Genomic DNA, 54876 nt, shown 5'->3' with positions numbered 1-54876 from the left:
GGTCGCGGCGCAGTCGCAACCCCGGCCTCGACCAGATGATTGATGAAGCGTCCCAGACAGAACTTGGCGTAGGTGCGAGCGTATTCGGGGACCTCTCTCAGCACCATCCGCCGAAGGCGCTCCGTCGTAGCGCCATTTAGGTCGCCGACACCAAAAGCGCGGCTCTCAATTGCCGCACCGAAGCGGTCGGCGATCGATTCGTATTCGCGCAGCGTGAATCGCGAGGAGCCTTGCGCGGCCAGTCGCTCCATGAAGGTTTGCCGATGCGGCCAGAACCATTGCGCCTCACCCGGCCGCGCGCGGTCAGGAGTCCGTGGGAATGTCATGTGCCTCTCCTTTCGTGTTGGCGAAAGGTCAGGCCACTGGCTTCGGAGGATCAGATCGTCGGCGAATCAGAGCCGCTTCGCTCGTCGCATCCCGGTTAGATCGGCGGCGCTACCCCTCGCGTGGGGAACTTTGGATCGGCACCGTCAACCGAGTCGCTGAAGGCATCAGCAACTCCCCGCCCCGGCGCTGACCGAGACCCTATAGGTCAAGTCTCAACCGCAAGTCGAACGTTCAGCGCAAGGAAATGCACAGCCGAATTATGCCGACATTTCCAGTCGCACCGCTCGGCCCGCAGAGCTCAACCGAAAAAACTCGGCATAATCCGGAAGTCGGCATAATGGCCGAATTCATGAGCCAGAGTGGTTCGAACGCGGTGGTCGCTTTTGGTTCTGTGGATCGCTTCCGAGATCTGCACCTTGGGCCGCCGATCGAGGAAGAACAGCGTCTGGCCCTGAATTCCTTCGGGCAGGTCCGCGTACATATCGAGGTCGTCGGCTTGCTCTTCGATAAGGCGCGTCAACTCGTCAGTGGGAATCGGCAGGCGGAAGCCGCCGGCTCGGCGCTCCATGAAATCTCTGATGATCCCTTCGCACCTGGCGTCCAGCTCCTCTGTCTTGAAGTAGAGACGTGGAATCGGCCGACCAAGCGGATCGCGAAGCGGTTTCATTTTTTTTGCTGCCGGTTTTAGAGCCTTTCAGCGCCTTGCGGAAAGCCTGGTACGCCGCCTCAACCTGCTGATTGTCCACGTCGCGTTTGATATCGCCTGGCAATCGCTTCGCGTGGAAGTAGAGCAAGTCGGCGGGCACTCCGAGGATTTCGGCAAGCTGGTCGATCAAATGATTCGACGGTGGATAGCGCCGGTCGTGCTCCATCGCATTTAGGTATGGGGCATCAACCACGCGGCCATCCTCGCGCTTCAGGCGTCCGGCAACCTCCTTTTGTGTGAGGCCTGCTTTTTTGCGAGCCTCGGTAATTACTTGGCCAAATGTCTTCATGCCATCGAGTCAGCGCCTTCCGCCATCTCCGCCTCCTCCCTGTCTTGCGACAGAATAGCGTAACCTGGCCCTTCCGTCAGGAGCATTAGGATTAAGGTATTCTCTATCTTGGACGCATGCGGCAATTCCACGGACGGCCTGAATCGGAGGAAGACACACGGTCCGCCGATCCTTGCGCTCCGAAAACGTCCGTTCTAATAATCCCGCAACCGTTGTTCGCAAAGGGGCCTGAACCGTGTTCGACAAGGATGCTCTAGTCTCTCAGCTTGGCGTTGCCGCAACGGCTAAAGTCACCGAGAGGTTGCGACGCTTCGCGTTTCTTCCAGATAAGACAATTGAACGCCTTTCAGCAGAGGCACTGCCCGAGGAATGGGGCAACGATCTTTTTGTTTTGGTGAAGTATCTCGCTGTGCATGTCGCATGGAGCATCATAGAAGGGCGCTTCACGCAGAGCGAGAATCAAATCTACGTGAGCGCCGGGCATCTGCAGACACGCTACGGCACGCCGCTCTACCTGGTCTTCGAGCCAAATCCTCAAATCGGCAAGCAACCTTATATTCTCGTCGCAGCGGGATCGAGGATTTCAGCGCCTGAATTGCCGCTCTCACCGTCTATCCCAGAACCGCCAACGATCAGTCGCAGCGCGGAAATCGTCATGAGCCATGATCACATTCTTGGAGACCATGCCGATCGGGTCAAATTTTTAGCGCAAACCCCTCCAGTGTCGCAGATATGTGCAGTCGCTGGCGCCATACAGTGGTCCATTAATAGGAATCTCCAAATTCCGTACTGGTATTTCGGTCGTATGAATTATGTCGTGCCGCTGTACCTGACTAGTCGCGAGAACATCACGATGGCTCCGGATTTGATTGCGCCGATTGAAGTGTCTGCCGAGACTCTTTTAGTGCGAACCATTCTCGAGCCTCATATGCCGTACGCTAACGCTCGGGTCGCTGTTAGAAGACATGATCAACTCCCGGCGTGGATGCTCGATGCGTGGAACCGCGAAGCAAGGAAACTCGAGGAAGCTCAGATCGAAGACCCTGAAGCCTAAACGTTTGAAATTGCCACACGCTTGGATACCTGCCAATTTCCAGCGATGCTGTCTCACGAAGCCCGCTCTGTGAAAGTGTTAAATGTCAAAGAGGTCAAGGCGCGGTTCAACCGAATCGTCAGCGAGCTTCCGACCAACCGCAAGTCGAACGTTCAGCGCGAGGAAATGCACAGCCGAATTATGCCGACATTTCCAGTCGCACCGCTCGGCCCGTAGAGCTCAACCGAAAAAACTCGGCATAATCCAGAAGTCGGCATAATGGCCGTATTCATGGCCGAGGGTGAAGCGGAAGCGGTTCTCGTAGCGGGTGGCGGAGAGTCGCGCCGAAATCTTCACCCTGGGCTTGCGGTCAGGAAAGAAGTCGGTGTATCCATCCACGCCTTGGGCCAGATCGGCATGGAGTTCGAGCTCATCGGCCTCCGCCGCGATCATGCGGATTATCGAGGAGGTGGGAATCGGGAGTTTGAAGCCGCCGCAGTGCTGGTTCATGAAGTCCGCGATCTTCCGCTCGCAGCGTTCGTCAAGCACCTCGGCTTTGAAGTAGAGGCGCTCGATCGGGCGTCCCAGTGGGTCGCGAAGCAGCTTCATTTTCGATTGCCGGTCGGTTTTACTCCCAGCGCGCTGCGGAACGCGCGGTAAGCGGCCTCGACCCGCTCCTGGTCCGCTTCGGTCTTTACGTCAGGCGGCTGCCGGTTCGCATGAAAGTACAGCACATCGGCGGAGATGCCGACAATTCTGGCCATCTGCTCGATCAGGTAGTCTTCGGGCGGATAGCGATGGTCGTGTTCGACGGCGTTGAGATAGGGTGGATCGACCGGACGCCCATCTTCGCGCTTCAAGCGGGCGGCAAGCTCTCTCTGGGTGATGCCGGCTTTCTTTCGAGCTTCCCTGAGTACTTGGCCGAAGGTCTTCATTCAAAATCTGTCAGCGCCAGCAACCGCCGCTCGCCGCCTCCGAGTAGAGATTAGCCGAGAACAACAGGAATGTCATCAAAAGCCACAATCTCTGAATTACGAAAATGTGCAAGAGATCGAATCGAGTGCCAGCCCGGTTCCCGGCGTCCGCTTCCCGGCAGGGGCCGGATGCTCTAAAGCCCGACAGCGGAGTCATATGCAAGACTCCGCTCTTAGCGCGGAGATTCGCGCATGATTCCGTAAGCCGTTTGCCTGCTGTGACTGCGCACCATTTTGAAGGCGCGCGCCCTTCACTCGAACCTGAGGGCGCGCGCTGGATTCCGAGACGCGCGAAGTGGAACGCTGCACGGCGTGACAAGCGCAAGCGTCCGGCGTAAGCGGGTGGCGCGCCGTGTCCAGTGGAGCGAGCGCCACCTATTTTCTTGGGAGAAGGCGTTGATTGCGCCGATCTATCTGCGCAGACCGTGTCCTCGACTGATAGTTTGATGCTGCTCCGGCAAAACTGCGAAAGCGCGATGCGGTGCAGCACCGGAATGCTCAAGAGCGATGGATTTCTCGCGGGTTCGGCTGACTGCGTACGAGAGACTGTGCCGCTCGTCGGTATAGATTGATATAGAACTCCGCGCGCGGCTGATCGAGACGTAAAACTGCTTGCGGTTGACCAGCTCTGGGGAGAGCCGGTTATCGATGTCGACGATAACTCGATCGACCGTCGCGCCCTGCGCCGAGTGCGAAGTAGAAGCGTACCCGTAGTCAATGTGGCGAAGACGATCCGACGCCACGCTCAACTGCTTGCCGTTGTCTAGGTGCACAACGGCCCGACGAGCGTCGATGGCTCTAATCGTAGCGAACTCGCCATTGGCAAGGCCGAGTGCCCGGTCGGGTGCGCGGAACTGGATGCGGTCCCCTCGTGAGAGGAACCTTTTTTCCTCGCGAAAGACTTCGACGCCGAATAGGCGGACAGGATTGTATTCGAGACGCCGCCCATCCGGCGCCGTCACTGTGAGCAGGTTGGCGTCGCGATCAACAGCTTCGACGCGGGCGTAGTCGCCTTTGATTAACGCAAACTGTTTGCTTCCACGGGTGAAGCGGATCACGTCGCCTACTTCGTAGTTGTAAACCATCGCACGCTGCGCGCCGGAGAGGCCGCGATTTAAGAGAATCGTGTGCTCCTTGCCGACGAACGAGATATGGCCGCGGATGATCAGCGCAGACCGAATCGCTTCGTTCAGCTCGCGCCGCTCGTCGTTTGACGGGCTGATGACCAGAATCCGCTGCCCTGATGCGTGGGCAGCGACATATTCTCTCGCGATTTGCTCCCTGCGCTGTTCGATGTCGGCGACTTCACGGATGTCGCCGCGCCGCTCAAGGATTGCAAGCGACTGCGCGATCTCGCCTTTAGACGCGAGCGTAACGGCTTCGCGGAGCTCCGGATCACGCTGGCGGCGAATGGTGTCCAGGCGGGCGATCGGCATTCCCGCTTCCTGCATCTGAGAGATTGGTCGTCCTGCTTCTATCGCATGGTGCTGGCGCTGGTCGCCGACGAAAATGACCCGCTCGACACCTTCGGCGCTCGCCTTCTGCAGGAGCCGGTTGACCTGCCGTGTCGCGAGCAGGCTCGATTCGTCAACAATCCAGATCTGTTTCTTCTCGACATCCGGTGTTCGGCCTTCGAGGAGACTCGCGACAGTTCTTGAGGCGATGCCCGCGTCGGAGAGCGATCTGACCGCGCGCGTCGTCGGAGCGAAGCCGTAGGCTGCGTACTCCTGTTCTTCCGCGAACTCGCGGATGGCACCAACCGTCGTGGTCTTTGCGGCGCCAGCGCGCCCCTCGATTGAAGTCAGCCAATCGCCGGACGCAAGAGTGAGTTCAGCGACGCTGGCTTGGTCCGAAGCTAGCCCGCGCTGGTTCGCCCACGTGCGGACCTCGTGCAACGTGCCGATTGGGCTCGCCTTCCCTCGCCCACTGCGCATCAGCTCGATGTTCTCGCGCTCAAGAGCAACCATCTCCGGCGTCGTGTACGCGCCCCGCGGCGAACTCGCGGCGTCGCCGACCGAGATCAGCGGCCCTTCTCGCAGGAAGCGATGGCTTTCCCTTCGTATCTCATCGAGCTCGACGCTCCCCATTGCGTGCTGGAGAGCCTTCGCTTCGAGGGCGCGGCGATCGATGACGGCCTCGCGCTCGGTGTTTTCGGCAATGCTGTAACGAATCGTCTCCTCAACACTGTTGGCGTTTTGAAGTTTCTCACGCCGATGTGACTGCGAGACATCGCGGTCGAATGCGATGCCGTATTCCCTCGCGCGGAACCGCCATTCGGCTTTGAGGCTATCTTCGTCGCGGTGGTCTTTAGAAAGCCGGGTTCTATGCGCGATGTTCTGGGCGGCTTCGGCTCCTGCCAAGCCCGAACGCGCTAGGGCCTGCTCGATGTCCTGGCGGCGGCGAGAAAACGCCATCACCTGCTCGCGCGTGTAGCCGCCAAGTTCCCAGCGTCCGTCTCGTCCCGCGACCTTGATTCTGTATCCGAGCTGCTGGACCTCACGGGCCAGTTCGGAACGGTAGACGGCGGTGGCGAAGGCTTGCGCGCGATAGATCTCAATTGGATCGAGACCGCGCCACTCGCCATCAGGGCGGCGGGTCATGTTGGCGATGACGACGTGGGTGTGGAGATGAGGATCGGGGCCGTAGCCGTCTTGGACTCCGCTCGCGGGACGCGCGGCGATGTGATCGAAGCGTGCGGCGACGACATTGCCGGTGACGACCCATTCGCTACCGCCATGTCGCCTCGACAGGGCGTAGTGCTCAACCTCCTCAAGTGCGCGGTTGACTGCCCGGCGGTGCGCAGCGATGAGGCGTTGGTCGTCTCCGGCGAGAGCCTGGATGCTCACCGACTTGGGCGCGTTGAATGTCGCGTCCCAACCGGCGCGACGGTCGTCGTAACCGCTCGCCTTGTGAACGAGCACCTCGCCGGATGCGGGGCGAACACCGCGCAGCACGGCCCGGAAGTCTTGCGTCGCTACCTCACCAGAGAGTCCCAGCTCCTCGGCAGCGCGCCCGAACCAGTGCCCGACGACCCGTTGCTTTTCGCTGTAATAGTCGTCGTAGGAGTATTTCTCTTCGTAGTAGGTCTCGGCCTGGGCCGCAGTCAGCGCCCCTTTGGACATTACCAGCATTAGTCTTGAGGCCTCACCGGTGCGTCCACGGTCCCGTTTGAAGGAATCGGTCCGCCGGCGATCGTCAGCGGCGCCACTCCGTCGCCTGCCTTAGTGCGGATCTGTCTCGGGAGTGCACGCGGAATGAACTGGACCTGTCGCCTCTGAGCGACGCACGGCTTCATTTTGACGCGCGCACGGTCGAGTCCGGCGATGCAGAGATAGCCTTCAAGCCGCGGCAAGCGCTGGATCTCGGAGGCCATCACGACCGGCTCGGTCCGCCGTGAAGGATGGGTATTGAAGCGATTGCCGCGCTGGGCTGTGCTTATTCCGATTTCGTCCCGGAGCGTCTCGCGGTCGCCAATCTGCCGCGCGATGAACGCCGCCGTCTCGGGCTCGTCTACGCGCAGCAGGAGCTTGGTCGAAGGCATCGAGGCAAGGACCGTGGCCTGCTCCTGACCATAGATCCGGCGCAGTTGGGCAATGCTCTGAAAGCCGAGAACGGCGGCCAGTCCGTGCTTGCGGCCACGTGTTACCAGCGTCTCGAGCTTCGCCTGGCGGCCCAGCACAGGCAGCTCGTCCACGATGATCCAGACCCTTCGGCGGGGGTTGGAGTTGAGCAATCGGCCAACCAAGAGATCGAGCCAGAGGTTGGCGAGCGGGAGCGCCGCGGAGTTGGAGTCGTCGCGCATCGTGAGGAACAACGATCCTTCAGGCTCCTGCGACCATTCGAGTGCGCACCACCGGGGGCGTCCGTCTGGAGGCGGCAGATACAGGAAAGGCCGGGTCGCGTTGGCGACAGTCGCGACGATCCCGGCGCCCTGCTCGTGCGCGCCCGGATCGATCAGACTGTATGCCGGCGTACCGGACAGCGCCTGCTTCAACTGATCGCGATTGAGTTCGAGCAGCTTGGGAATGCTCTGTGGCTCTCGGGAAGTACCGACCCCAAGCAGGCTCTCCAGTAGAGTCCGGCTGGACTGGCGGAAGAAGTGATCCGACCCGCTCTCGTAGCCTCGCGGGGGCTCGGGAATCAGAGAAGCCGCCAGCGTCGCCGCGTCAGCCTCGTAGTAGCGCTCGCTCAATTCGAGCCACGGCGACCAGTACGGACAGCGCTCATCGACCGGGTTCAGGATCACGTCATCCCGCCCAGGCCGGTAGAATTCCAAAACGTATTCGCACTCGGGATCGACCACGATGGCAATCTCGCCGCGCGCCTGAACCTGACGGAGGAGCGAGCGGATCGCCATGGATTTGCCGGCGCCTGTTGCACCGGTGACGAGGAAGTGCTCGCACTCCATGGAACGCGGAATGCGGGCCCCCGCGAGTTCGACTCCTACGCGGTCATTGGGCGTGGTGCTGCGGCGAAGCTCGCGCGAGAGCTGTCGCGGCGAGATCAGTCTGAGTCCTCGAAGATACCTCCCTTCCGGACGATCATCCGGATCTCGTAGGAGCACGAAACCGATCACGACGACTATGAGTGTGGGCAGAACCCTCCCCAGATGCTGTAGGCGGCGAACCAATCGCCGAAGTCGCGGTTCAGATAGAAGCGCCAGTTCAGGTAGGCGTACATGCTGTCGATGGTGGCCCGGCCGCCTTTGTAGGGAAGCGTCAGGAAATAGAGCGGAACCTTCTGGGTGAAGAACCAGGCGAGGATCCAGCGGCCGGAGTAGTCGTGCGCGCCCGGCCCGGAGATGCGCCCGGTCCAATACCAGACGATGAAGACGTCGGAAGCCGCCCAGAGCAGGATCCAGAGCAGAAAGCAGCGCAACCAGAGGCGCAGCAGCATACCCGCCGAAGCGTGACTCAATTCGTATCGGATGGCAGTGCGTGACAAATTCATATGGTTCTTCTCCTCAGCCGGCGCAGGTAGCTTTCGGCTTCCTGTTGCGCGGCTTGTCGGATCTGGTCGGTGACCTCGGACCCAACTTGGCGATCGAGCAGATGCTGGAGGGTGAGCCGGGTACGGGTGAGATCGAACAGAATCTGATCGAGATCGCGTTGCTGGTTGGTCTGGCTGGACGAGACGTTCTGCTGAGCGCCAAAGCGCTCGCCAAGCACGGCGCGGATCAATTTGCGCGGCGAGACGCCCCTCTCACGCGCCGACTTCTCGATCCGCTCCAGTAATTCCGGCGCCAGCCGGACCGTGTACGCAATCTCCGACATCGGACTTCTCTCGGTGTGTGCTCAGTTAAAGCGCTGCTTGCATCAATGATTCCGCGGACTTACGGCTGATGTGCTTCGCACTCTCCGGACGCCGTACACGCTCGCGTGTACGATGAAGCGCCCGGACTCACGCCACTTTCCGATGCGCCGTGTACGCTCTGGTACACATCATTCATCCCAAGGGATGAGTGGCGTGTCAGTCCGAAACACGTGCGAAGCACGTCAGCCGGTACCGCGATGAGGCAAGTCACGGTTGCACCTTGGCGCTGCCGTTGGATGAAGCCGGAGCGGAGCCGCGGCGGGGCTGATTGTCGCCGCCAGAGCGCGACCACGACTGGAACTCACGGTCGGCATCGAGGAAGGCGCGAAGAATCTCGGGAATAAGCGCTCTCGCGTCCACGGAGTCTCCATGGATGTGCTCATAGTATCGCGCGTAGCGTTCGAGGCTGGCGTTCAGGTCGCCGGCCAGCATGACGCGGGCCTGAACGGAGCGGAGCGGTTTGGTGATGCGTGCGAGTTTCATCTTGGACCTCCAGACTGCGGAGCTTGTGTTGCTTCGAACTGATTCAGAGGGCGACGTAATTGAGGAGATGGACGATTGCCAGCGCAATGCCGCCGCCGATGCTGGAGCCCAACAGTCGGCGTGCCTGCTCGTCGTGGCCTCCGAGCGCGTAGAGGACTACGGCGCTGGTGAACGCGAGCGCGATAGCCGCTGGAGTTACGGTGCTGATGAGCATGTCTTGAAAGGCAATCAGCGTCTGGTCCCATGGCAATTCGCCAGCGGTCGGAGCGGCCAAGCAAGGGCTGGCTGACAGCAAGAGAGCGATTGTCGCACCTGGGGTCACAAGACTGATTGCTGTGCGTCCAAATGATCGTTTCATTGCAGTTGCCTTGTCCGCGGGATTTTCGCTGGACACTGGAAGCGGGTTCTTGCATGTCTAAGACACGTAATTATGGAATTTCGTAATTTATGTCAAGAGGCTTGACGAAGCAGGCCGCTTACTGATCGGCGGACAACCAAAGATCGCGTCGCTGGCGCGTTCGCAGGCAGTCAGCCCTGCATTGCCGGCTTCACGATCGTCTTACCTGTAGGTTTGCCGAGTCTAGGATGTCGGAGGCTGCTTGCTGGCGGGGAATGTCTTACGGGCACTTGTTGATTTCGATACGCTGAAGTGGCCCACTTCGATACTGTAAATTAGGGAAATCGCGGGGGAAATAGATGTGATCTGGTTGGAGCGCGGCGGCGATCGCCCCGCCGCCTTCTACGAAGTGGAACACTCGACACCCGTGTACAGTGGGCTGCTCCGTTTCAATGACGTCCATTTGATGCTCCCGAGCCCGACGCTGCGATTCGGCATCGTGTCAAACGACGAACGTCGGGCGCTTTTCGTCCGACAGCTGGCTCGGCCGACATTTAAGGCAAGTAGACTCCATGAACTCTGCACTTTTTTCGAGTATCGCAATGTCTTTGATTGGCACAGAAGAATCCAGACACGAGAACAGAGTCATACGTGACAGCTTTCGATCTGAAAGATTGTCTTGTCGTTACGTAGGCCATTTTTACAAGAGCGCGAAAATGATGATCCCTAGAATTACAATCGAAATTCGCAAAGGCATGGCAACAGTACTGACGAAGAAGCTGCGGTTGCCTGAATCGCATGGACTCAAGGCCAAGCCGGCAACCATTGCTGTGGTAATCCGGGATTATGACATTGAAGGTGGCTCGCCCGGCGAAAATGTCGTCAGGCGAGGCTATTCTCGTGAAATTACAGAAATCACAGTCGAATAGTGAACCTCAGGTGAGGTCGAGGGAAAACTCTACTTCCGACGAAGCGCATCGCGTCCATCAGCTTCATGCGGGCTTCCTGCGAATCCGACCAATGGGCAAGCCGGTTTACGACCCGGCGAAACCATATGGCGGACACCGATGAAGATTGCGGCAACGCACTCGCATCTGAATGGCATCGAATTTTTACTTGTGCATCATCCGCAACGCTGGAAGGAAACACAGGATGTGATCGCAGCCGTTGACGCGGAGAAATGCCGGACCAAAAAAATCGAAGGAGAAGCGCAAGGCTGCGCTAGGACTGCTCTATTCGCCTGTCGATATGAACAAGGCGATGCGCGGCGCGTTTAAGACGCTCGGATGGAGCGAACAGCGAACCTCTTATTGGGTGACCGCGGATGTTCACCTGATCCGTAAGACCATCAACCTGAAACCCGTTCAGCAAAAGGCTGAAATTGAAGGAGCTGGTCACCGCGCTATCAGTTCCTATAACCAAACCGATTTCGTGAAAGACCGGATCGCTGTCGAGGTGCAACTTGGGAAGTACTCGTTTGTGGCTTACGATCTATTTGTGAAACACATGGCGTTTTTTGTCGGCGACGTCATCGACGTGGGCATCGAGATTTTGCCGATGAAAGACCTGCAATCTCGAATGTCGTCGGGCATCGGTTACTATGAATCCGAACTCTACAACGTCATTCGACAGGGCCGCGGGGTTCCTGCCGTGCCGCTGGTGCTGGTCGGCGTGGTGCCTTGAAGGGAGCCCCTCCAGCGACGATGAGCGACAGCTTCCCCGCGCCGTCAAGCTGGACGAGTTCTGACCCTGAACGCAGTTACTTCTCCTCGTACCACTTGATCGCACCGCGCAGGCCGCGTTCCTTCTGCACCGCGCGGACCTCGTCGTTGCCCGGCCCGAAATGGAAAATCGCGTCGAACTCGGCGCCCGCCAGCACTGTGCTGCGAAAACCCCGCAAGTCCATCGCGCGATTGATCGCGAGCTTCTCGAGCCGGAGCTTTTGCGCGGGCACCTTGGCCACCCGCCGGGCATAATCGTAGGTTTCAGCTTCGAGGCTCGCGGCCGCAAACGCGCGCGTCGCGAAGCCCATCGCCTCGGCTTCTTTGCCGCTGATCCGGCTGCCGGGCAGAAAAGCGAGGTATTTCGTTCGATGCGGCCCGACCATCCAGTTCCAAAACGCGCTGACGTAGCCGGCCCCGGCCGGAATCGAAGGGAACCCGATCTGGGCGTCGTCCGCCACAAAGATCATGTCACTGCTCACGCAGAGTTGCGTCGCGCCCGCGAGGCAGTAGCCATGCACCATCGCGATGACCGGCTTGGGCAAATCGCGCAAGCGGAGCCAGTGCTCGACGTAGCGTTGCAGAAACTGCTGATCGGAGTCGATCGTGAATTTCTCCGAGTTGCCCTCGCCCCAGCCTCCGGTCAGATCATAACCGGTCGAAAAGGCGCGCCCCGCACCGCGGATGATCACGATTTTGATCTCGGCGTCCTTTTCGATTTCCGTGAGCGCCTCTCCGAACTCGCCGATCAGCCCCGGAGTCATCGCGTTCAATTTCTCGGGCCGGTTGAGCGTCAGCGTCCCGATCAGTTCGTGCTTCTCGAGCGTAATATTCGTGAATGCCATGATGCCTCTTTCAGTGCAGATGATTTACGCGATGACAATCAGGTTGCTCGAAAACTTGCAAGCACCGCGCGTTTGGTCGCGGAAGCCGACGCGGGCTATAAGAGGGACGCCTGCTGTGAAGCCGCATCCCGAGAGCCGAGGTTATCAGAGATGAAAGCTGCGATTTTCCGTGAGATCAACCAGCCCTTGTCGATCGAGCAAATCGAGATCGGCCAGCCGCAAGCGCATGAAGTCCTGATCCGCACCGTCGCCGTCGGCGTCTGCCACAGCGATCTGCATTGCCTCCACGGCGCGCTGCCGACCAAACTTCCGGCGGTTCTCGGCCACGAACCTGCTGGCATAATCCAGGCCGTCGGGGCCGCCGTGACCGCGCTTAAGCCTGGCGATCACGTCATCGCCTGCACCTCGATTTATTGCGGCAATTGCACGCAATGCCTGCTCGGCCGGCCGCATCTATGCGTCGGGCGCGCCGACTGCGAGCGGCCGCGTGACCAGCCGCCCCGCCTTTCGCAGAAGGGGGTCCGCCTGACTCAATTCGCCGATCTGGGCGCCTTCGCCGAACAGATGCTCCTCCACGAGCGCGCCGTACTCAAGATCGGCGATGACATCCCGCTCGACCGCGCCGCGCTGCTCGGATGCGCCGTTACCACCGGCGTCGGCGCCGCGCTCAACACCGCGCAGGTCGCGCCCGGCTCTTCGGTGGCGGTGTTCGGCTGCGGCGGCGTCGGCATCTCGGTGATTCAAGGGGCGCGGATCGCCGGTGCGCGGCAGATTATCGCCGTCGATATTCGCGACAATAAACTCGAAATCGCCCGGCACTTCGGCGCGACCGATGTGATTAACAGCTCATCCGCCGATGCGGTCCGCGAAATCAAGCGCTTGAGCAACGGCGGCGCGGACTACTCTTTCGATGCGATCGGCAATCCGCGCGTGCTTGAGCAGTGTATCTATTGTCTCGCGCCGCGCGGCCTCGCCACCCTGGTCGGCGCAATCCCACCCGATCAAAAGGTCGAATTCAACGCCGGCCATCTCTTCGTCGAGAAGCGCGTCCAGGGCTGCTACATGGGCTCGAATCGATTCCAACTCGACATGCCCAAGTATCTCGACCTTTACCGGCAGGGCCGCCTCAACCTGGACGACATGATCAGCCGCCGCGGGCGCCTCGAAGACGTCAACGAGGCCTTCCGTGCGATGGAAGCGGGCGAAGTCACCCGCACCGTCCTGACTTTCGACTAGTGTCCTGAGTCTGAAGAATATCGCCGGAGCCGGAATCGAGGCAGTAGTCGCCTTCGCGGACGGCGCGCCAATCCGGATCGCGGACCCCCAACGCCATGTGCATTGCAAAGCAGCCAAGGTCATGACCGCGAGCGACGTCCCGAAAGGGCTTCCGCCAGCAATTGATTCGCGGTTACTTCTCGCCGAACGCCCACGCCTTGATCAGATGATGGGCGATTGCGATCGGCGGCGGCACCCGGATGCCCGCGACCTGCTTTCCCGCCAGCAGCTCGCGCGCGACGCTGCGCTCGAGCCAGCGCACTTCGGCGAGCTCGTTGTCGTCCGCCTTGGCGGCGCGGCTCGCGGCCTGCGCAAAGCATCCGATCATTAGCGACGAGGGAAAGGGCCATGGCTGCGTCGCATAATAAGTTACCGCGCCGACCTTAAGGCCCGCCTCCTCCATCAGTTCGCGGCGGACGGCTTCCTCGATCGTTTCGCCGGGCTCGATGAAGCCTGCCAGCGCCGAGAACATCCCGGCCGGAAACTGTTTGCCGCGCCCGACGAGGCATGCTTCACCGTTGGTCGCGAGCATGATCACCACCGGATCGACGCGCGGAAAATGTTCCGCCTTGCATTGGCCGCATAGCCGCCGATAGCCCGCATCCATGATCTTCGTCGCTGCGCCACACCGCGGGCAGAAACCGTGGCGCTGATGCCAATCGATTATCGCCTTAGCTTGCGCGATGATCGCGGCGTCTTTGATCGAGACAATTTGCGCAGCGTTACGGGCCTCGCGGAAATGGCCGAGTCCGGCAAGCGGTTCTCTTGTCCCCGGGTCGCCGCTCGCGGCGAGGTCGAGTGCGAACACCGCGAGGTCACCGTCGAGGCCGAGAAAAACGCACGCCGCGTCTTCATCCGCAAGCGCATCCGCGATTTCCGGATGGACCAGGCCGAGCTCCGTGGGTGCGACCGCCTCTTCCAGCCCGCGAAGAAATGGCGCGAGACGCCACATTGGCAAAATCAGCGAGGAGGGTTCGCGCCGCCTGGCCTCGATCCAGGCTGTATCGGTGCGCTTCTCGCTCGCGCGATTAAGGGGATTTCCGGCAAAGGGAATCATTCAGACCCCCACCGTATAAAAGTTACGGCAGAGCTGTCCATCCGGAACCCTATAAGCAGAATCCTCGAACTCTGTGGAGCGCCGCGCCCGCGGTGCGCGCCCATTTCGGTGCGGACCGGAGCGCAGGTGCGCGTCGGATCGCGCAGCAGCGCAAACGCGATTTATCTATTTGGGAGACAGGCACAACCTTCCGCAGTGGAACGTAGAGATGCGCGCTGCCCGAAAAACCGGGAAAGGACAGAAGGGGATTGGGCGGGAAATTCGGAAGGTTTCTGACCCCTCTCCATGCAGGAGAGGGGTCAGGGAGAGCTTCCTCAGTGAGTCCGATCGTAGCGATTCTCGCGATGATCAAACCTGTACGGATGCGACCGCCACTGCCGGCGCGCGTCGGGATGAGTCGCCAGAAATTCGTGCAGACCCGGATGGTTACTCACGTACTGCTGATTATCGATCAGCCGGGGATTTGTGTTGAGCTGCTGCGCGACCTCGGGATGCTGATCGAGGTAGCGGTCACTGTTCGCGAGCGGCTGCGGAGCATTTGGATTGTAAGGCTCATGCCAGCCATTGAGCCGGTCTTCCCGGCTCAGAAATTGGTAGGGATGCTGTCGCAGATCGCTCCGCACCTGCGGATGATTCTCCAGGTATTCCTGCAGTCCGGGATGACTGGCCATGAACTGCGGATTGTCGGCCAACGCCGGATTCGACGCCAACTGCTGCGCGACGTCGGGATGCTGCGACAAGTAGCCGTGGTCAAAGCGCCACGAGGCATTATTGGCGTTGTTGTAAGAATTCCAGCCGCCCGCTGGATAAGGATGATAATTTCCGGTCCAGTTATTGGGCCAGTATCGACCACGCCAATTGTTGGCCTGGTCTTCGGCGGACATAAAGCGGTACGGATGATGTTTTATCAGTGACCTGACTTCGGGATGATTCGCAAAGTATTCACGCAGGCCCGGATGGTCCGTCATGTATTGCGAGTTATCGACCAACGCGGGATTGCCGGCCAATTGCTGAGCGATCTGCGGATGCTGGTTCAGGTAGCCGTAATCAAAGTTGGCCACCGGGCTGTTTTGCGCCATGGCCCCAGTACCGAGCGCGCCGACCAGAATCGACGCCGCAAAGGCCGTAAGCAAACGTTTCTTCCTTTTACCTTCAGTTTTCATCAACTTGGACCTCCCGTCTTTCTCCTTTGATCGGCGATTTGTGCCGCTCAAATCGTTGGACGCAGAGCGGCTCGCTTCCGTTTACGCTACTCGAGGTTGCGGAGTTCGCGAAGCATTCCGCAGCAATCGTAAGGAACAAAGAAATTCTCCGGGCTTTCATGAGACACTGCGCTGCGAAGGTAAACGAATCTTAATCTCCTTCCGTCCAATGCTCTGCGGGGAGTAACATCGGTCCGGCGTCGGCTAAAGCGAGCAATTTCCCGTCATTCGATGAGAATTGTCGCGCGCGCATCCCCAGAAGTGGGCGCAGCCGTACCAGAGAGATGGACCGGTGAATTTGGAGCCGACGGATGAGGAACTGTGCCAAAGAATCGCCGCGCACGACAATATGGCCTTCGAGACGCTGGTCGAACGCCATCAGGCGCGGGTCTTCCGCATGGCCGGCTCCATTCTGGGCAACGAGGCCGACGGCCGTGACATCGCACAAGAAGCTTTCATCCGTTTGTTCGAGTCGGCCCATCGCTTTGACGGGCGTTCGCGCTTTTCCACCTGGTTTTACCGGATCGTCGTCAACCTTTGCATCGATCATCAGCGGCGCAACCGCTGGTGGCGGAAAGTCCTGCCGCTCTCAAGTCCGCGCGAGGAGTCGGACGAGCCGCCGATCGACCCGCCTTCTGAACAACCGGGTCCCGAGCTGGACGCGATCCGCAGTCAGACCGCGGGGAACCTCCGCGAAGTGCTCAAGCAACTTTCACCGGCGCAACGCGCCGCCGTCCTGCTGCACGTGCAGGAGGACCTCAGCAGCCGTGAGATTGCCGCGGTGCTCAAATGTTCGGAAAGCACGGCCCGCGTGCATTTGCATCGGGGCGTGACGCGACTGATGAAGATGTTGAAGGAAACTTAGCCATGCTGCGCAGGCATCCTGAAGCTGATCTGATTCCTTGGTTGCGCGGTGAACTTGCCGGGCGCGAGCGGACGCGGGTCGAGGCTCATCTGCAGAACTGCGGCGAGTGTCCTGCGCAGGCGCAAGCGCTGACGCGGGCGCTGGGTTTGATCGCGCGCGAAGTCGCGCAGCTGCCCACGCCGGAATGGAGCGCATTTCGCAGCGAATTGCGGCGCAAGCTGGCGGCGCGCAAAGCGCCGTCGCGGCTGCCGTGGCAACAAGCGATCTTCGCGTGGAGACCGCTGGCGGCCGCGGGCGTCGCGGCAATTGCGATTGTCTCGCTGGCCATACTGCATCGCGGGCCGCATCGCGCGGTGCCCGTGACCGATCAATTGGGTCTCGAGCAACTCGCTTTCGAAGACGTGGCCAGCCGCACCGATGTCGGACTCCTGCGCGATTATCCGATGGTCGAGCGGCTAGACCTGCTCGAAAATGATAATTATGAAGTCATCGAGCATCTCGATGAACTGGCGCCATCAGATTCAAAGGCTGCAGGGGTCCGCCACCTTTAGGGCGATCATGGCGATGACCTTCACCACGGTACTGCTTTTCGTCAGCGTGCGACGGGGTGTGGCGCAACAATCGCCGCCGCTGCGGATGCTGCTCAATCTCGATCTGTTCGCAGCGCCGACACCGGAGCCCGGGAGCGACGCGACGCCGGGTCCGTCGATGCTCGATCAGATCCAGACCCTCAACCAGATGGGATATCTGGCGGGCTCCGGGTCGAATTCTGCTCCAGCTTCTGGCGACGAGCCCCCGGTACCGCCTATTCCTGACGCTGCTCCGACTCCTGATGCGGGTCTACCTCCGAATGCCGGGCCGCCAGCCAACACGGAAGGAGTGCCGCAGCTATGAGCCGCCGCCGGCATAGCGGGATGTCCAAGCCTCTCACGATGTCCAAGCATCGCGGGATGACATGGACTGTGAGCGCAATCGCGCTCGCGCTCGTCTCGATCGTCGCGGCAGCGCCGGTCCGCGCGCAGGCGCCCGACTCCGGATATTCGTATAGCGCTGCGGAGCAGGAACTAATCCGCCAGCATCCGGACGAATGGGCGAATCTGACGCCGGACGAGCGCAGTCGGGTGCTGGAGAATTTCTCGCACTGGCAGCAGATGACGCCGGATGAACGGATGGGCGTGCAGCGGAACTTTCGCGAGTTTCGCAGCCTGCCGCCCGAAGAACGAGCGCACGTGCTGCAGGGACTGCGGCGGTGGCGTCAGTTGCCGCCGGAGCGGCGCGCCGAGCTCAGCCAGCGCTACGCGCGCTTCAAGCGCCTGCCGCCGGAGCAACAGCGGCGGATTACTCAGCGTTATCAGCGCTTTCAAAGCATGCCGCCGGGCGGACGTGAGCGCATGCTCAACAATTACCAGCGCTGGCAGCGGATGTCGCCGGAGGAACGCCAGCAGATGCGTGCGCGTTTCCGCGCGATGCATCGTCATTCGGGTGAGGGTGGCGGTGATGGTCGTCCGGGACCCGAAAGCAAAAACCCCTGATTACCCCGTAAGAGCGGCGGGTTAACGCGATTCGACTTCGCGAAAGCCGACGTTGTCGAGGCCGTTGATACGCGCCACGACGCCGCTGAATTGAGCGGGCATGAATGGATCCTCGCGCGGCACGTAAAGCTCGAACTCAGGCTGCATGATGTGCACCTGGAAGGCCTTATCGACCTGCGCCACCGTGCCGGTGAAGCGGATGTAATCTTCGTTGCTGCCGTAGTTCTGGTCGGTGACGGCGAGGCCCTGTGCCTGGAGCCATTGCAGCACCGCGTTGAACTGGTCCTGCGACTCGCCGAAGCGGGCGTGAACCTCCTTCGGATCAAGCCATTGGTGATAACGTTTCGAGTGCGGATCCTCGACCTCGGCCATCAAACGATCGAGTTCCGCCTGATCGTGGTTGGCGAATTCGAGTTCCATCGTGAGCACCTTGTCCGGCGGCGCCTCCTTGGCCTTTTTCATGAGGCTATTGAGCGCCCCGGAATGGCGCTGGATGCGAGCAACCGGCACCGCGTTGGCAGCCGGCGTCGAGCTTTCGGCGCAGCCGAAAAGAGCAAGGGTAAGCGTCGCGAGCAGGGCCACGGGCAGCAGCCGGAAGAGCGTGGCGCGCGCGGTATGAGCGGGACCCATCTCGAAATCAGCGAATCGTAAAAGCGCCACGCTTGCAAGATCGGTCGTGGACGCTCGATCACTCATCCATTCGCGATGAATTCGAGAACTCTTGAAGCAATTCCGGTTCCGCCCTTATATACGAAACTTTAGAGCTGCCATCGCTCAGCCGCGGTCAACGCCGGACCACTCGGAGCTAAGCTACCAGCTCCGAGTGGCCGCATATGAAGAAACTGAGATCTTGGTTTCTTACAGGGGCACGATGACGCTCTCCGCGATGCCGGTCATTTCAATGCAGCGCCAGGTCGCCGGCCGGTGCGGGATAGAATCCGGGCCGCTGAAGGTCTCGTAGACCCCGACCGTGCAAAAGTGCGCCGTCTGACCGCGGGCCACGTCGATAAACGGCAGGAAGAAGCCGAACCGCTCTCCGCCCGTGTCAATACTGAGGATCAGCGGGACGGATACTAATTCCCCAAGGCCGGTGTCATTAGAGAGGACCTGTGCGGACGTGAAGTCTTTCTGGAACGCCCCGGCTTTGTATACCAGGGCAACGAGGCCGGGCGTGAGGCCGATCGTGTAATCCACTTCGACGCCTGCACCCTTGAGCAAGAACTTGTTTGCAGCCATTTCCTTTTTCTCCTTGTGGGTTTTGGCCAGAATTATTCGTTTGGCCTACCCTTTCCGTTTCAATTGAAAGGCGTTCAAAACGAGCGAACGGGTTGTTCAACCACAATGAACAATTCGGTCGAAGCTCACTTTTTTGTTTTGAATTCAATGCAAAGTGGCTGCGAACCCTGAAGCTTGTAGCTTGCAGGGCGCTAGTGCACGTTCGAGGCTTGCCAAAACACTCCTGCCATCGCTAGCTTGGCGACTTGGGCGACCCCATCGAGGGCGCCGACGCTAAAGGAGGACGACTCCTGTGCAGTTGATGTATTTCACCGAACGGCCCTATCGCGACGTTCCCGAAGACGAGGTGATCAAGCACGGCGCCTTCTTCGGCCTGTCGAATAAATTCTTTGATCGCGAAGTCGGCGCGCGCCTCTATCAGGAGTATCTGGACGAGGCGGTTTATGCCGAAGAGGTTGGCTTCGACGCGGTGATGCTGAATGAGCATCACGGGACGCCGTTCTGCATGGGCGGCGTGATGAACGTCGAGGCGGCGATCCTCGCGCGGATTACGGAAAAGATCAAAATCGTCCTGCTCGGTAATCCGCTGCCGACCTTCAAGAATCCGCTGCGCGTGGCCGAGGAGCTGGCGACGATCGATTGTATCTCGCGCGGGCGGCTGGTGCCCGGATGGGTGCGCGGCGCGGGCAGCGAGCAGATCTTCAACAACGCCAACCCGGCCTACAACCGCGAGCTCTTCAACGAAGCCCACGACGTCATCCTCGCCGCCTGGACGCGGCCGGGTCCGTTCCGCTGGGAGGGCAAGCATTTCAATTATCGCTTCATCAATCCGTGGGTGACGCCCTATCAGAAGCCGCGCCCGCAGATTTGGATTCCGGGCGTGCTCAGTCCCGAAACCGTCGATTGGTGCGCGCGGCATCGTTACCTCTACCTGGGTCTCGGCACCGGACTGAGCGCGACCGTCGAGCTGTGGAACCTCTACGCCGATGTTGCCGCGCAGGAGGGGTACATCGCCGGCCCGGAGAACTTCGGCTACCTGCAACACGTCTTTTGCGCCGAGACTGAGGCGAAAGCCGATGAACTCGGCCGATGCCATCTGTTCGGCGGCGGCCAGGTCAATTTCTCGCGGCCTGAACATACGCTGCCGCCCGGCTATAACTCGAAGGAGGCGACGCGGCGGCTGGCGCGGGCAACCGCCAGCGGCGACAGCGGCGCCGGCACGCTCGGGATCAGCGCTGAGCAGCTCGGGCGGGCGCGCGGTGATGCACCCAAAAAAGACAGTACGAAAAAGCGGCTGCAGCGCGGCGACGCCTCGATCGCTGACGCCAAAGCTGCGATCTATGGCCGCTACGAGAAGACCAAGAAGAGCATGGCCGTCGTGGCCGGGACACCAAAATCGGTGCTGCCGAAGATTCGGCGCATCCTCGAAACTCTGCGGCCGAGCGTCTTCGGCTTCTTCGCGTCGCAGGGCCCGGTCAGCTTCGCCGATCGCATGACGAATATTCGCCTGCTGGGGCAGGAGGTTCTGCCCGCGGTGCGCGAGATGGGCAAGGAACTCGGGCTGGTCGATCCCTTCCAACGCGAGCCGGGCTCGCGTCCGTATATCGCTGGGACACAGCGCGAACCGCTGGTCTCGCTCAAGGCGCGGGCGGCATCACGCTGAGCCGGGCTCGACGTGACGCACGCGTCTATTTCGCGAGCGTCGGGCTGGTCACGATTGCGACCGCGCTCAAGGCCGCGGAGGTTTTCATCCCGCCGACCTTGGTAAAGGTCTGCGTCGTCGGATCGTAGATCTCGGCGACCTTGGTGGTCTTGGCGTTACTCGTATCTTTCGAGCCGCCGAAACCGCCGGCTACGAGCACCGTCCCGTCGGTGAGCCGTACTGCGGCGTGACCGGCGTGAGGATGCTTCATCGTGGAGGCGCATACCGTCTGGTTGGTTTTCTTGGTCACAACAGTTCCGCCGATGCAAGAAAAGGTCTTGGAAGTTGGATTGTAGAGTTCCGCGCCCTGCGCCACTGAGCCGAAAAACGCACCAAAGCTGCCATTGGTGAAAATCACGATCTGCGACGCGTCGAAACCGCCCGTGATGAGGACCGTGCCGTCCGCGAGCAGGGTCGCCCCCTGCAGAAGCAAAGTCTCCGCCATCGGCGCGGCGGTTGCGGTGAAGGTTTGCGTTGCCGGATCGAAGATGTCGGCTGTGGCAGTCGCGCCAAAGGCAAACCCGGGAAATCCGTCACTGTCGCCGCCGGCGACTAACACGGTGCCGTCTTGAAGGGCGGTCGCGGTGTGGAACGCGCGAAAATCGCTCATGCTCGAGGCGACCAGGCTGAAGGTGCCGGTCGCGGGATTGTAAAGCTCGGCGGTATTCAACGTCAGGCCCTGAGAGGACGAACCAATGGTGTTGTTGGCGAGGCCGCCAGTGAGCAAAACTTCGCCGGCCAGAGGACCGGTGGGAAACAGTGTCGCCGTCTGGAAAGCGCGCGGGCTGTTCAGGCTGCCTTTGGTTGCAGTGAAGGTCACGGCGACCGGATCGAAAATCTCGGCGGTGGTTTGCGGCGCACCAGTCGCGTCGAGGCCGCCGGCGATCAGCACAGTGCCGTCACTCAAAAGCGTCGCGGTGCAGCCGGCGCGCGGCGCAGTCATGGACCCGGTGACCGCAGAGAAGAGCCCAGTCGCGGGCGCATACTGTTCGGCACTGTTCAGCGGCATCAGGGTCAGCGTCACTTCGTTCTTGGTGGTGGCCGACCCTTGCGCGCCGCCGAAGACAAAGATCGGTTGCGTCGCGGGCGAATTCGCCAGGCTCAGGCCGCAGGGCGCGATGCGGCTGCTGCTCATCGCGCCGGCGGTAGAGAATTTTTTGGTGGTCGGATCGTAGAACTGCGCCTTGCCCGTCGATTTTGTGCCGCTCACGCCGCCGGCGATTAAGACGTCGCCAGGCACCGGTATCTTGATCTTGGCCGCCGCCGTCGCCTCGGCTGCCTGACCGCTGCTCGCGGCGGCCATCGCGTCTATCTGTGCGAGGACAAAGCGTTGATTGACGATCGTCGAGTGCGAGCAACTGGCTTGCATAATCAAGCCCAGCACGGTCGTCACAACCACAAGGCGGAAAGGGCTGAATCCATTTGCTTGCTTACGCATCTTCTGTTCCTTTTTGGATGTTTAGACTAGTGCAATTAGTGCTTCGTTATAATATCTCACGCAATCGACCACGAGGACTTGTTTTGTTACGTTCCGAGTCAATATACGTCGCGACTAGGACTATGCGAAGCCATTTTGTTGATCGGTCGAAACACCAATTAAGGGTCACCAAACTCGGCCGTCCCGCGATTGACCTTCTGTCCAAGCGGTACGATTGCTCGCCCTTGTAGTTTGACCCATGGGAGTTTAGAGTTTTCATCCGAAAAAGCGTCGCCAGCCTCTGGAACAACCGGCAGAGGCGTACTTTTTGGGAGGTCAAAACATGCCCGATTTCGATAGTCGATGGGTCGAGCGCTGGCAAAAAGCGGTCAACGGCGACGATGTCGCGAAACTCCTCGGCCGTCATTTCAGCGCCAACGTGCTGCTCGAATTCGGCGATAAGGCCTACGTCATCCATTTCCGCGACGGCGGGATCGCCAAGGTCGAAAACGGCACCAATGCCGAGAGCTGCTATGCCTTCGCGCTGCGCGCGCCCGCCGAGACCTGGGGCAAATTCGTCCAGCCCGAACCGCCGCCGATGTACAATGACATCATCGCGATGTCTCATCAGCTGCATGGGCGCCTCAAAATTGAGGGTGACACCAAGCAGCTATGGCAGAATTTGCGGGCGTTCGCGTGGGCGCTTGATTTGATGAGACGCTAGCGGAACGAAGTGGAGCGAGCAGGCGAGTCCGCGAGCTGCGTCAAGATTCTTAGTTCATCATTTTGCAGCAGCTTGCCAGGCGCGCAACCCGGGAGAGAAGGTCGATGGCTAAGATTGAATCAGTTATCGGACGCTACATTTATGTGCCCTACCAGGGCGAAGAATATCGGGTCTATTACGAGGAGGCTGGCAAGGGTATTCCGCTGGTCTGTCTGCACACCGCGGGCACCGACGGCCGCGAGTGGCGTCATCAGCTTAACGATGCGGAAATCCAGAAGCGCTTCCGCGTAATCGCGTTCGACATGCCCCGCCACGGCAAGTCGATTCCGCCGCGCAACTGGTGGAAGGAAGAGTACAAGTTGACGTCAAAATTCTACTCGGAGTTTACCGTCGCGTTCTGCAAGGCGCTCGAACTCGAGCAGCCGGTGGTGATGGGTAGTTCGATGGGCGGCAATATCTGCCTCCATCTGGCGCTGAATCACAGCAATTACATGCGCGCGCTGATCGCGGTCGAAGCCTGCGACTACTCGCCGGGCTGGTGGCTGGACTGGCTGCATCATCCGCATATTCATGGCGGCGAGGCGAGCGCGACCGCGGTCTATGGCCTGATGGCGCCGCAGAGCCCGCTCGAGTATCGGCAGGAGACCTGGTGGTACTACGCGCAGGGCGGTCCCGGAGTTTTCAAAGGCGATCTCTACTTCTACAGTATCGATCACGATTTCAGGCAGCTCTGCGCGAAACTCGACGGCAAGGTGCCGATCTACTTCATGACCGGGGTCTATGACTTCGCCTGCACGCCCGAGATGACGCGTCAGACGGCCGAGAAGGTCAAGGGTTCAGAGTGCATCATCATGGAGGGTATCGGCCATTTCCCGATGTCGGAGAATCCCGAGATTTACAAAAAATACCTGATGCCGGTGCTCGACAAGATCAAATAATTCGACCTCACGATCTTTGGCAAACAAAAAAGAGGCGTCATGCGGCGTCTCTTTTTTTGTGACTGTCAATAGAAGGTGCAATGACCTAGGCTATGAGGCTTGGATACAAACCAGCGCGAGTAAGGCTATGGCAAGCGAAGATCAAACGATGGCGTCCAAGGCCGATGGCCATCTGGAAATCGTCCGCAACCAGTTCAACCGTCAGGCGGAAGCCTATGTTGCGGTGCCGATCGTAACCGATCCGGCCTTTCTCAGTTATATCGTTTCAATTTCCGGCGTCAGCAAAAGCGACCGGGTGATCGATATCGCCAGCGGACCCGGCTTTATCGCGATGGCGTTCGCGCCGCATTGCCGCGAGGTGATCGGGATCGATGCGACCGATCGTTTCGTCGCGCGGGCCAGCGCCGATGCCGCGCGCCGGCGGCTGGACAATGTTTCCTTCACGCTCGGCGATGTCGAGCGGATGAGCTTTGCGGACGCGAGCTTCGATATCGCGGTTTGCCGCTTCGCCTTCCATCATTTTCCACGGCCGGCGAGTGTTCTGGCCGAGATGCGGCGGGTTGTCCGGACCGGCGGCGCCGTCGTTATCGTGGACATGGTTGCATCTGAGGACGCGGCCAAGGCGGAATATCACAACCGGCTCGAACGATTGTGCGATCCGTCGCACGCGCGCGCGATTCCGGCGTCGGAGTTCGAGCGGATGTTCGCGGATCAGAACTTCGCGTTAACCCACAAACAGACGGTTAAATCGTCATACAGTATCGACGAGTGGATCGCGCATGGCGCGCCGGCGGCGGCGGAAGCGGCGCAGATCCGCGCGCTGATGCGCGCGTCTATCGAGGAGGACCGCAGCGGGCTCGACGTCCGCATGGTTAACGGCGTGATCCATTTCAGCCATACCGGAGCGAGCTACGTGATGCGCAAACGCTAGCGGAGCGCGGTTGCCGCGCGGAGCGAGCAGGCGAGTCTTTACTTTGGCCGCGCGTCGCAGACTTCGCCGCCCCCTGGAGCTGCGTTAAAATTCTTGGTCGGCGACGCCCGCGGTTCCCTGGATCCGCGCTTCAAAAGCGCGGTGGCCGGTTCGTTTCGTCAAACTTGTCGCGCGCTTGCGGCAGACATAGATCGCGGCGGGCGCGCCGAGGATCGCGACGCGCACGATTTTCTCCGCCCGCAGCGGCCCGTTGCGGGTCAACTCGCTCATCAGGCGCGTCTCGCCGGTCAGGATCACGATCACGCCGCCATCGCGTACGAGGCGGGCGAACTCGGTTAATAGGCGCGGGTAGAGCCTGCGATTGTCCGCGTGCGAGCCGTGCTGCTGACCCCACGGCAGGTTGGTGATGATGCGGCTGACGGCGCGATCCGGTAGCGGAATCGCCGCGCCATCCCATGTATGCAGCTCGATGGGCTTGTAACGCGGACCGATATTGGTCCGCGCGGCGTTGAGCGCGTTCTCGTCGAAGTCGCCGCCGATCAGCGCCTTATAGCGCTCCAGGTGCGCGCGCTCGATCAGGATGGTGCCAGCGCCGCAAAAAGGATCGAGCACGATGTCATCGGGTTGCGGCTCCGACAGCAGGCCCATAGCGGCGGCGACCGCCGGGCGCAGCGAGCCGGCGATATGCGCGGTCTTGTAATCGCGCTGGCGCATGGTTTCGTCACTCAGACGCAGCGCGAAGATCAATTCGTCGTCCAGCAGGGTCGCCCAGAACTCGACGTCAGCATCCTCTGCGACGCAGCGCCAGGAGCGATCGCCGCGCTCACTGATGCCGCGTTCGATGGCCTGCTTGAATTCGCTCCGCCGGAACTCCTGCAGCCCGGTCATCCGGGCGACGATGCGAAATTTAAGCCGGCGTCCTGACCGCGCTCTTGGCAGCACTTTCACGCGCGCGGCCAACGCGCTTTCGACGTAGGGCGCGTCGCGCGCGAGGGCCCGGATGCGCTCGAGCGCGCGCCGATCGATCGCCAGGTCATTCGAGTAGGCGACGACCGCAAAAAGGTCTTCGCTGGCGCGTAGCGTCAGCAATGGCTCAAGCGGTGCGGCGTGGAATAACGTCATGCCGACGCGACCGGGGACACTTCGGCGTCCGAGCTCGCGGACGCCGTCGCGCCGCCGCGGCGCAGCGATTGCGCCCGCGCTCGCGGGCGCGAAATGCGCCGCCACCTCAGCGAAAGCGACGCCCTCGAGCCCCGGCTGAGTTTGTATCGCGTAAGTCTGCGCCGTGAGGCCGAGCAAGCGGCGCGAGCCCGGCCCTCGCCCCGCGGCGCGCCGCGCGAGCTCGCGCTCACGATACGTCGTCACTTGGTGCGCGAGGCGTACTCTTTGGTCTCGGTATTGATCGTGATGACGTCGCCTTCATTGACGAAATGCGGGACCTGAATCACCAGGCCGGTTTCCGTCTTGGCCGGCTTGAGGGTGTTGGTCACCGCCGCGTTTCTCATCCCGGGGTCAGTCTCGATCACCTTGAGCGTCACTGTCTTCGGCACCGAGACGTTGAGCGGCGTACTGTCGTAAAACTCGACTTCGACCTGGAGGTTGGGGGTGAAAAAGCCCTCGACGTCGGCGACCAGCTCTTCGGAGAGCGTAATCTGGTCGTAGGTTTCCGTATTCATAAAATGAAACTCGTCGCCTTCGCGATAGAGAAATTCCATCTTGACCTGATCGAGAATGACGCGCTCGACCCGATCTTCTGAGCGGAACCGATTTTCGGTCTGACTGCCGGTTTGGATATTGCGCAGTTTGGTCTGCACCATCCCGCGCCAGTTACCGGGCGTGATATGATTGATGGTCATGACGCGCCACAAGGCGCCGTTGTATTCGAGCACCATCCCGGGCCGCAGTTGCGTTGCCTGTAGTAACATCTTTCATGCACTCTCGCGCAAATTGGCTTTAACTCTTTAGCGTAGCGTGCGCACGCGACGGCTCGCAAGGCGAGGCGCCACGGCCGCTGACGTCTCGCAAGAGCGGATTTTTGGAAGCGGAGCGATTCTGGCGTAGAATCGTTTTGGCAAATGTCCCTGGAATCAAACACGACTGCGGTTCGCGCGGCGGGCGTCGATCCGATCACTGCGGTTGACGGGCGCCTCGAGCGCGAATATCAGGCGCTGAAGTCCGGCGCCGGGCTGCGTCAACTGGACGATCGGCTAATCGTGCGTGTCAGCGGCGACGATCGCATCTCATTCCTGCACGGGATGTGCACCGCCGACGTTAAGGGGCTGACACCGGGCGCGGTTGCAGCGGCCCTGTTCGTCACCGAGCGCGCGCACGTGATCGCGGACTTTTTTATCTACGCGCTTGCCGACGCCTTCCTGATCGAGATCGGGCGCGACGCCTGGCCGCGTGTGCTCAGCCATCTCGAGCAATTTCTCGTCGCCGACGATGTCGAGTTCGACGAGCTGGCGTCGTTGAGCGTCGTCGATTTTGAGGGGCCCGGCGCGGCGGCAGTGCTCGCGGAAAGCGGCGGCGGCTCAACGCCGGAATCGTGGCATTTCGATCCCGCAAGCACGCTCGCCCGGATTCCGCGCTTCGGCGTGGCGGCCTTCACGATGCTCGTCGAGACGGACGAAGTTGCGACTACGCTAGCTCGCGTCGATCCTGAGAATAAAGTCGTTCGTCTTGGGGCCGAGGCGCTCGAGGTTATCCGGGTTGAAAACGGACTGGCGCGCGTCGGGATCGACACGGGCGAAAAAACCCTCGCACTCGAAGCGCGGCTCGACCGCGCGATCTCGCTCGACAAGGGATGCTATATCGGGCAGGAGACGCTCGAACGGGCGACCGCGCGCGGCGCAATCAAGCGCAGGCTCTGCGGGCTGCGCATCGAAGGCAGCCGCTTACCGGATGCAGGCAGCGTCATCCTCGCCGGCGAGAAGCCGGTCGGTGTTCTGACCAGTATCGTTCGTTCGCCGACGCTGGGACTGATCGGACTGTCGGTCCTCCACCACAGCGTTTGGCCGGAGGGAACACGCGTCGTTATCCGCGATGGGCACGGGGCCTTGGAAGCGCAGACCGCTGATCTGCCGTTTCGCAATCCATAGCGCGGCTTCAAGTCGCGGCTGACATCTGGTAATGAGAAATTCGTGATTTAAGATCATCTTGGAGGCGTCTTATGGCTAACACGCTAGGCAAACGTTACATGTGCGAGAAGTGCTCGACCGAAGTGCTGTGCAACAAGGCTGGTTCGGGGGCGCTGGAATGCTGCGACGTTGAGATGAAACTCAAGGAGGCGAAGGCTCTCCCTTCGTCGGACTAATCGATTGGGGCAACCCAACCCTGTTCCGTCGGCGGTTACCGAGTCGTGCGAAACGTCGGCGCAGCATCGATGCCGGGCTTGATCCAGTTGGCTGATGGCCGCTGAAAAGAGCGAAAAAGCTGATCTGGTCCTGCACGAGGGGGCGATCCTCGAACATCCTGCCAGCGATTCGGTCGCCCTCGGCGGCGGGCGGATTCTGGCCCATGGAAGGTTCGCGGAACTCAAGCCGCTGGTGGGACCGCGCACTCATCTGTTGCGTCTCGACGGACGCGTCGTGGCGCCCGGCTTTATCGACTGTCATCTCCACTTCCTGGAGGGCGCGTCGGTCGCGGCCGGGCTCTCGGTCCTGCGCTGTCGAGCGATCCCCGACCTGCTGGCCGATCTGCGCGTCGCGGCGGGGCGAACCCCGCCGGGCAATTGGCTCAAGGCGTTCGGCTGCGACGAGTCCCTGATGCGCGAGGGGCGCGGCCCCAGTCGCGAGGAGCTGGATCAGGCCACGCCGAAAAATCCGCTGCGCCTGCGTCATCAGACTCTCCATGCTTCATGGCTCAACTCGCGCGCGATCACATTGCTCGGGCTCGAACGTCCGGACTTTCAGCCGCCGGAAGGGGCTGCGCTGACTCGCGAGTCCGGCGGGCGGCTGGGTGCGCTCGTGACCGGGATGGAAGAGTGGCTCGGCGCGCGGATGCCGCGCGTGACCGAGGCGGAGCTCGAAGCGCGGGCGCGGGTTTTCAGTCGCGAGCTGGCAGCCGCCGGGGTCACCGCCTTCACCGACGCCACGGCGCGCAACGGCGTCGACGATTTCGCCCTGTTTGGCCGCCTGACCGCCAACGGCGCGATTGTGCAGCGCGTCGCGGTAATGGCCGGTCCGGATTGTATCGATCAGGTTGCCGCCTTGCGACGAATTTCCGAGGTGGGCGCGGTTGGTCTCGCTGGAATCAAGTTTATCGCGCCGGCGCGCTGGGCGCCCGCCCGCCTCGCGCGCGCGATCGCCGACGCTTTGGCCCAGGAGCTGGACTGCGCCTTTCATTGCACTGAAGTCGAGGAGCTTGACGCGGCCCTGAGTGCGATCGCGATGGCGCGCGAACAAATAGGTTCGCGTCTCCTCCGACGCGGCGTATGCCGAATCGAGCACGGCGGTTTGATCCCACCCTATTATCCTGAACGCATCGCTGCACTCGGCGTCTGGGTCGTCACCAATCCTGGCTTCATCCACTATCGCGGCGCGAAGTACGCGCGCGAACCCGGGCTTATTCCATATCTCTATCGCGCGAAAAGCCTCACTGACCTCGGCGTGGAGCTCGCGGCCGGCACGGACGCGCCGGTGACTCCGGCGCGTCCGCTCGCTGCGGTCGCGGTCGCGGTCTCGCGGCTCTCGCTCGAAGGCTACGAACTGGCGCCGGACGAGCGGCTCGACGCCGCCTCAGCGATCGCGCTATTCACGTCCGCCGCGGCGCGGCTTTCCCGCCTCGAAGCCGGAACGATCGAAGCGGGCCGGCTTGCAGATTTGATTGTGCTGTCGTCCGATCCGCTCTCTGCGCCGCCCGCCGAGCTGCTTAAAGCCACGATCGATCTCACGATTATCGATGGCCGCGTCGTCTATGAGCGCGGCCGCCCCGCGACGACCAGCGCTGCCGGGGCAAACTTGCCGTGACTCTAGCGGAGCGCGATCGCCGCGCGGAGCGAGCACCGGAGGGCGTGACCATCAGACGCGACTTCATCTTGATTTTCAACGATTATCGGCCTAATCCGAAAAGATGAACCGGCGGCGGAACGCGATGCAGCATGAACCTGCCGTACTCTACGAAAAGCGCGGTGCGATCGCCTGGGTCACGCTGAATCGGCCGGAGAAGTTCAACGCTTACAATGTCGCGATGCGCGACGCACTCTATGCGGTGCTGAGCGCGATCCACGAAGATGCGGACGTTCGCGCGATGGTCCTGCGGGGCGCGGGCAGGGCCTTTTCGACCGGCGGCGATGTGAGCGAATTCGGCCAGGCGCCGTCGCCGCTGGCGGCGCGTTGGATTCGTTTCCGGCGCGACGTCTGGGGCCGCCTGAAGAGCCTCGCGATTCCGACGGTCGCGGCGGTGCACGGCTTCACGGTCGGCGGCGGGATGGAGATGGCGTTGCTGTGCGATATCGCGATCGCGGCCGACGACGCGCGCTTTTGTCTGCCGGAGACCGGTCTCGGGATGGTGCCGGGAGTCGCCGGTACGCAAACCGCTCCGCGCCGCCTCAAACCCGCCTGGGCGCTAGACTTGTGCCTCACCGGCCGCTGGATTGACGCCCGGCAGGCTTTGTTTATAGGTTTGGTCGCCGAAGTGGTCCCACGCAAAAACCTGGAACGCGCCGCGCTTGATTGCGCGAAACGCTTGAGCCGATTGCGGCGCGATCACGCCGCGATCGTTAAATTAGCCGTTTGGGAAGGACTCAACGGCTCGCTGGCCGAGGGGCTCGAACTCGAATCGCGTCTGGCGCAGCGCTTGGAGCAGATGGCGGGTTTGGCGTAAGAGTTTTCAGGGCCGCTCGTGCGGGAGGTAGATAAGTCAGATGAACACCGTCAACTTTATTTCGATTCCAGGTTCAATCGTTCCCGACCAGGAAGCGCTGGTCTTTGGTGCGGAGCGGTTGACCTATGCCGCGCTCAATGATCTGGTGGCGCGGCTCAGCAGCGTCTTCAAAGGGCTGGGACTCAAGCCGCGCGAGGTGATCGCCGCGCTCGATACCAATTCGCATCTCTACGTCGCGGCCTATTACGCCGCGTCGAAGGCCGGGCTGACGTTCCTGCCGCTCAACTACCGCGCCAAGGAAGCCGAGCTCGAATACATGATCAACACCGCCGACGTGAAGGTGCTGCTGGTCGGCGATCGTTATATCGATCTCGTGGGCACGATCGCGCCAAAACTCAAGGGCGCCCGGCTGGTCGCGCTCGGTAAGGGCGACGGCAAGATGCCGCGGCTCGACGCGCTCATCGCCAAAGCCGAAGCCGACGAAAACGAGGCGGAGGTCGAGGACGAGGACGTCTCGATCCTGATGTACACCAGCGGCACGACCTCGCTGCCCAAGGGCGTGATGCTGAGCTTTCGCGACTTCACGGCCTATGTTACGGCCAACGTCGAGATGGCTGACGGCAGTGAGCGCGGCGGGTTTTTGGTCTGCGCGCCTTTCTACCATATCGCCGGGACCACCGCGATGATGACCAATCTGTGGACCGGCCGGAAAATGGTGATCATGCCGCAGTTCGAGCCCGGCGCCTGGCTCAAGCTGGTGCAGCAGGAGAAAATTTCGCACGCCTTCGTGGTCCCCACGATGATGAAGCAGGTGCTCGATCACGCGGATTTCGCCAAGACCGACTTCTCCTCGCTGACCAACCTGGCTTATGGCGGCGCGCCGATGCCGATCGCGGTTATCCGCCGCGCGATCGAGGCCTTTCCCAAGACCGTCGGCTTCGTCAACGCCTACGGTCAGACTGAGACCACTTCCTCACTGACCATCCTGGGCCCGGACGACCATCGCCTGCAGGGCACGCCGGCCGAAATCGAGCAGAAGGCGCGCCGGCTGAACTCGATCGGCAAACCGCTCCCCGATGTCGAGATCAAGGTGCGCGACGACGAGGGTAAATTTCTCCCCGCCGGAGAGATCGGAGAAATTATTATCAAGACCCAGCGCATCATGAAGGGCTACGCCGGACGGGCCGACGATTCGGCCCTCGCGGATGGCTGGCGGGCCACCGGCGACCTCGGCTGGGTGGACGAGGATGGTTATGTCTTCTTCGCCGGACGCAAGGACGACATGATTATCCGGGGTGGTGAAAATATCGCGCCGGCGGAAATCGAAACCGTGCTGATGTCTCATCCGGCGGTGGATGAAGCTGCGGTAATCGGTGTCGCGTCGGTGGAATGGGGGCAGACCGTCAAGGCCTACATTGTTTTGCGTCCTGGGCAGAAATCGAGCGAGAAGGAGATTCGGGATTTTTGCCAGACGCGGCTCGCGAGCTTCAAGCGGCCCGAGCAGCTCGAGTTTATCGACGCGTTGCCCAAGAACGCGCTGGGCAAGATCTTACGCAAAGAGCTGCACGCGCGTGAGAACGCCGGCGCCGCCTGACAGTTTTTCGACGAGGCGAATAACGGCGAAGCGGCAGAAATCGGCGGCGTCCTCGAACCATGCTGCGGACGCCCGGCGCGCCCTCGTCAAAGGCCGCGTCGGCGCGCCGTCTGCCGTTCATGGCGCGATCGAACTCGCGCTCGACGGTGGCTGTCTGACGGCGACGCTCGCCGCCCCCACCATTGGTAATCGGATCAGCCGCCGGATGGGCGCTGAGCTGATGGATCTCGCCGAGACGGTCGAGGACGACGACTCGATCCTGGCGCTGGCGATCACCGGCGCGGACAAAACATTTTGCGCCGGCTTCGAGTACGACGTTGATCGGCGGCTGGTCGAGACCTTGGCGGCGATCGCGAAGCCCACCGTTGCGATTCTCAACGGCGACGCCAGTGACGAGGGACTCGAACTCGCGCTGGCGCTGGATTTGCGCGTCGGGCTGGCCGATTCGCGCTATGCGCTCACGCAACTCGAGCGCGGTGAGCTGCCGCATTTTGGCGGGACGCAGCGACTGCCGCGCCTGATCGGCGCGGCCGAGGCGCTGCGGATGCTGCTCACGGGCGCGCCGCTCAGCGCCGCCGAAGCGATGCGGCTCGGTCTCATAACCTATCTCGCCCAGGACCGCGACGAACTCGCTATGGTCGCGCGCGACCTTTTGGCGACACTGGCCGAGCGCAGCCCGCTCGGCCTGCGGATGGTCAAGGATGCCGTGCGCAAGGGCTATGATATGACTGTCGAGCAGGGCGTCCGGCTTGAAGAGGACCTGTACGCTCTGCTACAAACCACCGCCGACCGTGCGGAAGGCGTGCGCGCCTTCCTTGAGAAGCGCAAGCCGTTGTTCAAGGGTTCATGAGAGCCGGCACAAATATCAACGAGATTCTCGGGAGAATGCATCATGGCTAATCAACTCGGCAAAGTTTACATCTGCGGCAAATGCGGCTCGCAGGTCATCGTCACCAAGGCCGGCACCGGCACGATGAAGTGCTGCGGCGCGCCACTCGAGCAGAAAAAATAGCCGGGCGGATGCGCTGCGTTTTGCGGCTCAGGTTACCGCGCGCCGCGTAGTTACAGCACGCGCGGCAGAGGATTCAAGTACATGATCGGGGTTATTCTGGTGGGTCTCGTCGCCGGATGGCTGGCGGGTAAGCTGATGCGCGGGCGCGGCTACGGGATCATCGCGGACATTCTGCTCGGTCTGGTGGGCGCAATCATCGGCGAGTGGCTCTTCGCACGCCTGGGCGTTCCGGTATACGGCGGCTTCTCGTTCCTCGCGATGGCGACCGTCGGCGCTGTGATACTGGTCGGTGCGGCGCATCTTGTTCGGAGCCTCGGTGAGGTCTGAACCGGTTGCGGGCCGATCCGCACGGATTGACAAAACGGTGGCGGTACACGCAAGATCGATCTCATGAAAAGCGCGACACTTTGGGCAACTTTGCTCGTTATGCTCGTGTCGGCCTTCCCGGCTCTGACCTATGCGCAATGCGCCAACTATGCGCAGTTCAACGACGCCGGCCGGCGCGCCGACTATGCGCAGTACAACCTTTGGGGTGAGTACAACGATGCCGATCGGCTTGACCCGTACGAATATCGCGACGTCGACAACGCGCAACTGTTGCAACTTGCGGCCTATCTCCTCACCCCCATCGGCATGGGAGTGGAGTGGGGCCTGATGCGTCCGTTGCACTATCTCGCCACCTGCTCCGCGCTCGCTCCGGTTCTGAGCGGGGATAAGGATAATTTTCAGTTCGGCCAAAATAACAATTCGGACCTCGTGCCGCCGGGAACCTTCGCACCGGCGCCGATGAATCTATCTAACCAGTTCGTCCCTGCCCCGCCCGAAACGGGCCCGATCGCGACTTCCCTTGCCGAAGCTCCGCCTGAGGCTAATCCGCCCCGGCCTCATAGCCAAAGCATCCTGCATTAGCCGCACATATCACACGCTAGCGAAGCGGGCCTGCTCACCGCCAGTGAAACGAGCAAACGAGTCCGCGAAGTGCGTTCGGATAATTAAGTGTCCGCGCAGGCTCGTCCGCGCTGCGTTAAGATTCCTGATCAGCGGAGAGGCGACTGTCGCGCCTCCTTTACGTTCCACCTAGTGTTTTCGCCAATCGACATGGTAAGCTGCTGGCGTTTCGACCATTTTTGACATGATTATAGATGCTGGAGCAGGATTATCGGGATTCTAAACGGCTCAGGCGAATGTTTGCGCGAATAAAACGAACCCGCCTTTACGTCTTGATCCTCGCCGCCGGCCTGCTTCTCTCGGTGGGGAGCCTGCTTTACGCCTTGTTCAACAATATCGGGGATTTTGAATTAGGTCAGATTGACTTCATCCATGGCACCACCGACTTTGTTCGTGGCGCCGGTCTGGATATTGCGTCACAGTCGCCGCCAGCGATCACCGTGGACTCAGCGAACGGCTGCGTCTATGTGGCGGACACCGGCAATAATCGAGTGCTCGGATGGAAAAATGAGAGCAGCTTCGCCAACGGCGCACTGGCCGACATCATAATCGGGCAGAAGGACCAATGGTCGCGAGGCGCCAACGCGGGCGGCCTCTCGAGTTCGAGCCTCAGCGCGCCGACAGGAGTAGCCGCGGATCCAGCCGGCAATCTGTATATCGCCGACAATGGGAACGCGCGCGTCGTTGAATACGATATTCCGTGCAATAGTTCAGGCCCGTTCATCGGCAATCTGATCTTCAACGTCGGCGATCCCTGGGGCCTCGCGGTCGATTTGCTGGGCAACCTTTTCGTCGCTGATCGCAATAATAATCGCGTGCTGGAGTATAACGCTCCGCTCAACCCTGCGAGCTCCGAGCCCGGAGCCGGCGACACGGTCTTTGACAACGTCTTCGGCCAGACCACCGGCATTACGTGCAATCAGGGCGGCCCGGCGCCGACGGCGTCAACGTTGTGCGGCCCTTATGGCGTCGGGACGGACGGCACCAACGCGTATATCGCCGATACCAGCAACAACCGGGTGCTCGAATTCATGCCTATTTCTGCCGGGGTTTTCGCCAGCGATCCGGGAGCGATCCGTGTGCTCGGCCAAATCGCGTTTAATCTTGCCGCCTCCGGATGCGCGACCGGCACCAGCCTCACCTCGTTGTGCGCGCCGCGCGGCGTCGCCGTGGATTTCAATCACAACGTCTTCGTCACCGACACCGGCAACAATCGAATCACCGAATATGGTCCATCGCCGGTCAACCATGGACAGGCAACCGCGATACTCGTGGGGCAACTAAGCGGGACCGGGAACGCGCCTAACATGGGCGCGGCGGTTGGAGCCAACACCCTGTCATCGCCCGCGGGCATCGCCGCAGACACCAGCGCAAACCTCTTCGTGCTCGACGCCGACAACGACCGTGCGCTCGAATTTGCCGCGAATCCATCGACCGACGGGGCCGCGCTGCGCGAGTTGGGACAGGTGGATCTCGCGCATAATACGGTCGATTTCGTCGACGGCAGCGCCTTGAGCGATCCCTCGTCAGTGGCGGTCGATCGCTTGGCGACTCCGCAACATCTGTATGTGGTTGATGCCGATAACAATCGGGTGCTCGGTTTCAACGACGCGACGAAGTTCACCAATGGCGCCGCGGCCGATCTCGTGATCGGCCAGCCGGACTTCTATACGACTGCCTGCAACGGCCCGGGCGTCGACCTCAGCTCACCGCCTTCCGCGACTTCACTGTGCCTTAACGGAGCGCTTACCGGCTTCCCTCAAGGCGGCGCCGTAGCAGTGGACAACAGCAGCAACGTTTGGGTTAGCGACCCGGGCAACGGCCGCGTACTCGAGTACAGCGCGCCCTTCGCCTACAAAACGAACTCCGGCCAGGATGCCGGGGAGCCTGCGAGTCTCGTTCTAGGCCAAGCCGATTTTGTCACCGGCACCCCGCCCGCGGCCTGTAGCCCCGCCTCGGCAACGACTCTGTGCGAGCCGGCGGGTCTGGCCTTTGACAGCGGCAACAATCTTTACGCGGCAGATTTTGGCGCCAATCGCGTGCTGGTCTACACAACCCCCGGCAATGCGAACGGCAGCGCGCCCCAACCGGCCAGTCTGGTTTTAGGTCAGGGCAGCGCCGGCAACAATTTCACCGGATCGAACTGCAACACCGGGGCCGCCGCGCCTAGCGCCGATACTCTGTGTGGTCCCGTTGGGCTCGCCCTCGACAAGAACAACGGTATCTACGTCACCGACTACAACAACAACCGCCTGCTCGAATACATCCATCCATTGACGGGTGGGCCGGGTACGCCGGGCACGCCGGGTTCGGGTGGCGATGTCACCGCGGACCTGGTCTTCGGGCAGGACGCCGCCGGCGCAGCCTTCACCAGCGCGTTCTGCAACAACGGCGGCATCGCGGCAACTTCCCTGTGCCAGCCCAGTGGGGTGGCGGTCGACCCCTTCGGTTCGGTCTTCGTCTCCGATCAGACCAACAATCGCCTGTTGATCTACCAGCAACTCGCCAATCCGCCGGCCAACGTCATGGCGAATTACGAATTTGGGCAGGGTCAAACCGGCACGGTCTTCAACAGCGGCACGCCCAACCTCGGCGGCCGCAGCGCGAGTTCGCTGAATCTCGCGCAGAGCCCGGGGCAGCAGGACGGCGTGGCGGTGGATTCTAACGGAGATCTGTATGCAGTCGATGCGGGCAACGAGCGGGTGATCAGTTACAGCGGTCCCTTCCTCCACGTGGCGACGCCCTCGCCTTCGCCAACGTCTACGGCAACGCCCACCCCGACCGCGACCCCGACTGCAACTTCGTCACCCACACCCATACCCTCGCCGACGCCCACCACGACGGTCACGGCGGTGCCCGCAAAGCTCAAGTTCGAAGCGGTCGAAGCCACGCTCGCGGGCAAGCCCAAGACCCTGAGGTTGGACAACAAGGGCGCCGTCGCCGCGCAATTCGCTCAACTCAGTGCCGCCCCTTCTTTTACGTTGAGCAACGATACCTGCTCGAATGCGACGGTCCAGCCGAATCAAAACTGCACCGTCGACGTGACATTCAGCCCATCGGCCACCGGCAGCGTGAGCCAGACGATGACCATCCCCTACAATGGCGCGAGTCCGGCTGAAACCCTGACGGGGACTGGCACCGCAGTGGTGCTCAAGGCGCCGAAGTCCAAGACGCTGCCGCGTGCGCAGGCCGGGGCGCTCGGCAAGCCGATCAATATCACCATCTCAAACAAGAGTGCGGCGAGCGTGCTGATGAGCGCGCCGGTGGCGCTCGCAAATTCGTCAATCACCCAGGACCTATGTAGCGGCCAATCCCTTGGGCCCAAAACGAGTTGTGCGGTGACGATCGCCTTCGCCCCGCCAGCCGGCAGTGTCGGCCGACTGACCGACTCGCTCAGCTACGCCTATACCTATGGCGCAAATGCCGGACGCGTTACCGTCGCGCTCAAGGGTACCGCCAGCGCGATCCTCGTGGCCCCGAAGTCCAAGAAGCTGCCGGGCGCGAAAGCGGGTGCGCGCGGCAAGCCGGCCGGCATTACCATCACGAACAAGAGCGCAGAAACTGTGACTATAGGCACGCCGGGGACGCTCAACAACTCGATTATCACCGCGGACTCGTGCACTGGTCAGACGCTTGCTCCCAAGGCTCGATGCGCAATTAGGGTCGAATTCGCGCCGCCACTTGGCGCCAGCGGAACCCTCACCGATTCGCTTAGTTATCCCTTTTCCTATGGGACCAACAACGCACAGATTACGGTCCCGCTGAGCGGCAAGGTCGCCAAGACCAAGTCGTGACAGGGTGCGCCGCCGCCATTGCGGACGGCGCGGCCACCTTCACATCGCCATGAAGCCGCCATCGACCGGCATCGGCAAGCCGGTCACGAATGAGGCGTGGTCGGAGCAAAGCCAAGCCGTGGCCTCGCCGATCTCACTCGGTTCGCCCAGGCGCCGCAACGGTTCCGAGCGCGCGAAGCGCTGTTCCACCTCCGGGCGTTCGCGCGTGAGCCGTCCGAGCATCGGGGTGCGGATCGGACCGGGGCAGACGGCGTTGATCCGAATGTTGTGCTTGCCGTATTCGAGCGCGGCGGCGCGGGTCAACCCGGCCACGCCGTGCTTCGCCGCGACATAGGCCGGCATGTGCGGCACGCCTGCGAGTCCAGCGCCGGAGGAGGTATTGACAATCGCGCCGCCGCCGCCCTGCTTGAGCATCTGGGCAATTTCCGCCTTCATGCAGTACCACACGCCGGTCAGATTAATCGCGATCACGCGATTCCAGTTCTCGTCGGTGCATTCGTGGGTATCGCCGGCCGCCCCTTCGATTCCGGCATTGTTGAAGGCGCAATCGAGCCGCCCGTAAGTTTGCACCGCTTTGGCGATGGCGCCGTCAACGTCGGCCCAGCGGGCGACGTCGCATTTGATGAAGATCGCCTCGGCGCCGAGGTCCTGCACCATCGCGAGGGTGCGCTTGCCACCCTCCTCGATCACGTCGGCGAGGGCCAATTTCGCCCCTTCGCGCGCGAAGATGCGCGAGGTCGCCTGCCCGATACCCGATCCCGCGCCCGTAATCAGCGCAACCTTCCCGTCGAGAATTCCTGGCATGATTGAAAACCTCCGTCTGAATTGAAGCTTGCGTAGTTGTTGCGCCTGCCGCTGGATTTGGCAAGGGTCGCTTGATGCCGAGACCGCCACGCCGCAGCAACCATCGCGAAGGTCAGCTTGTGAGGACGAGGGGGTGCCTGATAGACTCCGCCCTCTCCTTGCTCCATTCCGGGGCTGGAAGCCAAAAGGAGGTCAGCGCTTGCGGCGCTACGAAACCATTTTTATTTTACGTCCCGATCTGGGCGAAGCCGCCCAGAAGGAGGCGATCAAACGTTTCGGCGGCCTGGTCACCTCCAGCGGGGGCGATCTGATTGACAGCGAGGAGTGGGGCTCGCGCGAGCTCGCCTACCGGATCAAGGGCGAGCAGCGGGGCTTTTACGTCCGGCTCGACTACGGCGGCAACGGCGCCACCATGAACGAAGTCGAGCGCAACCTGAAGCTGTCGGACAATATCCTGCGCTACCTGTCAGTGCTGGTGGGCGACGACGTCGATCCTGAGGCGGTGCGCGCCGAGCTCGAAGCCCATCGCAAGCGAACGGCAGAGGCGCGCGCCGCGGCGGAAGCCGCACGGGCGGCCGCCGACGCGGCGCGCGACGCCGCAGCCGCGGAGCGGGCCGAACAGTCGCAAGCCGCGAAGGACGCTGCGGCGGCGCCGGTCGAAGCCGCCGCTCGCGAACCTGACGGCGACGAAACTGCGGGTGACGAAGCTGACGGTGGCGACGAGAATTGAGCTCAGCGGGAGGCTGACGCGCAAGCCCGAGAGCCGCGTAACTCCGGCCGGAACGCGCACATTGCGCCTCGAGGCCGATTGCGGCGAAGGCGCGAATCCGCTGCTGCTCGAAATCGTTGCTACCGGCGACCGCGTACCGGAACTCACGCGGAATTTGCGCGAGGGCGTGCGGATCCATGCCACCGGATCGCTACGGGCGCTGCCGAGTTTAGTCAAGCGGCGCCTCGGCATCGAGGTCATCGCCGATCGCGTCGAGCTCGATCCTGACGGTACGGGTAATTGACGGATTCAGTCGCGCGGGCGGGTTTCGCTAAACAATGCTTGCTAGGATGCTAATTTATGGCGGACGAAGAACATAATTTCGAGCAGCGGCCGAACCGCAGTGAAGGTGACGGTGGCCGCGGTCCTCGGCGCAACGAAGGCGGCGGAAGGGGTGACGGTGAAGGACGTCAGGGCGAACGCCCGGGCGGCCGGCGGCGTCCGATGGGCCGGCGGAAAGTCTGCCGCTTCTGCGCCGACAAAACTCTCGCCGTTGATTACAAAGACGTGCGCACGCTCCAGAGCTTCATTACCGAGGGCGGCAAGATCGTACCGAGCCGCACTTCGGGCAACTGCGCCAAACATCAACGGCAATTGTCGGTGGCAATTAAGCGCGCCCGCATCATAGCGCTGTTGCCCTTTTCAACGCTGGGGCTGTGACGAGGCTGGCGTGACGTTGCGCGACCTCTTCGGGATGCTGCGAGCCTGCCTGACGTCCGCCGTGATGTTCATGGCGGGGGCGCTAGTGCCAGTACTGGGGACGATCGCGTTGATCCTGGCGCCAGCCCCCGTGCTGGGCTGTGCGGTCGGTTTCCGTAATGGCCTTTGGCGTGCCGCCGCGGTCACCGCCGCTGCCGCCGGCCTGATCACCTTGGCCGGCGGACTCGAGGCTGGAGCGGCCTACTTCGCTACGATCGGAGTCAGCTCGGTCGTTATCTGTTTCATGCTCGAACGGCGTCGGCCATTCGAGCAGATTGTCGCCGTGACGGCCGCGAGCATGCTGGTGGTGGGCGCGCTGTCGGTTCTGGCGTTCGTTGGCTCGCCGGAGGCGCTCGCGCAGGGGCTGCACAATAATTTGCTGCAAGTGATGACGCGGACTGAAAAGCTCTACAGCGTCGCAGGTCTCGACACGGCGCTGACGCAGGATCTGCGCATCCGCATCGTCAACGCGACCGTCCGGCTGATGCCGGCCCTGACGGCCATCTCGGCTGCGATGATGGCGTTGGCGAATCTGGCGTTGTTCTGGCGGATCAGCGGCCGCCAACAACGAATCGGCTATGCGCTGTTCGGTGATCTCGCGCTGTGGTCAACGCCCGAGTGGCTCATCTGGGTCTTGCTGATCGCGGGCTTTGGCTTGCTGATTCCGGTGTCGCCGCTAAGTGCGGCGGCGCTGAACTGTTCCGTGTGCATCGCCGCAATTTATTTTTGCCAGGGGCTCGCGATCATGGCTTTTTACTTTCGCGTGCTGGCGATGCCGTCGTTTGCGCGGGGCTTGGTTTACATCATCACCTTTGTCCAGCCGGTGCTGGCGATTCTCATCTGCGCGGCCGGGGTTTTCGATCTATGGATCGATTTTCGACGGTTGAAGCCCTCGAGTCCTGAGACCCGTAACGCGAGCAACCCGCTGTGACGGAGTTTACTTCTCGGTAGGAGCACGTTTTTTTGAAAGACAGGGTTACGTATCGATGAACGTACAAATCATACTCAGCGAAGAGGTGCCGAATCTCGGCCATCCGGGGGATGTCGTGCGCGTGCGCGCCGGCTATGCGCGCAATTATCTGTTGCCGCGCAAACTGGCGGTCGAGGCGAGTTCGCGCAACCTGCGCGAGTTCGAGCATCAGAAGCGCGTCGCGCTGGGCAAGCGCGAGGCGCTCAAGAGCCAGGCGATGGGCCTCAAGGCGAAAATCGAGGCGCTAACGCTAGCGCTGCGCGCGCGCACCGGTGAGGAGGGTCGCCTGTTCGGATCGATTACCAATATCGATCTCGAGCGGGCGCTGCGCGAAAAAGGTTTCGAAATCGATCGGCGGCGGATTTTGCTCGCCGAACCGGTCAAGCAATTGGGTGACTACACGGTCGCTGTGCGCCTGCAACCGGAAATCGAGGCGACGCTTAAATTTGTGGTCGCAGCGGCGGGCGAATAGGCAAGCTTTCACGCAAGACGTTTCACGCAAGACGACGGAGCGAAGATATCCGGTTTAGATCATGATGAAGCTTTACGATTTCCTGCCTTGTCCCTTTGGCCAGAAGGTCCGCATCGTGCTGGCGGAAAAGGGGCTGGCATATGAGTTGGTGCAGATCGATTTGGCGCAGGGCGAGCAGCGCAAGCCTGACTTTCTGCGCTTGAATCCCTTCGGTCGAGTGCCGGTGTTGGTGGACGAGGAACTGACCATCTATGATTCGACGGTCATCGCCGAGTATCTTGAAGACGAATATCCCGAGCCGCCGCTGCTCGCCGCGGTGGGCGCGAGCGGATTGCGTGCGCGCGCGCGCAGTTGGGAGGACTTCGCGGATACCTCTTTCACGCCTCAAGTCGGGCAGCTCATGGCGGAGTTGACCAAGCCCGAGAGCGAGCGCGACGCCGCGCGGGTGCAGCGGCTGCAACAGACGGTCGAGCGGATGCTGACCTTCCTCAATCATGAATTGCAGGGTCAGGAATACTTGACGGGCCAGTTTTCGGTCGCCGACATCGCGTTTGTGCCGCGTCTTGTGGTGCTGCGCGACCTTGGGGTGGAAGCCGGTCAGAATCGCCCAAACATCGAAGCGTGGCTGCAGCGCCTGATCGAGCGTCCGAGTATCCAGAATCTGGACGGTCTCACATCGCAATTCGTCGCCGGCGTCTGAATCGAGCGCTTCCCGGCGATCGCCGCAAATGTAAACGCGCCGCCTGAACCAGCAGGCGGCGCGTTTTGCATCGCGAGGCTGTCGCGGATGCGGAGACGGCGCGTCAGAGTCTAAGCCATCCGCCGTGAACTTAATAGCGGATTTCGGTCGTCTCCGTATAAGCGTCGTCTTCGTCGGGGCGCGGGCCAATACCGGTCATCCGGTAGACCAGCTTGGCGGAAAAGAGCCGGTCGCCAAGGCGACCCTGAGGTTTGAGCATCCCACCATGCCGACGGCATCGCGGACATGCCACCGTGCCACTCAAAAGACCCGCGTTCTCAGGCGTTATTCGTAGATCAAAGGTATGCGTGCATCCGGGGTTCTGACACGCGGTCCGGTAAACGATTCCGCCCGGTTCCTTGGTACGTTCTTGAGCGCGCGGCGTTTGTGGTTCGCTATGAGTTTGCATTTTCCTACCTCTCTCTCCGCCTCCAATGAGGAGGGGCCAACGGGTTGCCAGCGTTCGATTCAGAATCTTAGACGGAACCCGTTGCAAAATGTTTCAAGCAATCGTCATGCCCGGAGGCTGAGTTCCGTCAAGTCTTTGATAAATCAGCACTATTTTTCCAAATGAGGGCCGCTCTCATAGGTAAGTTCTTCCAGAAGATGCACTAACGTCCCAAAATTGGCAGCTTTCTGCGACATCGGCGCAGCGCCTAAGCGCGGACGCAGGAATTTAGATCGGCGAATCGAGGTCCGATGACGCAGCGGACCACAATGACCAGCCGCCGCAGCCCTGAAATTCGCGCGACGGAACGCCGGGACACTTTCCTAAAATTTCTCAGGTCCATAGTATTTGGATTGGACGGCCGGGCGCTCGCGTGCTGAGCTACCCGGCGGAGATGTCGCAATGAGAACACTTGGATTGATCATGGCTGGAGGACAGGGCACTCGCCTCTATCCGCTGACCCGTGATCGCGCCAAGCCCGCGGTGCCGTTCGGCGGAAAATACCGGATCGTGGATTTTGTACTCTCGAACATGGTCAATTCGCAGATCTACTCGATCTACGTGTTGGTGCAGTGGCGTTCGCAGTCATTGATCGAGCATCTGAAAGACGGCTGGCAGTTCGGCCGGATCCTCCACGATCACTTCATCGTGCCGGTGCCGGCGCAGATGCGGATGGGGGAAACCTGGTATCAAGGCACGGCCGACGCGATTTTCCAGAACCTGAACTTGATCGAGGACTTCAAGCCCGACGTGGTAGCGGTGTTTGGGGCCGACCACATCTATCGGATGGACATGGGCCAGATGGTCGATTTCCATGTCGAGCATAAGAGCACCGCGACCGTAGCGACGCTGCCGGTGTCGCTGGAAGAGGGGCATCAGTTCGGCGTGCTCGAAGTTGATTCCGGCCTGCGGGTAATCGGCTTCGAGGAGAAGCCCGCTAATCCGCGGCCGATGCCGGGGGCGCCCGGGCTCTGCCTCGCCTCGATGGGGAACTATTTGTTTGATCCGCAGATCCTGCGCTCGTCCCTGAGCGAGGACGCCGAGCGGACCGGCAGTCATCATGATTTCGGCCGCGATCTGATTCCCGCCTTGATCAACCGCGTGCCGGTCTACGCGTATAATTTTATGGACAACCGGATCCGCGGCGATTCGGAGGAAAACCAGAGTTACTGGCGCGACGTCGGCACGATTGACGCCTACTATGAAGCCCACATGGATCTGCGCGACGCGCGGCCGCAGTTGAACATGTACAATCAGCATTGGCCGCTGCGGACGGCGTATTATAACCAACCGCCGGCGAAGTTCGTTTTCAACGAACATAATCGCCGCGGTCACGCGCTGCACTCGGTGGTCTCCGAGGGCACTATCATCTCCGGCGGGACGGTGTTTAATTCGGTGCTCGGCCGTTCGGTAGTGGTCCACTCGCACAGCCAGGTGGAAGACTCGGTGGTGATGGACTACTGCGATATCGGCCGCGGGGCCAGAGTGCGGCGCGCGATTCTGGACAAAAACGTGCAGATCGCCGAGGGCGACGAGATTGGTTACAACCTGGAACGCGATCGCCAACGCTTCTTTGTTACCGAGAGCGGGATCGTCGTGATACCGAAGGCGCCTAAGCGCGGGCGGGAATTCAACTGAGGCGCGGATTTAAACCCAGGGAACTTCAAAACTAAGGATGGACGCCGCCCAACCTGTCCCCGCATCACCGCCGCCGACCTCGATTCCGACGTCACCGATAGGCCCGCAGGGTTCGGCCCAGCCCGCGCGCAAGGGGGCAGTCACCGCGTCGGTTCGCGGGCAGCGTAATCGCCGGCAGATCGTCGAACTCAAGCTTAACTGGTGGCAGCGGCTGGTCTTCTATCTGCTGGTCGGAGTAATCCACGCGCTCAGCCTGATTCCGGATTTTATTCTTTATCCGCTGGGAGTAGCGGGTGGGTATATCGCCTGGATCCTCGATCGGCGCCACGTCGCAGTGGGGATGCGCAATCTGGAGATCGCGTTTCCCGAGCGCAGCGTTGCGCAACGGCGACAGATCCTGCGCGCCTCATACGTAAATCTTGGCCGCTCGGTCGCCGAATATGTCCGGCTCGGCGGATTTTTCCACCGGCGGATACTCAAGCGAGTCACCTACGAGCGCTTCGCCTATTGGGATGAAATTCAGCGACGCTACCCGGGTAAGGGCGGCGTGGCGCTGACCGCGCATTTCGGCAACTTCGAGCTGCTGCCGACCGCGCATGCGATGTTCGGTCACCAGATCGTGATAGTGCATCATACCCAGCGATTTTTGGCCGGCGACGCGCTGATGACGTTTATTCGCGAGCGCACCGGCGTGACGATCATGCGCAAGCACGCCGCCGCCCGTTCGGTCTTGAAAGCGCTGCGGCAAGGGCTTTTCATCGGCATCCCGTTTGACCAGAACGCCAAGCGCAGCGAGGCGGTCTTTGTGCCGTTTTTCAGCGAGCTCGCTGCGACCTCGAGCGGAGTGGCGCGGTTGGTCGCGATGTCCGGGACGCCGGTGGTACCAGTGTTCATTATCCGGCAACCCGACAAGCGCAGCCACCGGATCGAGATTTTCGATGAGATTCCGGTGCAGCGCAGCGCCGACGCGGCCGCGGACATCGAGGAGAACACGCTGCGTTTTACGCGCGCTGTCGAGGCGATGGTGCGGCGCTATCCTGAGCAGTTCCTGTGGATGCATCGGCGTTACCGCACGCGCCCGCGCGGCGCCCCACAGATCTATTCGTAACGTTCCCTCACGCCAGCTCGGCTAAAGATGAGGCAGCACTTCCTTGCCGAAAGTGCGGATTGCCGCCTTGACCCGCTCATGCGACGGGCCGCCCGGATGACGCATGCGCAACACCAGGTAATCGGGCGCGACCACGTCCTGCCACATACGTAATTGCGCGAGACAATCCGCGGGCGAACCGGCGATGAAACGATTGGGCGCGGCAACGTCGAAGGTCCAACCTTCTTCCGATTTGACGCGGTCCACGACTTCGTCGGAGGCGTAGCCGTTGTTGCGAAAGTAGAAGCGATGCGTGTACATCAGCGGTTCGCTCTCGCGACGCGCGGCCTCCATCGAATCGGCGACCAGGACGTCGCGCATCAGCACCAGCATCGGTTTTTTCCCGTGCTTGAGCGCCGCGCTGCGGTAGAGCTCGGCGAAGCGCTTCATGGTGTTGATGTGTTCGAGCGGCGAGGTGATCCAGGCGTCGGCAATCCGTGCGACGCGCCGCAATCCGATATCGGTCCATGCCGCCATCCAGATGGGCGGCCGCGGTTGCTGCATGGGCTTGGGCGTGATGTTGACGTTGTCGAGGTCGTAGAACTTGCCATGGTGGCTGAAGCGCTCGCCGGCCCAGCATTTCTTGAGCACCTCAAGGCCCTCCTCCGTGCGGCCGACGCGATCCTTGACCGAGAGGCCGAAGGCGCCGAAGTCAACGTCCTGGTAGCCCACGCCGACACTCAAAATCATGCGCCCACCGGTTATCTGGTCGACGATCGCGGCATCCTCGGCCGCGTGCACCGGATGCCATAGCGGCAGCAGCGTGACGCAGGTACCGACGCGGAGCTTGCTGGTCTTCATGCCGGCCATCCCGGCCATCAGGATGACGTTGGGGGCATAGCCGTCGTCCTGCTGATGATGTTCGCTGAAGAGGCAGCTATCGAAGCCGCTCTCTTCGGCGACCTGGGCTTCGACCATCGCCTCGTTGAGGACGCGACCGATGTTGACGCCGTTGGGCGGATCCTGCGTGCAGGGAAAGTATCCGACTTTCATCGATGAGGTCTCCTTGGCTTCGAGCGTGACGTTGACATACACGACCTTCTTGCCGAACTGTGAAACTAAGGCGGAAGCCACGGCTTGTCCAACAGCCGCCGCACCATCCGCTCGAACTTCACCATCGGCTCATGCTGGTACACCGGATCGAACGAGACCTCGTCGTACTTTGCGCAGAAATCGACGGCCCTTTGATGCCACGGCTCGTTCTTGAACTTGTCGCGGGCGTTAGGGTCGAGACCCAAGTGCGCCGGCGAACAGGATGACGGCGAGCAGCGCCAGGGCGGCGGCCCAGGCGGCAGGCGCGGCGATCAGCGGAACCGGGCCCGGCCCGGCGAGCCATCGCGGGAGCCGGCGGGAACTGCTCGCGACGAGCGGCCAGCACTTGGCGCCGAGCACAAAGCCGGCATGCAGACCGAGGGAAAGATAGACGCGTCCGGTAACGAGGAACGCAGCCCCGAGGACGAGGCCGAGCAGAAAGAGCCCGACCGTCATCGCAAGCAATCCGTCGGGATGGACGATGCGCACCAGACTCGCGACGAGATTCGCGCAGCCGGCCGTTGGATGGAATCCGGCCAGGTAATAATGACGCGGCGAACGCAGCAGATGCGCGAGGGCGTAAATTGCTGCACTGACAAGCAAGGCGGTGCGCTGGCCGAAATCCCACGTCAAGCCGCCGAGCAGAATCGCGCGAAAGAAGGCTTCCTCGATCAGAGCAATCAGGATAGCGGCGGCCAAGGAGCGGGTCGCACGCCAGAGCAGGCTTGCGATCGCGAGCGGCGGATGGGCGATCGCGATTGCGAGAGCGAACAGCCCGGCCATCACGGCTAAAGCGATCGCCGCGCCAATCAGGATTTGCGAAAGGTTGCGCCGCGGTTCGGCGAAACCGTCGCGCAGCAGATTCAGCAGCCCGAGCCGGCGCGCCAGCAGGAGGATCGCGACCGTCAGCGTGATCATCACGACGCGATCGAAAATGCGCGGGAAAGGGATCCGCAGTCCGGCGCCCGCGACGGCGTAAGCCGCGAGCGGGGCGAGCATGACCGCCGCTCCGACTGCAAGCATCAAGGCCAGCAGGAACCATCGAGTGAAAGCGCGCTGCTGTATGACGCCGCTGACGCGATTCACGCGCTTACTAAAACGGGTTGCGTCAACGGCCGCCGCTCATCGGATCGCGAGCCGGCTCGAGCACGATTTCAAGTGGAGATGCGGAAGCCTGTGCATTCGCGACGCTGAGGATCGCGGCGGCAACGTCGTCCGGCTGAATCATCGCAGTTCGGTCGAGCCGTTTGTTGGGCGGAATCAGCGCGGTATCCGTCAGACCCGGGAGAATCACCGAAGTTCTGATGTTGTGACGCCGGAACTCCTCATAGCAAGCGTGCGTGAAGGCGACCAAACCGGCCTTGGCCGCCGCATAAACTGCTTCGCCGGGCAGGTGAGCGCGCGCGGCGCTGGAGGCCACGTTCACGATCACGCCGCCAGACTGCTGCTGCGCCATGTAAGTCGCGGCCAGGCGTGCGAGCGCGATCGGCGCGCGGAGGTTGAGCGCGATCATCCGATCGAGATCGGCGGGCGTGGTCTTGAAGAGCGGCGTCCGCGCAGGCGCCCACCCGGCGTTGTTGACGAGGAGGTCGAGCCGCCCGAAGTGACCCGTGGCGGTCTCGCACAGCGCTTCGGGTGCGTCGGCGTCGGCAAGGTCGAGGAGCACGATGAGGGAGCGGGCGGGCGCGAGGCCGCTCAGGCGGCGGGTCTCTTCGAGCTCGGTGCGGGTGCGTGCGGCCAGGCAGAGCGCGTAACCGCTGCGTGCGAGGGCCACGGCGGTCGCGCGACCGATTCCGCGGCCGGCGCCGGTCACGATTGCGACTTTTTGCTCCGCTTCAACCATGATCCTCAGCCATTAGCTGTGTTCGTCACCAAATCCGTAGTCGCGCCGATGATAGCCCGCAAGCACAGCACCAAGCCACGCCGCGTCGTTGCATCAGCGGCATACGGCATCGATAATTATCCTCGATGAATCCACAGGTCTTCCGCGAATACGATATTCGCGGCGTAGTCGAGGACGATTTCGACGACGAATTCGTGAGTAATCTCGGGCGCGCCTACGCGACGCTACTGCTCGAGGCCGGCAAGCGCACGATTACGCTCGGACGCGATTGCCGGCTCACCTCCGACGCGTTGAGCGATTTGTTGATCGAGGGCCTGCTGCCGGCGGGAATCAACGTCGTGGACATTGGGATAGTGCCGACTCCGCTGCTCTATTTCTCGGTGCTGCACTGGCAAATGGACGGCGGCGCGATGATCACCGGGAGCCACAATGCCGCCGAATACAACGGGTTCAAACTCGGCGTCGGGCCGACGACGATCTTCGGCGCGGAAATCCAGCGCCTTAGAGAAATCATACAGACCGGCGCCTTCAAGACCACGGGCACGTCGGGCAAGCTGACGGCGCGGCCGATCGTCGCCGAATATGCGGAATACATCCGGCGCAATATTACGGTGACGCCCGGGATGAAGGTCGCCGTCGACGGCGGCAACGGCTGCGGCGGCGTGGTCGCTGCGCCGTTGATGCGGGCGATGGGGATCGAGACGGTCGAGCTCAATATCGAGATGGACGGGCGTTTCCCCAATCATCATCCGGACCCGACCGTCCCCGAGAATCTGCACGATCTGCAAGCGGTGGTAGCAACGACCGGCGCGCGCGTCGGCATCGCTTATGACGGCGATGCCGATCGCATCGGCGCGATCGATGAAAACGGCCGGATCGTCTGGGGCGACGAACTGCTGATAGCTTTCTCGCGCGCGATCCTAAAGGAGCGGCGCGGCGCGACGATTATCGGCGACGTCAAATGTTCGCGCCGCCTGTTCGAGGATATCGCGGCGCACGGCGGCCGTCCGATCATGTGGAAGACCGGCCATTCGCTAATCAAGAGCAAGCTCAAGCAGGAAAACGCGGCGCTGGCTGGCGAGATGAGCGGACACATATTTTTCAACGATCACTACTACGGCTTTGACGACGCAATCTATGCCTCGTTCCGGCTGCTGGAAATCCTCGGCGACGAAGGACGCGGACTCGGCGCCATCCTGGGCGATTTGCCCCCGACGCAGTTCACGCCGGAAATCCGGCTGGAGTGTCCGGACGAGCGGAAGTTCGAGGTCGTGCGGCAGGCTGCCGAGTTCTTTCGCTCGCGCTACGAGACGATCGAGATCGATGGCGCGCGAGTGAATTTTCCCGGCGGCTGGGGCCTGGTGCGGGCGTCGAACACGCAGCCGGCGCTCGTGATGCGGTTCGAGGCGGACGACGCCGCCCGGCTCGGCGAGATTCGCGCGCTGTTCGAGCAGAAGCTGACTGAGCTGGGGGCGAAGCTCTAATCCCGATGGCGCTTGCCCGCGCTCAGTTGCGCGCGCGGCGGCTTTCGCGCGCGCAGCGTCATCGTTAATGCGCGTGCGCGAACAAGCCGCCGCGCTGATTCTCGCCGGTGGGCGGAGCACCCGCTTCTGGCCGGAAGGACGCGCGCGGCGGCCCAAGCCGCTTTTCGCGCTCAACGGCAAGAGTTCGTTGCTGGCTGACACGATCGCTCGCGTGCAACCGCCGCTCGCGCCAGAGCGGATTTTCGTGCTGGTGGGTGCGGATCATGCGGATCTCTTCAAGCGCGCCGTCAGAGGTCTGATTCCGCCGCGCAACGTGATCGTCGAACCGGAGGCTCGCGGTACTGCGGTTGCAATCGCCTATGGGGCGGCGATGATCGCTCAGCGGCTGCAGGATCAGACCATCATTGCGGCGATGCCCGCCGACCATTACATCCCGCAGACCCGATTGTTTCAGCGAGCGCTCAGCCAGGCGATCGATCTGGCCGCGCGTCCCGATACCGTTGTCGCCATCGGTATCACGCCGACCCGGCCTGAAACCGGTTACGGCTACCAGGCGATCGGACGAGCCGTCGGCGCCGGCTTCCGCGTGACGCACTTCGTCGAGAAGCCGAACCTCGCGACCGCACGCCGCATGATCCGCGCCGGGAAATTTCTCTGGAATAGCGGAATCTACGTGATGAGCGTGGCGACGCTCGGCGGCGAGTTGCAGCAGCATGCTCCGGCGTTGGCCGCGGCGATGCGCCGGTTCGCCATCGGGACGCCCGCTCAGTTGCGCGGCGCGTATCGCGCACTCAAGGTTGATTCGTTCGATCGCGTCGTCGCGGAGCGCAGCCGTAATCTGTTCGGCGTGCACGCGCGCTTTCGCTGGGACGACGTCGGCAGTTGGGAGGGCGTCTGGGAGGCCTTGCGCGGCGGCGCCGACAGCGTCGCAGCGGGGAACGTCCTGATGCTCGACAGCCACGGCGTGTTGGCCCGCGGCGGCAAGCGCCTGATGGTGGTGCTCGGGCTGAGCGACCTGGTCGCGATCGATACTGAGGACGCGATTCTGATCGCGCGGCGCTCGCGCTCGCAGGAGCTGGCGCGGGTTTTCGTGGAGCTTAAGCGGCGGGGGCTGCAGAAATACCTGTGACTTGATCAGGCTTAATCGAGCGCCTGCGGATCGCATTTCAGCGCGAAGCCGCGCAGGAGCGTGAGGCTCTGCTCCTTGCGCGCGACCAGTTCGCGCAGCCGCTCGGCGATTTGCGGGTTCACGCCCTCCCAATCGGCTATTGCGCCATTGAGCGCGCGAACGAGTTCGACCTCGGCGGCAAGATCGGCGCTGAGCCGCGCCCAATTGTTCGATCCGGTATGCGATGGTGCGGCCGGGCGCGCCGGCCAGACGCCGAGGGCCAACAGCAGATCGCGTAAGACGTCAGCGTCCGCGGCTTCAGCCGCCGCCAAGGTTTCCAGCCCTTCCCGGATGCGAGGCAAGCTGCACAAACCGCCGTGCCGTTTGAGACTAGCAGCAAGCCGCTCGCTCTCACCGCCGATGCTCGCGAGGCGTTCCAGCCGCCGCACTGCCGGCGACAGTGAACTGATGAACCGGGCTATGAGTCCCATCGCTCTAGTCGTGCGGCGCAAGTTGCAACGATCGCACGAGAAATGACTCGCGCTTGAAGAAGCCCGCGGTATGCGGCGAATCACCGAGCCGGAGCAGCGCGTAATCGAGATAGTGCCCGAATTCGTGCATCAAGGTGCGAATGAAAGTTTTCGGCTTGACCACCTCATGGCGCTGCGCGGTGCGCATCCAAAGGATTACGAGCGGTCCGCCGGCCGCCCCCGACGAGTATTGGTACGGGTTGGCGGCGACGCGGCCGCGTCCGCGCGGATAGAAGATACCGTGCAGTTCGCCTCGCGCGTCGCGCGGCCGGACATTACGCACCTGGATTTGGATGCGGGGCAGCGTCGCCCGCCGGCACAACTCGTCGATCAGGAGTTGTGCACGCCGCTCGACCAGCGCAGATGCTCCCGCTTCGAGCGCGAGCATCAGCGCTCGCGCGAGCTCGCGCGCCGTGTCCCCCGGGGTGAAATCAAAGCGGTCGATCGCGTCGCTTTTCAGATAGACGCGCTGAGCCCCGACCGTGAGCCGCTGGAACCAAGCGGGAAGCCTCGCCGCCGCTTGCCCGCCGCCTTTTAGCCCTGCTCCCACCGCATTATTATCGTGGAGTTGCGCGGGAGAAAATGCAACTTCCACCGCGCGAAAACGCACAGGGATCAAACCAGATGGAACTGAAAGCGATCGAAGTCAACAAACCCAATCCCGACGTTAACGTGATTATTGGCCAGTCCCACTTCATCAAAACGGTCGAGGATCTCTACGAGGCGATCGTTCAGGCCGTGCCCGGCGTGAAGTTCGGAGTGGCCTTCTGCGAGGCTTCCGGCCCGGCGCTGATTCGCCATACCGGGACCGATCGCGAGCTCGAAGAGGCCGCGGTCGCAACCGCCGGCGAGATCGGCGCCGGCCATGTCTTCGTGGTGATGCTGGGTAATGCGTTTCCGATCAACGTGCTGAATCAGATCAAGAACTTGAGCGAAGTCTGCACGGTGTTTTGCGCGAGCGCGAATGCGCTCAAGGTGATCGTCGCCGAGGAGGCGGGCGCGCGCGGTGTGATGGGCATAATCGACGGCTGCGCTCCCAACGGTGTTGAAGATGCCAGGCAACAATCGGAGCGCCATGCGATGCTGCGGCGCTTCGGCTACAAGCAATAACCGCATTCTTCTCGACTTACCGAACGTCTTTGCCGTGGCTTGGTTAGGCCTCAACCTTGTGCTATATGCGCCGATTGGTGGATATAGGTCGCCGCGACTTGAGGGGGTTGTCGGCGGGCCAAGCTCTGCTTTCGGAGGAGGTTCTCGGGGAACATGGAAAACGGCACGGTTAAATGGTTCAGCCCAAAAAAGGGTTACGGCTTCATCACGCTCAAAGACGGCCAGGAAGTCTTCGTTCACTACACCGCGATCGATGGGCAAGGCTTCCGCTCGCTCGAGCAGGGCGAAGCAGTTGCTTTTGAGGTCGCTGAAGGACCCAAGGGTCTGCAGGCCGCTAAAGTGATGCGCGCATAGGCTCGTCCCGGGCAAATTAAGCCGAGGGCGATCCAGCAGGATCCTTGCACGGTGTTTGCGCCGCCTTGGTTTGAGCGCCAGCCGCGTCTTATTAAGATAGGGCGCGGATGAGCAATGTTGCGCGAGCACCGAAGCTACCGGCGGATTTGCGGGCTGACCATGAGGGTTGGCGCGGAATCGCTGCGATCGGATTTTGCGGGCTGGCGATTCGCCTCTATTTGAGTCTTACCAATTTCTGCATCTCCGGGGATGGCGCAGCTTACCTCGGCTTGGCGGGCGACTTCGCGCGCGGCGAATGGAAAAAACCGCTGGGCGCTATATTTTCGCCGCTCTATCCGCTGCTGGTCGCCGGCCTTCATCGCCTCGTTCCGGATTGGGAGCTGGCCGGCAATCTGGTCTCGGCGATCATGGGTACGGGCGCGATCGTCAGCGTCTATCTGATGACGCGCGCGGCCTTTGCCCGCCGCGATCTCGCGCTTGGCGCGGCAGCATTGACAGCGATTCATCCTGATCTCGCGGCGTATGCGGCGTCGGTGCGAACCGAAGCCGGATACATTTTTCTGACCACGAGCGCGGTCTGGCTGATGCTGATCGCGCGGCGTGAGCAGCGCGTCGCGACCGCGGCGCTGGCGGGAGTGAGCGCCGGACTCGCGTACCTGTATCGGACCGAGGCGATCGGATTAGTTTTTCTGCTGGCGGTATTCCCGCTCGCGGCGGCGTTGGTCTGGCGCGACGAGTCGCTCGCGAAATCGTCGCAACTGGCCGCGGCTTTCGCGCTTGCGGCGCTGACGCTCATCGCGCCCTATGCGATTTTTCTCCATGCCGTAACCGGCCATTGGAGTGTTGGACGCGAGTTCACCGCGGCGATGATGTTCGGGATGGGGAGTGTGGCCCATGACCCGGCGACGTGGCGGCGCCTCGGCTTTTCCCCCGACGCCGCGCCGCTGACGGCGCTGATCGCCAACCCGCGACTCTATTTCGTCAAGGTGCGCGGCGATTTTCTCGTCTCCTGTTACAACTTTGCGCAGGCCGAGGGTCCTGTCGTCATGATCCTGCTCGCCGCCGGCTGGTGGACGCGCGGCTGGAAAATCTTCGCATCCGCGGCCGAGGCGCTCCTCGCCGCGGTGGTCGCTTTCTACTTCTTTGGCTTCACGCTCTCCTATACCGGAGCGCGGTTTATGATTCATTTGATTCCATATACTTTCGGATGGGTGATGCTGGGTCTCGAAACGCTCTCGCTAACGCTTCAGCGAATCTGCGCGAGCCGCAACCTGCGGATGCCACTGGCCGTTCCGGCAGTCATTTTCGCGCTGATTCTGCTCCCGCAAACGCTCTGGCCGATCGGCTATGACATGCGCGGGGTGCGCTATGCCGGCAAGGTGATCGCAAGCCGCGACAATCCCGGCGCAGTGGTCGCGCGCGACGGCCGCGTCGCCTGGTACGCCCACGCCCGCTTCGTCGCGCTGCCGCTAACTCCCGTCCCGAGCCTGTGCGAGTGGCTCGCGGCGCAGAATGGCGCCGCCTATCTGTTAATCGGCAGACGCGACGAAAGGCGTTTTGCAGTCACCTCCAACACCTCGTGCCTCGAGTTCCTCAAACGCTATCCGCGATACGGCGCTGACTACTACGATCTCTACGCGACACGGCGCCG

General features: G+C 61.8%; 63 protein-coding genes. 36 read left to right on the top strand and 27 right to left on the bottom strand.

Annotated elements, in window-relative coordinates:
• From VKS22_05690 to VKS22_05680, 3 genes are all read right to left on the bottom strand, one after another.
• Nucleotides 1-326, bottom strand: a 326-nt coding sequence (locus tag VKS22_05690; protein ID HLW70097.1) for a hypothetical protein, incomplete at its 3' end; no start/stop codon positions are given.
• A gap of 299 nt (nt 327-625) precedes the next feature.
• Nucleotides 626-895: a hypothetical protein gene (locus tag VKS22_05685; GenBank protein ID HLW70096.1), complete on the bottom strand. Its 270-nt coding sequence runs from the start codon at nt 893-895 to the stop codon at nt 626-628.
• Nucleotides 852-1322, bottom strand: coding sequence for a helix-turn-helix domain-containing protein (locus VKS22_05680; GenBank protein HLW70095.1), 471 nt, complete (start codon nt 1320-1322; stop codon nt 852-854). Before VKS22_05680 ends, VKS22_05685 begins: the two co-directional genes overlap by 44 nt.
• A 235-nt stretch (nt 1323-1557) precedes the next feature.
• Here VKS22_05680 and VKS22_05675 point away from each other — a divergent pair, with 235 nt between their 5' ends.
• Nucleotides 1558-2376: a DUF3825 domain-containing protein gene (locus tag VKS22_05675; protein ID HLW70094.1), complete on the top strand. Its 819-nt coding sequence runs from the start codon at nt 1558-1560 to the stop codon at nt 2374-2376.
• Nucleotides 2377-2595: 219 nt separating this feature from the next.
• Here VKS22_05675 and VKS22_05670 read toward each other — a convergent pair whose 3' ends face one another.
• The 8 genes from VKS22_05670 to VKS22_05635 all read right to left on the bottom strand — a co-directional run bounded on the left by VKS22_05670 (nt 2596) and on the right by VKS22_05635 (nt 9483).
• On the bottom strand, nt 2596-2964 hold the full coding sequence (locus VKS22_05670; protein HLW70093.1) for a hypothetical protein: 369 nt from the start codon (nt 2962-2964) through the stop codon (nt 2596-2598).
• Nucleotides 2961-3290, bottom strand: coding sequence for a helix-turn-helix transcriptional regulator (locus VKS22_05665; GenBank protein ID HLW70092.1), 330 nt, complete (start codon nt 3288-3290; stop codon nt 2961-2963). The genes VKS22_05670 and VKS22_05665 overlap by 4 nt, the downstream gene beginning before the upstream one ends.
• Nucleotides 3291-3739: 449 nt before the next feature.
• Nucleotides 3740-6460, bottom strand: coding sequence for a MobF family relaxase (gene mobF / locus VKS22_05660; protein HLW70091.1), 2721 nt, complete (start codon nt 6458-6460; stop codon nt 3740-3742).
• Entirely contained in the window at nt 6460-7893 is a 1434-nt protein-coding gene (locus tag VKS22_05655) for a type IV secretion system DNA-binding domain-containing protein (protein ID HLW70090.1), read from the bottom strand. Before VKS22_05655 ends, mobF begins: the two co-directional genes overlap by 1 nt.
• A 17-nt stretch (nt 7894-7910) precedes the next feature.
• A complete protein-coding gene (locus VKS22_05650) occupies nt 7911-8279 on the bottom strand; it encodes a hypothetical protein (protein HLW70089.1) in 369 nt (122 codons plus the stop codon).
• On the bottom strand, nt 8276-8602 hold the full coding sequence (locus VKS22_05645) for a hypothetical protein (protein HLW70088.1): 327 nt from the start codon (nt 8600-8602) through the stop codon (nt 8276-8278). Before VKS22_05645 ends, VKS22_05650 begins: the two co-directional genes overlap by 4 nt.
• Before the next feature lie 247 nt (nt 8603-8849).
• Entirely contained in the window at nt 8850-9125 is a 276-nt protein-coding gene (locus VKS22_05640; GenBank protein ID HLW70087.1) for a DUF2274 domain-containing protein, read from the bottom strand.
• Nucleotides 9126-9168: 43 nt separating this feature from the next.
• Complete coding sequence (locus VKS22_05635; GenBank protein HLW70086.1) at nt 9169-9483, bottom strand: hypothetical protein; 315 nt, start codon at nt 9481-9483, stop codon at nt 9169-9171.
• Nucleotides 9484-10178: 695 nt separating this feature from the next.
• Here VKS22_05635 and VKS22_05630 point away from each other — a divergent pair.
• The 3 genes from VKS22_05630 (at nt 10179) to VKS22_05620 (ending at nt 11145) form a co-directional block, all read left to right on the top strand.
• A complete protein-coding gene (locus tag VKS22_05630) occupies nt 10179-10391 on the top strand; it encodes a hypothetical protein (GenBank protein HLW70085.1) in 213 nt (70 codons plus the stop codon).
• Between the two features lie 138 nt (nt 10392-10529).
• Nucleotides 10530-10739: a hypothetical protein gene (locus VKS22_05625; GenBank protein HLW70084.1), complete on the top strand. Its 210-nt coding sequence runs from the start codon at nt 10530-10532 to the stop codon at nt 10737-10739.
• Entirely contained in the window at nt 10711-11145 is a 435-nt protein-coding gene (locus tag VKS22_05620) for a BglII/BstYI family type II restriction endonuclease (protein HLW70083.1), read from the top strand. The genes VKS22_05625 and VKS22_05620 overlap by 29 nt, the downstream gene beginning before the upstream one ends.
• Nucleotides 11146-11221: 76 nt before the next feature.
• On the opposite strand, the gene VKS22_05615 is transcribed toward VKS22_05620, so the two are convergent.
• Nucleotides 11222-12028 (bottom strand): enoyl-CoA hydratase-related protein, encoded by an 807-nt coding sequence (locus tag VKS22_05615; GenBank protein HLW70082.1) that lies wholly within the window; start codon nt 12026-12028, stop codon nt 11222-11224.
• Nucleotides 12029-12178: 150 nt separating this feature from the next.
• Between VKS22_05615 and VKS22_05610 the strand changes: the two genes are divergently transcribed.
• Nucleotides 12179-13264: a Zn-dependent alcohol dehydrogenase gene (locus tag VKS22_05610; protein HLW70081.1), complete on the top strand. Its 1086-nt coding sequence runs from the start codon at nt 12179-12181 to the stop codon at nt 13262-13264.
• 172 nt (nt 13265-13436) lie between these two features.
• Here the strand turns inward: VKS22_05610 and nudC are convergent, their stop codons facing one another.
• On the bottom strand, nt 13437-14360 hold the full coding sequence (gene nudC / locus VKS22_05605; protein HLW70080.1) for an NAD(+) diphosphatase: 924 nt from the start codon (nt 14358-14360) through the stop codon (nt 13437-13439).
• Nucleotides 14361-14674: 314 nt separating this feature from the next.
• The gene (locus VKS22_05600) at nt 14675-15523 is read right to left on the bottom strand and encodes a hypothetical protein (GenBank protein HLW70079.1); all 849 of its coding nucleotides are present in this window, start codon (nt 15521-15523) and stop codon (nt 14675-14677) included.
• 331 nt (nt 15524-15854) lie between these two features.
• On the opposite strand from VKS22_05600, the gene VKS22_05595 reads away from it, so the two are divergent.
• From VKS22_05595 to VKS22_05580, 4 genes are read left to right on the top strand one after another with little or no spacing between them, the layout of a single operon-like run.
• Complete coding sequence (locus tag VKS22_05595) at nt 15855-16427, top strand: RNA polymerase sigma factor (GenBank protein ID HLW70078.1); 573 nt, start codon at nt 15855-15857, stop codon at nt 16425-16427.
• A 2-nt stretch (nt 16428-16429) separates the two neighbouring features.
• On the top strand, nt 16430-16978 hold the full coding sequence (locus tag VKS22_05590; GenBank protein HLW70077.1) for a zf-HC2 domain-containing protein: 549 nt from the start codon (nt 16430-16432) through the stop codon (nt 16976-16978).
• Between the two features lie 7 nt (nt 16979-16985).
• The gene (locus VKS22_05585) at nt 16986-17321 is read left to right on the top strand and encodes a hypothetical protein (GenBank protein HLW70076.1); all 336 of its coding nucleotides are present in this window, start codon (nt 16986-16988) and stop codon (nt 17319-17321) included.
• Nucleotides 17318-17959, top strand: coding sequence for a DUF3106 domain-containing protein (locus tag VKS22_05580; GenBank protein ID HLW70075.1), 642 nt, complete (start codon nt 17318-17320; stop codon nt 17957-17959). Before VKS22_05585 ends, VKS22_05580 begins: the two co-directional genes overlap by 4 nt.
• 21 nt (nt 17960-17980) lie before the next feature.
• On the opposite strand, the gene VKS22_05575 is transcribed toward VKS22_05580, so the two are convergent.
• Together VKS22_05575 and VKS22_05570 are read right to left on the bottom strand one after the other, a co-directional pair.
• On the bottom strand, nt 17981-18619 hold the full coding sequence (locus VKS22_05575; GenBank protein HLW70074.1) for a protease pro-enzyme activation domain-containing protein: 639 nt from the start codon (nt 18617-18619) through the stop codon (nt 17981-17983).
• 198 nt (nt 18620-18817) lie between these two features.
• Nucleotides 18818-19195, bottom strand: coding sequence for a hypothetical protein (locus VKS22_05570; protein HLW70073.1), 378 nt, complete (start codon nt 19193-19195; stop codon nt 18818-18820).
• Between the two features lie 301 nt (nt 19196-19496).
• Here VKS22_05570 and VKS22_05565 point away from each other — a divergent pair, with 301 nt between their 5' ends.
• Nucleotides 19497-20858 carry an LLM class flavin-dependent oxidoreductase gene (locus tag VKS22_05565; protein ID HLW70072.1) on the top strand — a complete coding sequence of 454 codons (1362 nt, stop codon included), beginning with the start codon at nt 19497-19499 and terminating at the stop codon, nt 20856-20858.
• Nucleotides 20859-20883: 25 nt separating this feature from the next.
• Here VKS22_05565 and VKS22_05560 read toward each other — a convergent pair whose 3' ends face one another.
• Nucleotides 20884-22335 carry a kelch repeat-containing protein gene (locus VKS22_05560; GenBank protein HLW70071.1) on the bottom strand — a complete coding sequence of 484 codons (1452 nt, stop codon included), beginning with the start codon at nt 22333-22335 and terminating at the stop codon, nt 20884-20886.
• A gap of 322 nt (nt 22336-22657) precedes the next feature.
• On the opposite strand from VKS22_05560, the gene VKS22_05555 reads away from it, so the two are divergent.
• From VKS22_05555 to VKS22_05545, 3 genes are all read left to right on the top strand, one after another.
• On the top strand, nt 22658-23038 hold the full coding sequence (locus tag VKS22_05555; protein ID HLW70070.1) for a hypothetical protein: 381 nt from the start codon (nt 22658-22660) through the stop codon (nt 23036-23038).
• Nucleotides 23039-23142: 104 nt separating this feature from the next.
• Nucleotides 23143-23976, top strand: coding sequence for an alpha/beta hydrolase (locus tag VKS22_05550; protein HLW70069.1), 834 nt, complete (start codon nt 23143-23145; stop codon nt 23974-23976).
• 127 nt (nt 23977-24103) lie between these two features.
• Complete coding sequence (locus tag VKS22_05545; protein HLW70068.1) at nt 24104-24907, top strand: class I SAM-dependent methyltransferase; 804 nt, start codon at nt 24104-24106, stop codon at nt 24905-24907.
• An 84-nt stretch (nt 24908-24991) separates the two neighbouring features.
• Here the strand turns inward: VKS22_05545 and VKS22_05540 are convergent, their stop codons facing one another.
• The gene (locus VKS22_05540) at nt 24992-26272 is read right to left on the bottom strand and encodes a hypothetical protein (GenBank protein HLW70067.1); all 1281 of its coding nucleotides are present in this window, start codon (nt 26270-26272) and stop codon (nt 24992-24994) included.
• Nucleotides 26269-26832, bottom strand: a complete 564-nt coding sequence (gene efp, locus VKS22_05535; protein ID HLW70066.1) for an elongation factor P — start codon at nt 26830-26832, stop codon at nt 26269-26271. Before efp ends, VKS22_05540 begins: the two co-directional genes overlap by 4 nt.
• Nucleotides 26833-26982: 150 nt before the next feature.
• Between efp and VKS22_05530 the strand changes: the two genes are divergently transcribed.
• From VKS22_05530 to VKS22_05485, 10 genes are all read left to right on the top strand, one after another.
• The gene (locus VKS22_05530) at nt 26983-28005 is read left to right on the top strand and encodes a glycine cleavage T C-terminal barrel domain-containing protein (protein HLW70065.1); all 1023 of its coding nucleotides are present in this window, start codon (nt 26983-26985) and stop codon (nt 28003-28005) included.
• Between the two features lie 71 nt (nt 28006-28076).
• Nucleotides 28077-28220 carry a hypothetical protein gene (locus VKS22_05525; protein ID HLW70064.1) on the top strand — a complete coding sequence of 48 codons (144 nt, stop codon included), beginning with the start codon at nt 28077-28079 and terminating at the stop codon, nt 28218-28220.
• A 94-nt stretch (nt 28221-28314) separates the two neighbouring features.
• Nucleotides 28315-29874, top strand: a complete 1560-nt coding sequence (locus VKS22_05520) for an amidohydrolase family protein (protein HLW70063.1) — start codon at nt 28315-28317, stop codon at nt 29872-29874.
• Nucleotides 29875-29998: 124 nt separating this feature from the next.
• Complete coding sequence (locus VKS22_05515; GenBank protein ID HLW70062.1) at nt 29999-30730, top strand: enoyl-CoA hydratase/isomerase family protein; 732 nt, start codon at nt 29999-30001, stop codon at nt 30728-30730.
• A gap of 40 nt (nt 30731-30770) precedes the next feature.
• Nucleotides 30771-32324, top strand: a complete 1554-nt coding sequence (locus VKS22_05510) for an AMP-binding protein (protein HLW70061.1) — start codon at nt 30771-30773, stop codon at nt 32322-32324.
• Nucleotides 32302-33174 (top strand): enoyl-CoA hydratase/isomerase family protein, encoded by an 873-nt coding sequence (locus tag VKS22_05505; protein ID HLW70060.1) that lies wholly within the window; start codon nt 32302-32304, stop codon nt 33172-33174. Before VKS22_05510 ends, VKS22_05505 begins: the two co-directional genes overlap by 23 nt.
• A 42-nt stretch (nt 33175-33216) precedes the next feature.
• Nucleotides 33217-33336 (top strand): desulfoferrodoxin, encoded by a 120-nt coding sequence (locus VKS22_05500; GenBank protein HLW70059.1) that lies wholly within the window; start codon nt 33217-33219, stop codon nt 33334-33336.
• Between the two features lie 81 nt (nt 33337-33417).
• On the top strand, nt 33418-33663 hold the full coding sequence (locus VKS22_05495) for a GlsB/YeaQ/YmgE family stress response membrane protein (protein ID HLW70058.1): 246 nt from the start codon (nt 33418-33420) through the stop codon (nt 33661-33663).
• A 63-nt stretch (nt 33664-33726) separates the two neighbouring features.
• Nucleotides 33727-34245: a hypothetical protein gene (locus VKS22_05490; GenBank protein ID HLW70057.1), complete on the top strand. Its 519-nt coding sequence runs from the start codon at nt 33727-33729 to the stop codon at nt 34243-34245.
• A gap of 275 nt (nt 34246-34520) precedes the next feature.
• Nucleotides 34521-38078, top strand: coding sequence for a hypothetical protein (locus tag VKS22_05485; protein ID HLW70056.1), 3558 nt, complete (start codon nt 34521-34523; stop codon nt 38076-38078).
• Between the two features lie 39 nt (nt 38079-38117).
• On the opposite strand, the gene VKS22_05480 is transcribed toward VKS22_05485, so the two are convergent.
• Nucleotides 38118-38882 carry an SDR family oxidoreductase gene (locus tag VKS22_05480; GenBank protein ID HLW70055.1) on the bottom strand — a complete coding sequence of 255 codons (765 nt, stop codon included), beginning with the start codon at nt 38880-38882 and terminating at the stop codon, nt 38118-38120.
• 199 nt (nt 38883-39081) lie between these two features.
• Between VKS22_05480 and rpsF the strand changes: the two genes are divergently transcribed.
• From rpsF to VKS22_05450, 6 genes are all read left to right on the top strand, one after another.
• On the top strand, nt 39082-39612 hold the full coding sequence (gene rpsF, locus VKS22_05475) for a 30S ribosomal protein S6 (GenBank protein HLW70054.1): 531 nt from the start codon (nt 39082-39084) through the stop codon (nt 39610-39612).
• Nucleotides 39596-39895: a hypothetical protein gene (locus VKS22_05470; GenBank protein HLW70053.1), complete on the top strand. Its 300-nt coding sequence runs from the start codon at nt 39596-39598 to the stop codon at nt 39893-39895. The genes rpsF and VKS22_05470 overlap by 17 nt, the downstream gene beginning before the upstream one ends.
• A 200-nt stretch (nt 39896-40095) precedes the next feature.
• Nucleotides 40096-40311 (top strand): 30S ribosomal protein S18, encoded by a 216-nt coding sequence (rpsR, locus tag VKS22_05465; protein ID HLW70052.1) that lies wholly within the window; start codon nt 40096-40098, stop codon nt 40309-40311.
• Nucleotides 40312-40321: 10 nt separating this feature from the next.
• Nucleotides 40322-41281 (top strand): DUF2232 domain-containing protein, encoded by a 960-nt coding sequence (locus VKS22_05460; GenBank protein HLW70051.1) that lies wholly within the window; start codon nt 40322-40324, stop codon nt 41279-41281.
• 55 nt (nt 41282-41336) lie between these two features.
• Nucleotides 41337-41792, top strand: a complete 456-nt coding sequence (rplI, locus tag VKS22_05455; GenBank protein HLW70050.1) for a 50S ribosomal protein L9 — start codon at nt 41337-41339, stop codon at nt 41790-41792.
• A 61-nt stretch (nt 41793-41853) separates the two neighbouring features.
• Nucleotides 41854-42492, top strand: a complete 639-nt coding sequence (locus VKS22_05450) for a glutathione S-transferase family protein (protein ID HLW70049.1) — start codon at nt 41854-41856, stop codon at nt 42490-42492.
• Between the two features lie 130 nt (nt 42493-42622).
• On the opposite strand, the gene VKS22_05445 is transcribed toward VKS22_05450, so the two are convergent.
• A complete protein-coding gene (locus tag VKS22_05445) occupies nt 42623-42940 on the bottom strand; it encodes a hypothetical protein (GenBank protein ID HLW70048.1) in 318 nt (105 codons plus the stop codon).
• A 441-nt stretch (nt 42941-43381) separates the two neighbouring features.
• Here VKS22_05445 and glgC point away from each other — a divergent pair, with 441 nt between their 5' ends.
• Both glgC and VKS22_05435 read left to right on the top strand, forming a co-directional pair.
• Nucleotides 43382-44617, top strand: coding sequence for a glucose-1-phosphate adenylyltransferase (gene glgC / locus VKS22_05440; protein ID HLW70047.1), 1236 nt, complete (start codon nt 43382-43384; stop codon nt 44615-44617).
• 37 nt (nt 44618-44654) lie between these two features.
• A complete protein-coding gene (locus VKS22_05435; protein HLW70046.1) occupies nt 44655-45725 on the top strand; it encodes a lysophospholipid acyltransferase family protein in 1071 nt (356 codons plus the stop codon).
• A 21-nt stretch (nt 45726-45746) separates the two neighbouring features.
• On the opposite strand, the gene VKS22_05430 is transcribed toward VKS22_05435, so the two are convergent.
• From VKS22_05430 to VKS22_05415, 4 genes are read right to left on the bottom strand one after another with little or no spacing between them, the layout of a single operon-like run.
• Complete coding sequence (locus tag VKS22_05430) at nt 45747-46838, bottom strand: LLM class flavin-dependent oxidoreductase (protein HLW70045.1); 1092 nt, start codon at nt 46836-46838, stop codon at nt 45747-45749.
• Nucleotides 46823-47002, bottom strand: coding sequence for a hypothetical protein (locus VKS22_05425; GenBank protein ID HLW70044.1), 180 nt, complete (start codon nt 47000-47002; stop codon nt 46823-46825). Before VKS22_05425 ends, VKS22_05430 begins: the two co-directional genes overlap by 16 nt.
• A complete protein-coding gene (locus VKS22_05420; GenBank protein HLW70043.1) occupies nt 46986-47882 on the bottom strand; it encodes a CPBP family glutamic-type intramembrane protease in 897 nt (298 codons plus the stop codon). Before VKS22_05420 ends, VKS22_05425 begins: the two co-directional genes overlap by 17 nt.
• A 22-nt stretch (nt 47883-47904) precedes the next feature.
• The gene (locus VKS22_05415; protein HLW70042.1) at nt 47905-48639 is read right to left on the bottom strand and encodes an SDR family oxidoreductase; all 735 of its coding nucleotides are present in this window, start codon (nt 48637-48639) and stop codon (nt 47905-47907) included.
• 125 nt (nt 48640-48764) lie between these two features.
• On the opposite strand from VKS22_05415, the gene VKS22_05410 reads away from it, so the two are divergent.
• Both VKS22_05410 and VKS22_05405 read left to right on the top strand, forming a co-directional pair.
• Nucleotides 48765-50123 (top strand): phosphomannomutase/phosphoglucomutase, encoded by a 1359-nt coding sequence (locus VKS22_05410; GenBank protein HLW70041.1) that lies wholly within the window; start codon nt 48765-48767, stop codon nt 50121-50123.
• A 67-nt stretch (nt 50124-50190) separates the two neighbouring features.
• The gene (locus VKS22_05405) at nt 50191-51252 is read left to right on the top strand and encodes a sugar phosphate nucleotidyltransferase (GenBank protein ID HLW70040.1); all 1062 of its coding nucleotides are present in this window, start codon (nt 50191-50193) and stop codon (nt 51250-51252) included.
• A gap of 11 nt (nt 51253-51263) precedes the next feature.
• On the opposite strand, the gene VKS22_05400 is transcribed toward VKS22_05405, so the two are convergent.
• Together VKS22_05400 and VKS22_05395 are read right to left on the bottom strand one after the other, a co-directional pair.
• Nucleotides 51264-51722, bottom strand: a complete 459-nt coding sequence (locus VKS22_05400) for a hypothetical protein (GenBank protein HLW70039.1) — start codon at nt 51720-51722, stop codon at nt 51264-51266.
• A gap of 4 nt (nt 51723-51726) precedes the next feature.
• Nucleotides 51727-52311, bottom strand: a complete 585-nt coding sequence (locus tag VKS22_05395) for a hypothetical protein (protein HLW70038.1) — start codon at nt 52309-52311, stop codon at nt 51727-51729.
• Between the two features lie 74 nt (nt 52312-52385).
• Between VKS22_05395 and VKS22_05390 the strand changes: the two genes are divergently transcribed.
• The 3 genes from VKS22_05390 to VKS22_05380 all read left to right on the top strand — a co-directional run.
• A complete protein-coding gene (locus VKS22_05390; GenBank protein HLW70037.1) occupies nt 52386-52871 on the top strand; it encodes an adenosine-specific kinase in 486 nt (161 codons plus the stop codon).
• A 153-nt stretch (nt 52872-53024) separates the two neighbouring features.
• Nucleotides 53025-53225, top strand: a complete 201-nt coding sequence (locus VKS22_05385; GenBank protein ID HLW70036.1) for a cold shock domain-containing protein — start codon at nt 53025-53027, stop codon at nt 53223-53225.
• Nucleotides 53226-53332: 107 nt separating this feature from the next.
• The coding region (locus VKS22_05380) for a glycosyltransferase family 39 protein (GenBank protein HLW70035.1) at nt 53333-54876 on the top strand (1544 nt) is incomplete at its 3' end.

The sequence above is a fragment of the Candidatus Binataceae bacterium genome (genome assembly GCA_035308025.1).
In the GTDB taxonomy this organism is placed as follows: domain Bacteria; phylum Desulfobacterota; class Binatia; order Binatales; family Binataceae; genus JAJPHI01.
Note: the sequence above shows the minus strand (reverse complement) of the source record. Positions and strands in the feature narration are given on the sequence as shown.

Excerpts from the sequence above, each read along its gene's own strand:
- VKS22_05685 (HLW70096.1), bottom strand. The coding sequence starts at position 895 with ATGGAGCGCCGAGCCGGCGGCTTCCGCCTGCCGATTCCCACTGACGAG.
- VKS22_05680 (HLW70095.1), bottom strand. The coding sequence starts at position 1,322 with ATGAAGACATTTGGCCAAGTAATTACCGAGGCTCGCAAAAAAGCAGGC.
- VKS22_05670 (HLW70093.1), bottom strand. The coding sequence starts at position 2,964 with ATGAAGCTGCTTCGCGACCCACTGGGACGCCCGATCGAGCGCCTCTAC.
- VKS22_05665 (HLW70092.1), bottom strand. The coding sequence starts at position 3,290 with ATGAAGACCTTCGGCCAAGTACTCAGGGAAGCTCGAAAGAAAGCCGGC.
- mobF (HLW70091.1), bottom strand. The coding sequence starts at position 6,460 with ATGCTGGTAATGTCCAAAGGGGCGCTGACTGCGGCCCAGGCCGAGACC.
- VKS22_05650 (HLW70089.1), bottom strand. The coding sequence starts at position 8,279 with ATGAATTTGTCACGCACTGCCATCCGATACGAATTGAGTCACGCTTCG.
- VKS22_05645 (HLW70088.1), bottom strand. The coding sequence starts at position 8,602 with ATGTCGGAGATTGCGTACACGGTCCGGCTGGCGCCGGAATTACTGGAG.
- VKS22_05640 (HLW70087.1), bottom strand. The coding sequence starts at position 9,125 with ATGAAACTCGCACGCATCACCAAACCGCTCCGCTCCGTTCAGGCCCGC.
- VKS22_05635 (HLW70086.1), bottom strand. The coding sequence starts at position 9,483 with ATGAAACGATCATTTGGACGCACAGCAATCAGTCTTGTGACCCCAGGT.
- VKS22_05630 (HLW70085.1), top strand. The coding sequence starts at position 10,179 with ATGATGATCCCTAGAATTACAATCGAAATTCGCAAAGGCATGGCAACA.
- VKS22_05625 (HLW70084.1), top strand. The coding sequence starts at position 10,530 with ATGAAGATTGCGGCAACGCACTCGCATCTGAATGGCATCGAATTTTTA.
- VKS22_05620 (HLW70083.1), top strand. The coding sequence starts at position 10,711 with ATGAACAAGGCGATGCGCGGCGCGTTTAAGACGCTCGGATGGAGCGAA.
- VKS22_05615 (HLW70082.1), bottom strand. The coding sequence starts at position 12,028 with ATGGCATTCACGAATATTACGCTCGAGAAGCACGAACTGATCGGGACG.
- VKS22_05610 (HLW70081.1), top strand. The coding sequence starts at position 12,179 with ATGAAAGCTGCGATTTTCCGTGAGATCAACCAGCCCTTGTCGATCGAG.
- nudC (HLW70080.1), bottom strand. The coding sequence starts at position 14,360 with ATGATTCCCTTTGCCGGAAATCCCCTTAATCGCGCGAGCGAGAAGCGC.
- VKS22_05600 (HLW70079.1), bottom strand. The coding sequence starts at position 15,523 with ATGAAAACTGAAGGTAAAAGGAAGAAACGTTTGCTTACGGCCTTTGCG.
- VKS22_05590 (HLW70077.1), top strand. The coding sequence starts at position 16,430 with ATGCTGCGCAGGCATCCTGAAGCTGATCTGATTCCTTGGTTGCGCGGT.
- VKS22_05585 (HLW70076.1), top strand. The coding sequence starts at position 16,986 with ATGGCGATGACCTTCACCACGGTACTGCTTTTCGTCAGCGTGCGACGG.
- VKS22_05580 (HLW70075.1), top strand. The coding sequence starts at position 17,318 with ATGAGCCGCCGCCGGCATAGCGGGATGTCCAAGCCTCTCACGATGTCC.
- VKS22_05570 (HLW70073.1), bottom strand. The coding sequence starts at position 19,195 with ATGGCTGCAAACAAGTTCTTGCTCAAGGGTGCAGGCGTCGAAGTGGAT.
- VKS22_05565 (HLW70072.1), top strand. The coding sequence starts at position 19,497 with ATGTATTTCACCGAACGGCCCTATCGCGACGTTCCCGAAGACGAGGTG.
- VKS22_05560 (HLW70071.1), bottom strand. The coding sequence starts at position 22,335 with ATGCGTAAGCAAGCAAATGGATTCAGCCCTTTCCGCCTTGTGGTTGTG.
- VKS22_05555 (HLW70070.1), top strand. The coding sequence starts at position 22,658 with ATGCCCGATTTCGATAGTCGATGGGTCGAGCGCTGGCAAAAAGCGGTC.
- VKS22_05550 (HLW70069.1), top strand. The coding sequence starts at position 23,143 with ATGGCTAAGATTGAATCAGTTATCGGACGCTACATTTATGTGCCCTAC.
- VKS22_05545 (HLW70068.1), top strand. The coding sequence starts at position 24,104 with ATGGCAAGCGAAGATCAAACGATGGCGTCCAAGGCCGATGGCCATCTG.
- efp (HLW70066.1), bottom strand. The coding sequence starts at position 26,832 with ATGTTACTACAGGCAACGCAACTGCGGCCCGGGATGGTGCTCGAATAC.
- VKS22_05530 (HLW70065.1), top strand. The coding sequence starts at position 26,983 with ATGTCCCTGGAATCAAACACGACTGCGGTTCGCGCGGCGGGCGTCGAT.
- VKS22_05525 (HLW70064.1), top strand. The coding sequence starts at position 28,077 with ATGGCTAACACGCTAGGCAAACGTTACATGTGCGAGAAGTGCTCGACC.
- VKS22_05520 (HLW70063.1), top strand. The coding sequence starts at position 28,315 with ATGGCCGCTGAAAAGAGCGAAAAAGCTGATCTGGTCCTGCACGAGGGG.
- VKS22_05515 (HLW70062.1), top strand. The coding sequence starts at position 29,999 with ATGCAGCATGAACCTGCCGTACTCTACGAAAAGCGCGGTGCGATCGCC.
- VKS22_05510 (HLW70061.1), top strand. The coding sequence starts at position 30,771 with ATGAACACCGTCAACTTTATTTCGATTCCAGGTTCAATCGTTCCCGAC.
- VKS22_05500 (HLW70059.1), top strand. The coding sequence starts at position 33,217 with ATGGCTAATCAACTCGGCAAAGTTTACATCTGCGGCAAATGCGGCTCG.
- VKS22_05495 (HLW70058.1), top strand. The coding sequence starts at position 33,418 with ATGATCGGGGTTATTCTGGTGGGTCTCGTCGCCGGATGGCTGGCGGGT.
- VKS22_05490 (HLW70057.1), top strand. The coding sequence starts at position 33,727 with ATGAAAAGCGCGACACTTTGGGCAACTTTGCTCGTTATGCTCGTGTCG.
- VKS22_05485 (HLW70056.1), top strand. The coding sequence starts at position 34,521 with ATGTTTGCGCGAATAAAACGAACCCGCCTTTACGTCTTGATCCTCGCC.
- VKS22_05480 (HLW70055.1), bottom strand. The coding sequence starts at position 38,882 with ATGCCAGGAATTCTCGACGGGAAGGTTGCGCTGATTACGGGCGCGGGA.
- rpsR (HLW70052.1), top strand. The coding sequence starts at position 40,096 with ATGGGCCGGCGGAAAGTCTGCCGCTTCTGCGCCGACAAAACTCTCGCC.
- rplI (HLW70050.1), top strand. The coding sequence starts at position 41,337 with ATGAACGTACAAATCATACTCAGCGAAGAGGTGCCGAATCTCGGCCAT.
- VKS22_05450 (HLW70049.1), top strand. The coding sequence starts at position 41,854 with ATGATGAAGCTTTACGATTTCCTGCCTTGTCCCTTTGGCCAGAAGGTC.
- VKS22_05445 (HLW70048.1), bottom strand. The coding sequence starts at position 42,940 with ATGCAAACTCATAGCGAACCACAAACGCCGCGCGCTCAAGAACGTACC.
- glgC (HLW70047.1), top strand. The coding sequence starts at position 43,382 with ATGAGAACACTTGGATTGATCATGGCTGGAGGACAGGGCACTCGCCTC.
- VKS22_05435 (HLW70046.1), top strand. The coding sequence starts at position 44,655 with ATGGACGCCGCCCAACCTGTCCCCGCATCACCGCCGCCGACCTCGATT.
- VKS22_05415 (HLW70042.1), bottom strand. The coding sequence starts at position 48,639 with ATGGTTGAAGCGGAGCAAAAAGTCGCAATCGTGACCGGCGCCGGCCGC.
- VKS22_05410 (HLW70041.1), top strand. The coding sequence starts at position 48,765 with ATGAATCCACAGGTCTTCCGCGAATACGATATTCGCGGCGTAGTCGAG.
- VKS22_05405 (HLW70040.1), top strand. The coding sequence starts at position 50,191 with ATGCGCGTGCGCGAACAAGCCGCCGCGCTGATTCTCGCCGGTGGGCGG.
- VKS22_05400 (HLW70039.1), bottom strand. The coding sequence starts at position 51,722 with ATGGGACTCATAGCCCGGTTCATCAGTTCACTGTCGCCGGCAGTGCGG.
- VKS22_05390 (HLW70037.1), top strand. The coding sequence starts at position 52,386 with ATGGAACTGAAAGCGATCGAAGTCAACAAACCCAATCCCGACGTTAAC.
- VKS22_05385 (HLW70036.1), top strand. The coding sequence starts at position 53,025 with ATGGAAAACGGCACGGTTAAATGGTTCAGCCCAAAAAAGGGTTACGGC.